We start from the raw sequence: 57671 nt of genomic DNA on the forward strand, positions 1-57671 counted from the left end.
ATAAGCACCTTCGGCGGGCGGGCCTTGACTATCACGATCTGGCGGTGCTGACCGTGCATCGGACACTTGAGCACGCCTGGCAGGCCCTCCTACCCGCCCGGGTTTTCGCCTTTACCACCACCGCGACCGCGTCTTTTGCCGATATCAGCTACCGGCCCACAGACGTGCTCATGTTTGGGCCCGAGTCTGCGGGTCTGCCCGCAGAAATTCAGGGAGCGCCGGAGGTTACCGAGCGGGTGAGTATCCCCATGCTTGCGGGGCGGCGCTCCCTCAACCTGGCTAATTCCGCCTCCATCGCCGTCTACGAGGCATGGAGACAGCAGGGGTACCGCGGGGCAAGAAACCCAGCGGCCGAGTAAAGAGCCGATCCGCCGGGTGGCCCCGGTAGCCGGGGACTGCTGGTTTTGGTGCGCTTAAAAGCGCTCCGGCGGTAAGCGGGGTGGCCCCGGTAGCCGGGGACTGCTGTTTAGGAATCTGCGGAGTCGCCCACCGTCACGTCAGCTTCATGGGTGTCCCCATTGCGGGTGTAGGTGATTTTGACGGTGATGCCCGGTTCGCTCTGGCGTATCGCCGCGGTGAGTTCGCTGGCCTCGCTCACGGTTTGACCGTTGATAGCGGTAATCACGTCTCCTTCTTTGATTCCCGCTTGATCGGCTGCCCCGCCGCTTGTGACGTCCTTGACCAGTGCGCCGTCGCCAAAGATTTCGCTCTTATCGTCGTTGGCCGGAGAGGTTGATACGCTGGCGCCGAGAAGACCGTGCGATGCTTTACCCGTCTCAATAAGATCATCGGCGATTCGTTTGGCATAGTTGATTGGGATAGCAAAGCCCACACCGATATTGCCGCTGGACGATGTTGACGACGAGCTGGTGGAGGCGATAGCCACGTTGACACCGATCACCTGTCCTTGAGAGTCGACCAGGGCGCCGCCGGAGTTACCGGGGTTGATAGCGGCATCGGTCTGCAACACGTTAATGGCGATGGTTGAGCTGGTTGATTTTTGTTGGCGTTCCTGACCGGGTACCTGAAACTCAAACGGTGAATCCTGGCCCGATCCCCCTCCGGAGGATCCTCCGCTGTCCGAGGGGGCCTCCGACGAGGCGACTTCAATGGTTCTGGACAGGGTGGAGATAATGCCGTCGGTTACCGTGTTGGCCAGCCCCAGGGGCGCCCCGATAGCTACCGAGACGTCCCCCACATTGAGTGCGTCGGAATCACCGATGGTTGCCGGGGTGATATCGAGCCCCGCGGTATCAACCTTGATGACGGCAAGGTCGCTGGTCGGGTCGGTACCCACAATGGTTGCGTTGCGCACGGAGCCGTCTGACATCTGCACCTCGATGTTGGGGTTACTGGTTCCGCCGTCCATGGTGACCACATGGGTGTTGGTCAGTATGTGCCCGTCCGCATCAAGAATGATTCCTGAGCCGGATCCCGAGCCGGCTGAGCTGGTGACACCGATAGTGACTACCGAGGGGGTTGCTTTGGCCGCCGCGGCGGTTGTGTCGGTTACGTTTGTGGTGTTGTTGATGATGGAGGTGCCGTCTTTGGTGGTGGTCACGCTTGAGCCCGCCGACGAGTTGGCCACCGCCACCACTCCCCCTCCCACACCGCCACCGACCAGGGCGGCGATCACGGCCGCCGAGACCACCGCTGCGGTCATACGTTTTTTGGGCTGGGTCACGTTTTGGGGTTGTGGCTGCTGCGTGATTGGCTGGGTGTACGCGTATTCTGGTTGTGTGTAGGGGTCCTGCGGCGGGTATGGCTCCGACTGATAGTTTCCCTGGTACTTTTGGTCGCTCTGGTTGTTCTGCCGACCATAGTGGCCACCGGTATTTTCTGGACTATCCCAGGGATGTTGAGACATGCGCGTCTACCTTTCACAACTCTTAGGCGAAGCTGCCCTCTTGCGGTTTTAGCCCGGCTACGCTTCACACAACAATATGCCTACAGTAACTATCTACCATGGCACTGTGCCCATCTTGTAGGTCTGCTGGGTGTTTGCTGAAAACACGACGGGGAATTGTTTCCCTCTGCGCCGGTGGTGAAAAATCTCACCGCTGTCCCCGGCGCCTGGCATTCTTCACCGTAGAATTGAGCACGTAACTCTAGCATTACCGGTCAATAGTTGGAAGAAAGAACCCCGGTGAAAAAATTAAAATCGTTTGCTGTGCTTGCCGCCGGTGGGGCTGCCGCGGTGTTGCTCGCCGTGGCCCCCGCTGCCGCCGAATCTCCCATGGATATCCCCGCACAAACCCGTATCCAAGACACCACCGGTACACTCACCGATACCGGTGAGCTCCAAAGCGCTATCGATAGGCTGGCAACAGACCACAACGTCAACCTTTATGTGGTCACCATCGACCGTTTCGAGAATCCGGGTAACTCCGAGGAGTGGGTCAAAGAACTCGCTCAGCTCAACAATATGGGCAGTAATGACCTGGTGCTCGCTATCGCCACCGAAGAACGCGCCGCCTACTTTATGGCTGGCAGTACCGGACTTCTCTCCGAGACGCAAACCACCGATATTTACACCAACGACATCTACCCCGAGCTGAGAAACTCCGACTACGATGCCGCCGCACTCGCAGCGGCTCGCGGGGTCTCGTCCCAGCTTGCCGGTTTCTCCTGGGGTGGGGCAGCCGTGGGCCTTACAGTTTTGGGCGGCGTTGCCGCTGTTGCCGGCGGCGGCGCCTGGCTGGTGAGCAGGGGCCGGAAGAGTAACAGGCCCGGTGAGTCTTCGGTGGTGTCACCGTCGTCACCGGCTTCTCAGCTGCCGTCTATCGCTGAATTGCGCGGGCAGGCAGATGCGCTGCTGGTGGCCACCGACGATGCCATCGTGAATTCAGAGCAGGAAATTGAGTTCGCCCGGCTCCAGTACGGTGAGAAAGAGGTTGAGTCTTTTGTTCAGGCCGTTGCCGGTGCCAGGGAGCATATGCGGCGGTCTTTCCAGCTACAGAAGCAGCTTGATGACGATATTCCGGATACCGAGCAGGAGCAGCGCAGCTGGCTCACCGAGATCATCGACCGCTGCCGGGATGCCCAGCGCGTGCTTGCCGAGCAGGAAAAGAGTTTTACTGATCTGCGAAAACTTGAGCAGAATGCCCCGCTGGTTCTTCAGTCGCTGAGGGAACAGGAGCAGCAGCTCGATACCCTTTTCGCGCGGGCGGAGTCTGCCCTACAGCGGTTGAAGAGCACCTATGCGGCTACGGCTTTTGACCCTGTAGCCGATAATATTGAGCAGGCCCGGAGTCGGCGGGAGTTTGCCCGGGAGGCGGTGAACTCTGCCCAGCATCTGATGGCGGGTAACCGGTCCGAGTCTATCCTTGAGATTCGTGCCGGTGAGGAGGCTGTGGGGCAGGTTCGGGCGCTGCTTGAGGCTGTGACCCACACTGAAGACGAACTTGTGAGGGCACAAGAATCTTTGGCATCGGCGATCCTGACCGCTCAGCGTGATGTTGCTCAGGCGCAGGAACTCGCGAAAAAGGGTGGTGATCGGCTGTCGAGTGCGGCTGCCGGGGTTGACGCTGTGCTGGCCCAGATCGAGACGGAAAGTAAGCAGCCGCTCAGTGACCCGTTAGCTCTTAACCGCCGTTTACACGATGTACGGAGCGAACTTGACGAGGCTCTGGCGGGTGCCCAGGAAATTCATGACAGGGAGAGAGCTGCACGCGCTCACCTGGACCATGCCCTGGTTTCGGCGCAGGCTCAAGTTTCTACCGCTTCGGAGTACGTGTGGGCGCGCCGCGGCGGTGTGCGGGCTGAGGCTCGGACCAGGCTGAGGGAGGCTGAGCGTCACCTGTCCGAGGCTCAGCAGGTGCAGGCTTCAGATCCGGTGACCGCTCTTTCACACGCCAACGATGCTATTCGGTTGGCAACTGATGCTCAGCGTTTAGCTCGCGACGATGTGGATAATTTTACCGGTGGCAGCGGTGGAAGGTCCTCGGATAATTCCGCCCTGCTCGGCGGTATTCTTCTGGGCACCCTGCTCGGTGGTAGCCGGTCAACCGGTTTTGGTGGCGGACATTTTGGTAGCGGTGGTGGAAGTTTTGGTGGCGGCTTCGGCGGAGGAAGCTTTGGAGGAGGCGGGGGCTTTGGTGGTCCCGGGGCCGGTGGCACCTTCTAGCGGTGGGTCTCTCTCAGGGAACACCCAAGCTATCGACCGATAGTCCACAGCATACCTTTAAGAATTTTTGACACAATGTATATAGATTACTCCGCACAACTGCGGGGTGAAACCCAACAGGTAAGGACAAACAACCGTGGCTAAGCAGACTATTTTCAGCCGTATCGCCCAGCTGACCAAGGCAAACATCAACGCTCTTCTTGACGCGGCAGAGGACCCCCAAAAGATGCTGGATCAAATGGTGCGTGACTACACTAACAGTATCGCCGAGGCGGAGCAGGCTGTGGCCCAAACCATCGGTAACCTGCGGATGCTTGAAGAAGACTATGCCGAAGATCAGCGTGAAGCCGACGAATGGGGTAGCAAGGCCCTGGCAGCCTCAAATAAGGCAGACGAGTTCCGCGCTGCGGGCGATAACACCAACGCGGATAAGTTCGATAACCTCGCTAAGGTTGCGCTAGGCCGCCAAATGCAGGCGGAGAAAGAGGCCGCGACGGTTAAACCCCAGATCGATTCTCAAACCCAGGTGGTTGAGCAGCTTAAAGAAGGTCTCACCAAGATGCGGGAGAAACTGCGCGAGCTCTCCTCCAAGCGCGATGAGCTGGTGGCTCGCCAGAAGAACGCGGCAGCTCAGACCCAGGTCAACGATGCGCTCAAATCCTTTAACGTCATGGATCCAACCAGCGAGATTTCTCGGTTTGAGGAGAAGGTGCGCCGCGAGGAGGCCCGCGTGCGCGGTGAGCAGGAGCTAGCGGCATCGTCGATTGATGCCCAGTTTAACGATCTTGAAGAACTGGGTAAGCAGACCGAGCTCGAAGCCCGCCTAGCTGCTCTTAAAAATAAGCAGGCATAGGCAGGCAGGTTCGCCTGTGTCGGAACCGGTGGTCCGCCTTGTCTGAGGCTGCCACCGGTAAAGGCTGACAAGCTGTAAATGTGTGCGAAGTAAACCGGCGGCGGTTGCATGAGACGGCGCTGACATGTGGGGCACGTACCCTATCAAACTGTGGTTACCCGGCGTCTCCCGCCTTCGGGGAATTTATCTACGATTTTCCTGTATCTTTACTAAATAGTGACCAGATAAGCGAAATAGCACCTATGACAGCTACGACAAGGCCCACTTTTGCCGGATCCACCACGCCCCATGAAACATTCTGCATAGTTATCTAGGTCCCAAAGCCGACAATAATCGAGATTACACTCCACAAGATCTCCCGGGACTTCTCATTTTTCATGACTGTATCTTTCTCCTCAGGAGTGTTGTTAGCTTCTATGATAAATGGGCGAGCACCCCTTGTATATCTTCTCCTTGACCAGGGATGCTCATCCGTCAACTTAACCGAATGCACAAGAGACCGAAGAATCTCCCACAACTCAGCCCGGGTACGCTCCAGCTCCTCCTTGAGCTCCCCAAATTCTTCACGGCTCACAAAAGAATCCATAACACCCCATAGACAACTTCAGCAACCATTTCAGCATTCCCAGGCCCCAAAGGCCCCTCCAAACCGTATAAACCTTTTTCCTGCACTAAACCAATACGCGGACCGGGACGTACCCTCCCCAGAAACCATTCACATTTTCTCATCTCTCAAAGAGCGACGTACTTACTCCGTAGACGAGGTGCGAAAAGGACCAGGACTCTACATCAATTCCGCCCCCAGGAGCTTTATCTATAACCCTGACAGTATCAAATCCATAATTTTGATAGCCCCTACTGAAATCTGACCTGTGGGTAGAACACGTTTTCTTCTATACCTACTCTGTTGCAATGCTTCCGCAAGGTGTCTTCCAAAATTTTTGGCCAGATATCGTGACTGTACCAACGATCCCCAGGCTACCCGCTACATAGACCAGGGCTGGCACCAAAGCGTCCATGCTGATGACCGTTACGCTCACTCCATGGCTGGCAAGCGCAAAGACCAGCAGAAAAATCTGTGCTAGTGCGGGGATAGCCAGAAGGACAAGAGCGGACACCGCATAGATAACACCTTCACATATCAGAATAGCAACCACATCCTGATATGTTGCAGAGGATCTTCTCAGGATTGTTACATCAACCCCTCTCTGCCTGGTCGACATAAAGATAACCGCAATGGTTCCCACCGTAGCAATAAAAGCTAGCGGAGTTAACATCAGTGTTCCATCGAACAGGTTCACTTCTCCGGCTGAAGCCACCTGAGCCCCTGTCCCTCCTACAAGGTCAAAAGAAAGAAACATTCCCGTCCCCACCATCAGCGGAGCAACAGTTGAACTCGATACCTCAGCTCTCGCTACTGCGGCATGACGGGCTACATGCCAGGGTAACCAGTCTTTTAAAGCGGGTATATGCGTCCATACTCTCATTATTATCGGAAGGATGAGAGGAGCTAACAAAGCGGTGAAAATGACGAGAGCCTGTCCCAGAGGCAAAGTTACTAACACGGCATAAACTGGCTCCGGAAGAAAAGGAACAATCAGCAGGGTCGCCAGAAGAGGCAGAATAACGAAAATACCAAAAATACCCGGTACCAGGGCTTTACGCCAAACCGTATTTGTCTGCCCTGCAACAGTTTCCTTATAGATATCCAGAGCAGAGACCTTACGTATCCTCAACGCGGGGAAGAAAGCACTCAGGTAGCTCATACCCGCCACTACAAGAAAGGTAATACAGAAACCCATCGTACTGTAGGACAGCGGTAAAACAGCTTCCGGTGCCTGATTCCATCTAAAAAGAATCCCGTTGACCCAGGGTTGCAAGAACAGTGAGATTACTATCCCCAGAGCACTTCCCATAGCTGACACCACTAAGGTTTGAAAGGAGAATATCGCTACCACCTGACGAGGTAGGGCACCGGCTAGTACCCATAAAGCATGAGAACGTTTAAGCTGAAAAGCAATATTTAATGAGACTATCCCCAGCACTACAAGGGAGGGGAACCCCGAATAAATAAGCAAATTAGCCCCTACTTCTAGGTAGGCTTCCCTTCCGCCGGGTTGGATTTCTGGCTGTTCAAAAACCCAGGTATCAGCACGGAGTATAGCAACCATAAAATTAACACAGAGACTGATAAATAGAGCCACCGAAGCAACCGTGACCAGTACCGATGTCCAGAGGATTTTATACTGCCATACCTGGTTAAGCGCTACTTTAAACACGATCTGACCCCTGTTTCATCATCTGCCACAGCTGATCTTGCCCGGGTTTCACAAGATGATTCAGAATAATTCCATCACGCAGAATGAGGCAGCTATCCGCCTGAGCGGCATCCTCAAGATCATGGGTCACCAAAAATACCGAACTCCCCTGATGAGCTAAATTTTTGAGCGTTTCGATCACCGCCGCGGAGGAAACAGAGTCAAGGGCACCGGTAGGCTCATCAGCAAAGATAATCTTGGGCCTGGTATAGGCCACCCGCGCTACAGCAACACGCTGCTGCTCACCGCCGGAGAGATCGGCTACGCGGTGGCTAACCCGATGGCCCATACCAAGAGACTCAAGAACACCGATTGCACGGTATTTATCAAGGGGGAAACGCGCAAACCGTGCGCTTAGCAGAACATTCTCTAACGCTGTCAGTGACTCTATGAGGTTGTAGCTTTGAAAAATGAAGCCTACCCCTCCCCGGTGGAGGTGGGCAATTTTTGAGGGACTGAGGCCGGTAATGTCTCTGCCTAAAAGAGATACAGAACCCCGTGTAGGCTTCTGAAAACCTGCAAGCGCCTGCAACAGCGTTGACTTGCCGCTACCCGAGGGACCAACCACCGAAAGCATCTCCCCCTCCGTAACAGCAACACCAACCCCGCGAAGAGAATGAGTCTTTGTACCTGTTTTCGGGTTTTCGAAAGTTACCCAAAGATCCTGACACAGAGACAGGGGAGAAAATTGCATGATGGTAGTCCCTTCTTGTAGGATACGAGTACTTTTTCACCCGGGTCCAGAAAAGACAGGCACCAGTCCTACCCCTTGTCTAGGGTTCAAAATGTCTTGTCAACAAGTATCTTTAGTCTATAAACACGCAAGCCCTGCTGGCTAGAGCTATTTTGCTCAGAAGGCCCTGGATTTGGATAGGTAACCAAAAAATCCCCTTTCCCTGCCATACCGCCCTACTCCCAACCTGATATGTCCTACTAACTCCCCTGCCTTCGAGCTACAATGTCATGCAACTCAACTGAACTACTTTTCAGACTACTGCGACTGTCATACAATGAATACATGACTACAACAACCATATCTGACAGCGTCCTCACTATCCGAGTCCCATCATCTCTCAAAGAGCGCCTAGCCAACCTAGCAGCCGCATCTGACCGTTCTGTTGCTTACTGTGCACGCACCCTCATCGAGGAACACATCGCAGAAGCAGAATACGCAGCCGAGCTCCAGGCCAAAGTAAAGGCAATCAAAAGCGGAGAACGTCGTGCTTATACAGCGGAAGAAGCACGAAAAGAACTAGGACTCTAAATTTATGGCAGCCTCCTCTTGGAGCCTCATCTACGACAAGGACTGCATCAAAGCACTCAAAAAGCTAGATAAGCCAACCCGGCGCAGAATTATGGACGCGCTCGATCGGCTTGCGAAATCACCAACCCCACAAGCCCACTGCAAAGCGCTCACCGGGGAATTTACCGGCCTATGGAGATACCGCATAGGTAACTACAGAGTCATCCTCAATCTTGACCAAGGTGAGCTCATTATCATTGCCCTCATCGCCGGTCACCGTTCCAAAATTTACCGATAAATCCAGGTACTCACAGCACCAGGCGCCCACAGTTCCTCTACAGAAAATCTAGTCTGTAGAAAGGAACCCCGCTGTGAACCACCTGGACTTCTCACATCACCAACTTTAACAACTGGTTACTGGCCGCAGGCCGCCAACCTTCCACTATCACTACCCGCCGTCGTTGGCTCGAACTCCTAGCCCGCACCTACCCGACTCGTACACCACTGACCATCATCCACGGTGAACTCTCTTAGTGGAATGCCCATACCATCATTTCCAAAGACATCTACCCGCTACCCCTTACCCGCGGCAGTGCTTACGCGGCCAGCTCGACTTCCTTAACTCGCCATTCCACACGTCCACTTAGCCGGTTTTGGAGAGCAGGGAGTACCCTCTTCAAACTTTCAGCCAAATACTTTCGAGTTACCCGATGCCGCAACGTAGAGACCCTGACGTTCATGGAGATCGCTTCATATCTAGGGATTACAGTCTCAGAACTTGTCGGCCCTGAACTCTTAAACGCAAAAAGCCCCTCCCCCTTGCAAGTTTCACAAGAAGGAAGAACCGGAAAGAAAATCGCCCCCGTGGAACTAGTTCCATCAGGAGCGACCTACACGATAGTTGCGGGGGCAGGATTTGAACCTGCGACCTCCGGGTTATGAGCCCGGCGAGCTACCGAACTGCTCCACCCCGCGGCGACTCATACAACTATACACACCCGATATCACACGGGCAAACCCCGCCCCCTCTTTGTAAGTGAGAACACAGGTAGGCAGCTGTGGGGTCCTCAGCTCTCGACTAGAGCAAGAAGACCCCACCAAGCAGTCGGGGCCTAGCCGGCGCTGGCAGAAGCAGAAGGCTCAGCACTCGACTCGGTTGCCCCCTCCGCATCCAGGGCGTCCTGGATAGCCTGGTTCAACCGCTCCTGCGCCTCACCGTAAGCTGCCCAGTCCCCGTCCTTGAGCGCCTGGGAAGAATCCTGCATCGCCTGATTCGCGTTCCTCAACGCCTGCTGCACATCACCGGACTCCCCGGATGACTCAGACGACCCCGAGGAGCCACCCTCACTATCGGCCTGCGAAGCGTCAACACCGGAGTCATCGGCTGTTTGGGCACCGGAAGAACCGCCGAAGAGTTCGTCAAGAGCCTCCTCCAGGGTGGGGGCAAAACCCACCTTCTCGCCAAATCCGACCAGCACCCGACGCAAAGTTGGATAGGCCGAATCACCGGACGACTGCACATAAACCGGCTGCACATAGAGAATACCGTCACCCACGGGCAAGGTCAGCAGGTTACCGTTGATCACGTTTGAAGCACCCTGACGTAGCAGGTTCAACTCGGTCGAGACCTCGGTGTCAGAATCAAAATTATTCTGCGCCTGACCGGGCCCCGGGACCACCGAGCTGCGAGGTAGCTCAAGCAGGGTCAGCTTACCGTAATCGGCACTCTTCTCGCCGTCCCTACCCGTGCCGGCATCACCGTTAGCAGCCATAAACCCGTACATCACGTTCCGGGTATTGTTATCCGACTGCTGCGGAATCCAGCTGGTTGTCAGAGAAAACGAGGCCCTGTCTTCACCGGGCATTTGCAAAGACATATAGTAGGGCGGCAGAGAAGTAGCCGAATCGGTTGTCGGATCATTGGGGGTTGCCCACACGTCATCACCGGCGTAGAAACTGCCGGCATCGGTCACGTGGTACCTGTTCAGAACCTCCCGCTGCACCTTAAACATGTCCTGCGGGTAACGCACATGGTCAATCAGGTCGGCGCTCATCTCGGTGTAGGGCTTTACCGTACCCCCAAAAACCCCCTGCCATGCCTTCAGCACAGGATCCTGGTCATCCCAGGCGTAGAGGTTCACCGAACCATCGTAGGCGTTGACGGTCGCTTTCACCGAGTTACGAATATAGTTGACACTATCGTTGGGGAGAGCCGAAGACGCCCCCGACGACACCTCAGAATCAACGGTCGCTGAGCCCAGCTCCGACGACTGCGAATAGGGGTACCTGTTGCTGGTGGTATAGGCGTCAACCACCCAAACCACCTGGTTATCAACAATCGCCGGATAGGGGTTTCCGTCAACAGTGAGATAGGGGGCCACCTTCTTCACGCGGTCGCTGGGATTACGATCGTAGAGGATCTGGGATTCCGGACGAATAGCGTCAGAGAGAAGCAAATCAGAGGACTGAAATTTAATCGCGTACGCTAGACGGCTCAGCGTATTACCCACCTGTGGCCCGCCGTCGCCGGTAAACGTGTACTTAGCGTCCGAGGAGCCCTGATCATCGGTGGTCTGGGGCCGGTCAAGCTCAAGCGGGGTATCCGATTCGCTACCTCCCACAATGGAGTAGTCGGGAGAAGATTTACCAAAATAGATACGGGGCTCATAGTCACCGCTGATCTCACCGGTAGCGGTGATACCCGACTGCATAAACTTGGGTTTACCGTCTGCCTCCACCTGGTTGCCGTAGGCTGCGATCACACCGTAGCCGTGGGTGTACACCACGTGCTGGTTATACCAGGAGGAATCAGCGTTCTGTGCCGGGTTGAGCTCGCGGGCAGAGATAACGGTATCCTGTGATTCACCGTTAATGGTGTAGCGGTCAACCGAAAGATTCTGGTCAAACTGGTAATAAGGCCGGAACTGCTGTAGCTGACTAAAGGCAGCGGACACCACGTTGGGGTCAAGCAGACGAATATTGGATATGGTCTCCGATTCCCCGGAAAGCGCGCCCGATGTGGTAGCCGTGGTGGCGTCGTAGCTCTCGGTCTGCAAACTGTCCAGACCGTACGCTGTGCGTGTGGCATCAATATTGCGCTGAATATACTCCGCCTCGCTGGCCTGCTCGTTGGGAACCACCTGAAAACGCTGCACAATCCAGGGATACACTCCGCCGGCAACGATGGCGGCAACAATCATCACCGCCGTACCGATAATGGGCAGCCTCCACCTGTTAGTTACCGCGGCCACCACAAACAGTGCGGCAACAAGCAGGGCCACAGCCGCAAGGATTGCCTGCATGGGAATAATCGCGTTGACATCGGTGAACATGGCACCTGCCCAGGAGCCCGACTGGTCCTGGGTGGCCGTGTAACGGTTAAGCCAGAACGTCACCGCCCGCAACAGCACAAACAGGGCAAGCATGATTGCCGCGTGCCGGCGGAAACTCTTGGTGGTATCTATACCCTTTTCATTTACTTTTAAACCGCCGTAGAAATAGTGCATTACCAGGCCGGCGAGCGCTGCCAAGACCACCACGGTGTTCAAGAGACCCACCAGCACGCTCCAGAAGGGGAGCGAAAACATGAAGAAACCTATATCCAGCCCGAATTCTGGGTCCTGGGCACCGAACCCAACACCGTTGAAGAAGAGCGCGACGGTTTCCCACTGGGTGGTCGCACCGGCACCCACAAAGAGTCCGATCAGCAGAGGAATAAAAATGAGAAGGGTTTTTCGAGCCCTGTCGATGGTTGTCCGGTAGCGGTCCATATTCTGGGCTAAAATGTCTTGGAAGTCAGCCAGGGGGTCCTGTCCCCGGCCGGGCTGCCGAGAGTCAGCGCGGGGGCGGCTGCTGCGCGGGGCAGGGGCAGCCGGCTCATCCCCGCGAACATAGGCAAAGAACATACTCGCCCACACCGCAGCAGCAGCTAATAGCCCAGCACCCGCAAAGACTGCCGCTTTATAGAGGTTTTCGGTAATAAAAACACTGAGAAAACCCAGCTGGTTATACCAGAGAACTTCTGTGTAAACCTGTGTGGCGAGTACAAAGAGAACAATTAACACCGCAATCATCACGAAAGTGATGGTGAGGGTGCTGTTTCTACGCCTGGGTTTTTTAGGTTGTGATGAGGTGGTTTGTCCGGTGCTCACATCTTCCTCAAAGGATCGTCTATCTCGCGAACTTCAGTATCGCCGGTCAGCTACACCCTGCCCTCCCGCCGTATCTGCGGACACGGGCAAAAAGTATATTTATCTATTGTGCCAAAAATTTAGGTGCCAGTCAGAGAGAAAATAGGGCCGGCACAGGTTTACGCTGAAAGCTGTGAGACGGCGAGCGACACCCGGCCTGCCCACCGGACCGGTCTGACTATACTGAATTGCATGACTAACGGAAACCAGCTTGAAACAATCAAAAACGGCTACCTCTTTGACGGAGCGAAGGTGGAGCTCGGGGTGGCACTCTCCCAGGGAGAACCCCACCCCGATGTCAGGGTATCCTTGCCGCTTTCCATGATGAACCGGCACGGCCTCATCGCCGGGGCCACCGGCACCGGTAAGACAAAAACACTTCAGGTCATCGCCGAACAGCTCTCAACCCTGGGGGTGCCCGTATTTATGGCCGATATTAAGGGGGACCTCTCGGGGCTTGCCGCACCCGGTATCGGCAGCGAGAAGCTATCCGCCCGCACCTCGGCTCTGGGCCAGGACTGGTCGGCCACGGCATTCCCCACCGAATTCTTTACCCTCGGCGGGGAGGCAACCGGGGTCCCCATCCGCGCCACTATTGAGTCCTTCGGCCCCGTGCTGCTCTCACGCGTCATGGACCTTAATGCCACCCAGGAATCAGCGCTTCAACTCATCTTCCACTATGCAGACCAGAAACAACTGGAGCTCTACAACCTCGCAGACCTCCGCTCCCTCATTCAGTTCCTCACATCCCCCGACGGCAAAGCTGAGCTAGACAACATCGGCGGAGTCTCCAAGGCAACTGCCGGAGTGATCCTCAGAGGACTCGTGAGCCTTGAAGCCGACGGCATGGGCCGCTTCTTTGGCGAACCAGAATTTGACTCCTCAGAATTCCTGCGCCTCACCGACGACGGCCGCGGAATCATCAACATCCTCGAACTTGCCGACCTGCAAACCAGGCCCCAGCTCTTCTCCACCTTCCTCATGTGGCTGCTGGCAGACCTCTTTGAAGACCTCCCCGAAGTCGGTGATACCGAAAAACCCAAGCTCGTCTTCTTTCTCGATGAAGCACACCTGCTATTCTCGGGCTCATCCAAAGCCTTCAAGGAGGCCATCACCCAGACCGTGCGCCTTATCCGCTCCAAAGGTGTGGGGCTCTTCTTCATCACCCAAACCCCCAAAGACCTCCCCGCCGACGTACTGGGCCAGCTCGCCAACCGGGTACAGCACGCCCTGCGGGCCTTCACCCCCGAAGACCACAAAGCGCTCACCGCCACGGCCAAAACCTTCCCCACCTCCCCATACAACCTCGAAGAAGTCCTCACCACCGCCGGAACCGGCGAGGCCGTGGTGACCGTCATGACCGAAACCGGCACCCCCTCCCCCGTGGCCCTCACCCGCATGTTTGCCCCGGAGTCCCTCATGGCCCCGGCACCCGAAGCCATGGCACAGGTGGTTCAGAACAGCAAACTCACCGAGAAATATTCGACCGAGGTTGACTCCTACTCCGCCTTTGAAAAACTCGCCGAGCGCGCACAGCAAGACAGTCAAGCTCGTGCGGAAACGGACCAGAAAAAGCTCGACGACTCGGCCAGCAAAGAGGCCCAGAAACAGGCACAGGCCGCCGCCAAAGAAGCCGAAAAACGTGCAAAAGAAGAAGAACGCGCCCGTCAAAAACGCAATGATGCCATGATGCGGGTGGGCACCAATATCGCCTCACAGATCGGTAGGCAGCTCGTGCGCTCACTCTTTGGCACCAAACGCCGTTAGCATAAGCCGCAGCGTCACGCCCACCTGTGCTACCGAAAACTAGTCGGTGGTGCAGGTGGGAAAATCGGACGGATCGGCTCCGGCACCGATCTCGGTGACGGCCTTCACCGCCTCGTCCAAGGTAGACACCCTCACCACCGACAGCCCCTCGGGCACATTACCCACCACACGTGAACAGTTCTCCGCCGGCGCCAGAAAAACCGTGGCCCCCGACTCCACAGCCCCCACCATCTTCTGTTCGATACCGCCAATCGGCCCCACCTCACCGGCCGGGGAGATGGTACCCGTACCTGCAAAATGCTGACCGCCTGTCATGTTCTCTTCCGTCAGCTCATCGATAATCCCCAGGGAAAACATCATGCCCGCACTGGGGCCGCCCACCGATTCAAGCCCGTATTCGACGGTCAACGGAAAAGTGTAGCTGCGGTTGAGATAAAGCCCCAGCACGTAGTGGCCGGACTCGTCGCTGTAGCTGGGAGTGACCTCAAAACTTAGCCGGTCGCCGTCTCGCTCAACCGTCACCTCCACGGGTGTCCCCCCGTTTCGGTCGAGAATATCGGCTATCTGCTCGTAGTGCTGTAGCTCGGTACCGCCCAGGGACACCAGCCGGTCACCCTCCCGCAGACTTCCGGCACCGGGGCTACCCTCGGCTAAACCGGCGACCTTCAGCTCCTCGTCATAATCGATACCCAGATAGTTCAGCGCTGCCGCCTGGGCCGCCTCCTGCGAGTTAACCATATCCGCCGTGTCCTGGGCTGTAACCTGCTCACTCGTTACCGTGGGGCCGTACACGAGGTCGGCAGGCAGAACTACCGTGTTCGGGGCCAGCCATGTGGCCAGTGTTTGCAGGGCACCAATGGTGGTGTTGGGGCCACCGGCCACAGACACCGTGGTCAGGTCAAGCTCACCGGTCACCGGATAGCTCTGTCGTCCCTCGATGGAGATCAGCTGCTTCCCCCTGTGCTCACCGATAGTGTTGAAGGTCGGCCCGGGCTCCTCGGTCACAAAATTGACCGGGACCACCGCTACACCGGCAAGCAACGCGGCCGTAGCCCACCCGCACACGCTACGCAGATTCGGTAGACGCGGACGGCGGCGCACAGCATGGGATGAACGGGGCGAATCCGCGGCAGCAACTTCTGATTCAGAGCTCATTCTCACAAGAGTACCGGATAGCACGGGGCCCTTCCCCGCACAACGGGGTTTGACCCTTCTCAAAATAAACCCGGAATTTACAGCTCACGGCTAAAAGCACCCCGCACCAGCTCGCGCTTCGGTAACCTGTATTTTGATTGTATCTTTCGCAAACCAAAGCGTGTCCAGGGAGGAAACTTTGGCAGAAAATAACGATGAGGGCATGGGTAGAGACCCCTTTGAAGAGCTGTTTAAAAAGCTCGCAGAAAACGGTTTCGAGCTCGACGATACCGGAAACCTCCACCCCTCATTCATGAACATCGACCCCGCAGAGCTACAAAGAATGGGGATTGACATTGACCCCGTCATGTTCTCGGGCTTCTTCAACTCCATGAACGCTATCGTCAGATCCCAGAACTCTGACTCCCCCGTCAACTGGGCTTTTGCCCGCCAGCAGGCTGTCCAGGCACTCATCAACGCCAAGAGCAGCCCCACCGCCACACAAAACCAAAAATCTGCGGTGGCCGATGCCACCCAGCTGGCAGATCTCTGGCTAGACCCCGTCACCAGCTTTAGCCGCCCCGACTACCCCACAGAGGCATGGTCCAGGTTAGAGTTCGTGCACAACACTTTTAGCGTCATTCAAGAAATCGCCGGACCGGTAGCCGAGTCCATGTCCCAGGCCATGAGCTCCTCCATGGATTCACAACTACCCGAAGAGATGAAGTCTCTGCTGGGAGGACAAGACAACCTGTTCGCGGGAGTCGGCTCCATGATCTTCGGCATGATAGTGGGACACTCGGTCTCCCAGCTTGCCCACGGCGTGGTCTCATCGACCGATATCGGTATACCCCTGGCCGAAGACCGTTCCGCCCTGGTCTTTCAGGGCGTCACCGACTTCGGTGAGGGCCTCGAAATCCCCGCCCAAGAGGTGATGCTCTACCTGGCGGTGCGGGAGGCGGCCATGGTGCGGCTCTACCGCACCAACAGCTGGTTACGCGACGACATCCTCGAACTGATCAAACGGTACGCCCGCGGAATCAATATTAATATCGAGCGTATCCAGGATGCCGCCCAAGATATAGACCCCACAGACCCCCAGGCTATCCAGGACGCCCTCAGCCTCAACCTGCTCACCCCGGACAACACCGAAGACCAGCAGCTGGCGCTGTCCCGCCTAGAAACCCTGCTCGCCCTGGTAGAGGGATGGGTCACCGTGGTGACAGAGCAGGCAACCGGCAACCTTCCCATGGCGGCCCAGCTGGCCGAAACCATGAACCGCCGCCACGCCGACGGCGGACCCGCAGAACATTTTTTTGCCTCGCTAGTCGGGCTAGAACTGAAGCCAAAGCTCAACCGTGAAGCTGCCGCATTCTGGCGCACCTACGGCACAGAACACGGTATCGAAAGCCGCGACGCTCTCTGGGCGGCACCCGAAACCCTCCCCACCGCCGAAGAGATCAGCAACATCGACTCCTACAACCAGCGCGTAGAAATCTTTGACGCCAGCGATGACGAGTTCGATGCTGCCCTAGAGAAACTCCTCTCCGGTGGCTACAATTCGCACCGTGACAGCACCGACCAGGATACCGGTGAGAAGCCGGACACTGACGCTGACGGGCAGAACGAGGACCACACCGACTAAAGCCCGGACCGGCCGGGCTCTCTACCCCCGCCGGCTCCGTTCCGGGCAAAGGTCAGGCCCTCCAAAAATGCTTCAGCTTCAAGTTTGCGCGGGTAGCGGTCCTCCAGGGCACGGAACCTGTGCGTGTGATTGAGCTCCACAAAATGGCACAGCTCGTGGTAAAGCACAAAATCAACCACGTACTCCGGGGCACCCCGGAGTACGTGTGACAGCCGGACGCTGCCCCGCGCCGGGGTTGCCGAGCCCCAGCGTTCCCGCTGGTTTTCAACCCACCGGATAGACCCGGGTAGGTCAAGGCCCGGCAGGTAATTCTCCACCAGGTATCTGGCGCGAGATACCAGGTAGTCATCGGAGGCAAAGTGCCGCTGTTGCTTGCTCCTACGCTGCTGCCTGTGCAGGATCTTCGGTAATAGCTGCCGCACGTATTCGTGGGCCTGCCGATCCGTGGTGGAGGCCGGTACCATCAGACGGATCCTGCCGTCCTCCTCCATACGGGCGCTCACCGTTTTTGTTCGCCGTGCCGAACGCACCAGTATCACCTCGGGCCGGCTACCGGTTGCGGCAATAATCTCTGTTCGGGACCGCGGCGAGGCAGAATCAGCCATAGAAAATAACCTCCCGCTAGTTTTTGGGTGCTATAGCGGCCAGAAAACGGGAGATACTGCGGTTGGGGCGGCCACCTGGGGTACGCGATAGAGACCAGCTGAGGGAAAGATAGCGGCGGGCACGGGTGATCCCCACATAGAGAAGACGCCGCTCCTCATCGACCTCGTCACCGGTGCGGGCAAAAGAGATGGGCATCAACCCCTCGGAAAGACCGGCCAGAAAAACAGCCTCCCACTCCAGCCCCTTGGCCGAGTGAAGTGAAGCCAGGGTCACCCCGTTCAGCACCGGTGGATCCTGCTGGGCCATACGCTGCGCCAGGTGGCCCACAAACTCCTGCATCGACAATGGTGCGGGCAGCTGTTCCGCACCGTTTTCTTTCGCTCTGGCACGCTGGTCATCGCGCTCGGCCTGTAAACTATCGGCCATAGACACCAGGGCAGCCAGCGACTCCCATTTCGCCCTCACCGCACCCGAGCTGCTCGGCCCCCGCTCCGTATACCCCAGAGAACTGAGTACCGCCCGAGTCGCCTCCGGCACCGGCTCCTGGCCGCTAGACCGCGCCGCCGAACGCAACTGAAGCAGCGCATTACGCACCTCAGCCCGGCTAAAAAACTGCTCGACACCGCGCAGCCCATAGGCAATCCCCGCCTCGGTCAAAGCCTGCTCGATAGCCGCCGACTGCCCGTTAGTACGAAAAAGCACTGCTATCTCTGAAGGCCGTACACCCTCGTGATCGATGAGATCTCGAATATCCTCGACAATACCGGCGGCCTCCTTCTCATCATCGGCATACTCAAACCACCGGGCTTCGGGCCCGCTGCCAGCCTGCGCCCGCAACTGTAGGGGGGCTGCCCAAGAACCGGCGGTAGAGTCGGGTGCCGGTTTACGCTCCCGCAAAAGAGTATTGGCCAGGGCAACCACCTGCCGGGTTGACCGGTAGTCTCGCACAAGCTTCACCACCGTTGCATCCTCATAGCGTCGGGGAAAATCCAGCAGATACCGGCTGGAGGCACCCGTAAAAGAATAGATGGTCTGCGAGGCGTCACCCACCACGCACAGCTCATCCCTGCCCCCCAGCCAGGCGTCCAGAAGACGCTGCTGCAGGGGGGAGACATCCTGGTACTCGTCAACCACAAAATGCCGGTACTGCCTACGCACGGCTGCCGCCACACGATCATCGTCTTCGAGCACCCCCACGGTGAGCAGCAAAACATCTTCAAAATCAATAATGTTCCGCTCATCCTTGAGGTCCTCATAGGCCCGGAAAAGCCTGGTCATATTGAGCTCGCTCATGTCGGCGGGAAGCTGCCGCTGCCCCAGATGTTTCTGGAGCGTATCCGGGGTGAGCATGTTAACCTTGGCCCACTCAATCTCCGCCGCAAGGTCCCGCACGGTGGCCCTATCCGTGGTAATACGCAAACGGTTGGCCGCCTCGGCAATCAGCTGCCCCTTATGCGGAACAATCTGCGGAGAAGTCCCCCCCACCGCCTGCGGCCAAAAGTATTTCAGCTGTCTGAGCGCCGCCGAGTGGAAAGTCCTCGCCTGCACTCCCGGGGCGCCCAGGGAGCGTAATCTCACTCTCATTTCATCGGCGGCGCGGGTGGTAAAGGTCAGGGCCAGCACCTGCTGGGGCACATACCTGCCCGTCGCGATACCGTAGGCTATCCGGTGGGTGATCGCCCTCGTCTTACCGGTACCCGCACCCGCCAGCACACACATGGGGCCCGAAAGTTCAGTAGCTACGCGACGCTGCTCGGGATCCAGACCCGCTAAAATTTTCTCGGGACTCGGCACCGGCGCCTGTGCACTATCCGCCTCAAACGTATCACCGGTCACGGGGAGAGAAGACATAGGGCTCCTGACAGCAAACACAAAAACTCAATCCCCTCTAGACTACCCCCACAGTCGGGGCAAGAAGCCCCACGCATGCGGTCCCGCACCGCACACACCGCATATCCCGGTTCATTCTCCGGCCCCATCTCTTGTACCCTAGTCTTGTGACCGTTACACCGCTTCAGCTTGCCGCCATCCTCTCAGCCGCAGTGCCCGGGCTCTACCCGGTGGCCGCACTGCCCTCAGCAGATGACACCGTTGACTTCGACTCCGCCATTATCACAGACTCCACCAATAAACGCTGGCGTGTACGCTACCCCAAACACCCGGAAGCCAGCGTACGCCTTGAAGCTGAACACGTTATCCTGCAATCCTTTTCCGCTGGCCTGCGCGCACGCCTACCCTTTCTTGTTCCCACCGTCGTAGGTTCCGTTCCCACCGACGGCAGGCAAACCTTCATTTACACCCACATTCCCGGATCCCACTACGACATCGACGAACTCGCCGAGCTCGCCACCAGTACCGACGGCACCGACAATCTCACCGACACCCTGGGGCACATGATCGCCACTATCCATGTGCTACCCGAAACCATCATCGACGAGGCAGACCTACCCGTCTACACCGCCGAGCAGGTGCGCGCCCGCATACTGAGCGACCTGGACCGGGCCACCGAAACCGGCAGGGTTCCCGCCAGCCTACTACAGCGCTGGAGGAACCAACTGAACGACGACTCCCTGTGGGAATTCCGGCCGCGTGTCATCCACGGAGACCTCAGCGAAGACAACCTGGTACTCAACCGGCAGAAGATCACCGCGGTAACCGGCTGGTCTGATGTCTGTGTGGGAGACCCCGCCACCGACTTCTCCTGGCTGCTAGCCTGCCAGGACCAGAGCTTCACGGACAGGGTGGTACAGGCATACGCTCAGCAGATGCCCCAGCTACCCGACTCCTCGCTGGTGGTGCGCGCTAACCTCTATGCCGAATTCGCCCTCGCCCAGTGGCTGGTCCGAGGGATCGAACTACAGGACCACGAGATGGTGTCCGAGGCGGTAGACATGCTCAAAACCCTGGAAAAAGATCTGCGTGCCACCGTAGAACTCGAGGAATCCCACCTGGACCCGTCCTAGGCGCGTCTTTGCGCTTCCTTCACCGCCCGCTGAACCAGATTCACCAGCTCCCGCTCACCGTATAGCTCGTGGGGGCTCCACTGCACGTCGTCGGCCACATAGTAGAACGTGGCTTTCACCCGGTCCACGGGAATGTTCTGTAGGCGGGCAAAACCCAGCCGATAAAGCGCCAGTTGCACAGACTTCTGCCGGCGCTGCGCCTGACCCGTTGGCACGGCACCCGTTTTCCAGTCAACCAGCTCCCAGGTCTGCTCACCGTCCTCCCCCACACCGCGGTAGACGGCGTCGATTCTTCCGCGCACAGACACCGAGCCCAGGGGCGTCTCCAGGGGGTACTCCACCGCCCAGGGCTGCAGGTTTGCCCAGCGACTAGCAAGAAAGTTCTCCTTCAACCGGGGTAGATCCAGCTCCTGTTCGAGGTCGCTATCGGCATAGTCATCCTCGAAGAGGTCCAGCATTGCCGCCCGCTCAAAACGGGACTGCACCCAGGTGTGGAAAATATCCCCCTGCCGGGCGGCTATGGTTGGCTTCTGCGGCATGGGTCGAACCATCTGGTCAACCACCGCCCCGGTATCGCTGGCAAGATTCACCAGGTCAGAGGCGGTCAGGTGGGAGGGGAAATCGAAAGTCTTTCTCCCCGCCGGTTCCCGCAGGATAGTCAACAAAAGATCCGCCTCCCGGTACCAGTCCTCGACCACCGGGAGCCCCTCCCCGGTGACCGGCTGCAGACCGGTGGCAGACTCTTTGCCAGCTGCAACCTCCAGGCCCCCGCGCCGCACGTTGGCTGCCGCCCGCTCCATTCGCGCCCGCCGAGAAGGCTGGCGGCTCCTGTCCCTCTCTGCTGCCTGCCTCTCTCCCCCGAGCCGGCGGAAAAAACCCGCGTCGTGGGCGGCATTGAGCTCCTCTTGGGAAGCCCACTCAAAAACCCGGGGCCCGTCAATGGGGTCAAAGGGCCACAGGGCAGTGGTGATAGAGGCAGACTGTGGGTTCTCTGTCTCCGCCCGGTCCTCGGGATACACATACAGTTCTTTGGCCGACGGGCTCCCCCGCAGCTGCTCCCAAAATTCTGAGGCTCCCGCAGGTTTAGCTTTGGTTCCCTGCCATAGAGAACCGGTGAGCACCAGCAGGCGGCGGGCACGGGTGAAACCCACGTAGGCGAGTCTACGCTCCTCAGCTAAACGGTGCTCCGCCGCCTGCATTTTCATCGTCTCAAGCGTCTCCTTCAGCTCCTGGACATCCTCAAGGTCGTCCCGCCATCCGGGCAGGTAGTTTCTGTCGCCGCGCAGGGGCCAGGGCAGGGTATCGGAATTCTGGCTCCACCGCGGATCATCGGTGATAGGAAAATCTCCCCGATTCATCCCCGGAATATACACGCAGTCCCACTCCAGGCCCTTGGAAGCATGCACGGTGAGGATCTGCACCAGGTCACGACGCGGCTCATCCACCGCCATCTCCAGGCCCGCTTCCTCCGCAGCGGCCGCATCGAGCCAGGCAAGAAAACCGTTCACATTACCCACTAAGTTGCCGGAAGCAAGTGAAAAAACCGCCTCAGCAGTCTCTTCTCCGCTCTCCCCCCTGCCAGCGCCTGCCAGTGCGGCGCTGGCAGAAAGCGCCGCACCCATTCTCGGTGCCGAAAGCGAGTAGGTTGCAGCCGCGTCGTGGAAAGCATCAATATTACGCCGGGCAGTATCGGGGGAAACACCGGGGCGGGCAGCAAGCTCAATATCGAGCATAATTTTCTGCTCGATAGCATAGAGCAGGGTGGAGAGGTCCTCGGCCATCAGCTGCCTCAACTCTCTCAGCTCGTCCGCAAGCCGACCCAGGCGTGCCAGCCCCTCATCGGTGAGAGAGCGCCCCTTCACCGATACCCAGCCGGGCCGCGGCAGCTCCTCGAGCGCCTCGATCAGTGAGGCCGAATCTACCGAGTCAAGAACGGTCTCGCGCTGCATTCGCCGCACCCGCTCGCGAGTCGTCTCCTCATCTGCCGGCTCATGAAGATTTTCACGGATACCGAGGCGGATCGACTCGCTACGCTGCCGCTCCAGGTGTACAGCCCAATCCGAGAAGGCAAGCAGATCAGAAACGCCAATCCGCCAGCGGGCGCCCGCCATCAGCCGCATCAGGGCGTCAGAGCGGGCCGGGTCAGCCAGCACCCGCAAAATAGAAACCATATCAACCACTTCGGGGGTGTCCAGCAGGCCGCCCAAACCCACTATCTGGTAGGGGACCCCCCGACTTTCCAGAGCGCGTGCAATCGGCTCCATCTGAGACCGCTTCTTACAGAGCACCGCCATGGTGGGCATCTTCTCCGGCGGCTCATGCACGAATTTTTGTCGCTGCTGAACAATCTGTTCGGCAAGCGCAGCCGCCTCGTCGGTATCCGTATGGTAGCGGGCCAGCAGTACCTCGCCGGGGCCGGGCTCCGGGCGGGGGCGCAGGTCGGGTACCTGCACGCGGCTGGTCGAACGCACCCAGTCTGCCCGCTCTTTGAGGGGGGCAGCAATGGTGTTGGCTGCATCGAGCACCGCGGTATCGTTGCGCCAGGCAACCGTAAGGTAGCTCACTTGTCGATCTGCTGTGGGGAAATAGTCGTAAAAGCTGAAAAGCTGCCCGTCCGATGCCCCTCGGAACCCGTAAATAGACTGCTTGGGATCCCCCACCGCCATCACCGGGTGCCCTATCCCTCCGGCGCGGGAGCCGAAAAGATCGGAAAAAAGCCGCATCTGCGCATGCGAGGTATCCTGAAACTCGTCGAGGAGCACCACCCGGTAGCGGTCACGCTCAACCTCTGCCGCCAGCGGAACCTCGCGGGCTATCCGGGCCGCTACACGGATAAGGTCACCGTAGTCCATCACCTGCATACCCTGTTTAATATCCGTGTACATCTGCACCAGCCGGGCGTAGAAGATACGGTCATGCAGCTTTCGGCACAGTTTGTCGCGTTCGGCCCCCTTATTTTTTCCAACCAGCTTGAGACGGCCAAGATGATCCAGCCGGTCACTGCACCAGTCGATGAGCTGCTGCGGCTCCACCAGATGCTCGGCGCATTCGGAGCCCAGTTTGAGCACACCGGAAATCATGGTCTGCTTGGACTGCGGTTCAGGCGGTAGCAGCCGGGGATCAACCTGTTCCACCAGCTGGGCTACCAGCTGCCAGGACTGGGCGCCACCGAGCATCTGCGTATCCTGCTCAAACCCCAGACGCAACCCGTAGTTAGCCACCAGGTTTTGTGCGTAGGAATGGTAGGTGGAAACCTCCGGGTCGCCCACCGGCACCGCAACCTCGTCGGGCTCGCCGTGTTCCATCATTCCCAACCTGCGCAGCTCCTCGAGGCGCATACGCATACGCTCACGCAGCTCACCGGCCGCTTTGCGGGTGAAGGTCACCCCCAATACCTGATCTGCCCGCACAAGGCCGTTGGCCACCAGAAAAACCACGCGGTCAACCATGGTTGCGGTTTTACCCGATCCCGCCCCCGCCACCACCAGACGCGGGGAAAGCGGCGAGGAAATAATGGCGGACTGCTCGGGCGTGGGCGCGGGCCTCCGAAGAGCAGCAGCAATTTCTTCGGGCGAATACGTATAGTCCATGCTCTTTCCTTCTCCTCTAGCCCTGGGTCACCTGCCGCCCGCGTGCGCACAGCGGGCAGATCTCCGGCAGCCGGCAGCTTCTGCCGTACTTACTACCGCTGGACGAGTCGTGGCGGGCCTGCAGGTGGCGGACGGCGATGAGATCGGCGGCCCTGTTAATGAGGTCCACCGCCCACTGCGCGTCGGTAGAGAGCGCAGGCTGCTCCTGGGCACCGTATTTTTTGGTGTCTTTACCGATCTGCACAAGGTAGGCGCCACCCGATTCTTCGTGTAGGCCCTCGAACCTGAGGGTCTGCTGCTCCCCTCGTTGCCGGTAATCCTCGCCGGTGTTCTCTGCCATGACCTGCCCGGCGCCGGCTTCCAGGGCAATCTGGTAGGCGGCAAGTTGCGGGTGCTCGGCGAGCTCTTTTTGGGCCGGGGCGCTCTTACCCGTTTTAAGGTCAACAATCACGTACTTATGATTTTCAAGGTCACGTTCCAGCCGGTCAACACGACCCTGTAGCAAAGCCTCGCGGTGCGGGCCAGCAATATGGACGCTGAAAGCCCCCTCAACCCCCACCAGTTCGCGCCGAGCATCGGTGTGCAAATCAGCCACATAGTCAACAAACTTGAGTATCATTTTCTCGGCGCGTTCGTAGACCACCCGTGTTTCCCAGGTGTCGGCCAGTCCCAGCCGGTCAAAACGGTTCCTTAGCTCTCGCACGATGTGCGTCCTAAAAGACTCCGAGTCGCTCACCGTCTGCGCGTCCCAGTCGGGCATGTCTTCGGCTAGCTCGTGTACAAGGTTTCCAATAGAGCGCGCCAAATCGGTGGCCTCCTCTGCCCGAGCAGCGGAAACAAACCAGTCAAGCGGGGATCGGTGTATTGTCTCCACCTGTGAGGGCGACACCGGCACAACGGCACGCTCATCAAAAGTCGCTTCCGTGGAGGACAGCGGCAAGAGACCCCACCACCGATCGGGGTCCGCACCCGGTAGCGTGAGTCCGGCCGTCTGTTCGGGGTCGTTGAAGCGGTGCAAGATTTTTGCTGCCGCATCGGCCCGCAGAGGGTCGGTGTCTTCGGCTTCGCTCCACCTGCGAAGCTCGGCAATCATAGCGCGCAGGGTCATGGGCCGACGCACAGCGGTGTTACCGCGCACCCCACCCGCAGGTGCCACCGTATCCAGCAGTTCACTGGGCAACTCTTCTGCCGACGACACGGCGGTCACCACCAGCTTGCGGCGGGCCCTCGACACGGCGGTGGAGAACATGCGCAACTCGTCAAACCGTGTCTCGCGCACCCTGTCGAGGGTCTTTATCCCGCTGCCGGCCTCTGCCCCCAGCTCAAAAATGTCGGTGAGGTCCTGGCTGCCCAGCAGGGTGCCGCGCACGGTGGTGTTGGGCCAGACACCGTCTTGGACACCGGCTATATATACGGTGTCCCAGCTGCGGCCAGCGGCAAGCGCCGGGGTAAGGATCTCCACCGCGTCAACGGTACTGGCTCGCTCCGTCAGGGTATCCATGGGTAGCTCTTGGGCATCAATATAGTCAAGAAACTGCTCCGCGGTGGCACCGGGCATCTGATCCACGTACCTGGCGGCGGCCTCAAAAAGACCGATCACGGCGTCGAGATCCCGGTGGGCCCGTTCACCGGCTGCCTGTCCCAGGAGGGCCAGCTCTCTCCATGTTTTTGCCAGGCCCGATGCACTCCACAGTTCCCAGAGCACGGTTTCGGCGGTCGCCCCCGGAACCCGAAGGGCTTTCTTCCCCGCCTCCAGTACCCTGCTGATACGGTGGGCAGCTTCAGATACTCTGCCCGCCGGCAGCTTCTCCGGCTGTAGCAGAGCTTCCACCACGAGCTCATCGCTGCCCCGGCGGCCACCGGCCCGCAGCTCCTGGGCCCGTAGGCTCTGCCGTAGCCGCCGAATATCCATGGGGGATGCCCCGCCCAGTCGCGATGTGAGCAGGGCCAGGGCGGTGTCAATCCCCAGGCCCGGAACCCGGTCTTTCACCAGGAGGGCTAGAGAGTCAAGAAAGGGCCGCACAGCCGGTTCATCACGCACCGGCCTCAGCGCTTGTGAGGTGGTGACCGGAATCCCCTGTCCCTCAAGGATCCGGCTCAGCTGTGACACCGTGGCCCCTCTGCGCACAATAATGACCGACCGAGAAAAGGCACGGCCCCTGTACAGACGGTCTTCGAGGATCATCTGCGCCAAGAGCCTGGCCTCCTGCTGAGCAGAATCCAGGGTGAACCCCAGCACCTGTTCCTCGGTATCCTGTGACCTCTCGGTGTCAAGCAGACTGCCGTCGTTACCCAGCTCCCACAGGGGTACCTCAGCCGGTGGCCCTTGTTCGGCAGGCTGGCTTAAATCCCGGCTGTGGGCGGCAGCTGCCACCTGCGGCAGCCTGGCTGCTACAGCCTCCCAGGCACGAGCAATACCGGCAGGCATACGGTGGGAGACCTCCAACTGGACCCGCTCCAGACCGGGAAAAATTTTGGGCAGACTGCCGGTGAGATCCGGGCGGGCACCGCGAAAACCCTGCACCACCGTATCCGTACAGGCGGTGATAACCAGCGCGGGCGGGACTACCCGTGAGCTCTGTGCGGAACAGAGCACGTCGAGAAGACGGTAAATCGAGGGGGTTGCCTCCTGCATGTCATCGATCAGTACCGTGTCTAGCCGCCCCCGCTCATCGGCAAGAAAATCCGGGTGCCGAGCAAGCAAATCCGCCGCCTCGTTGATCAGGGCAGCCGGGTCAAAAGCGTTGGGCATGCGCAACCGGCGAATCTGGCGGTACTCGCGGTAGAGGTCCGCCACCGCCACCCACTCTGGCCGCTGCTGGCGCAACCCCATGTCCCTCACCTGCTCGGCGGAAAGATTATATTCTGCCATGCGGTCAAAGAAGTCCCGGACCTCGTGACGAAACCCCCGGGTACCCAGCGCCTCACTCAGGTATTCCGGCCAGGCGACCGCCGCGCCGAGCCCCCGGGCATGGCCGGCGAGAAGCTCGGTGATCATCACGTCCTGTTCGGGGCCCGAGAGCAATTTGGGGGAAAAATCCAGGCCCGGAAGAAGCCCGGCCATATGCCCCCGCCGCAGCAGGTCAAAAGCGTAAGCCTGCCAGGCGCGCACGGGAGAAACCGATAGGGTAGCCTCCGTTTCTGCCACCAGCTGCTCACGAAATCTGCCGGCGCCGGCCCTTGAGGGAGTGAGCACCAGCAGACGGGCCGGGTCCCCCTCCCCTAAAAAATTTAGGGCGGTATCCAGTAGGGTGCGGGTTTTACCGGTGCCCGGCGCACCCAAAACCAGCCGCACGCGGCCCCGGTGGCTGTGTGGCATTCTTTCTCCCCTCACGGTGTTGACGGTCGGTACCAGTGTGACACGAGGATATGACATTTTAGGCATTTTTGCTGCCGACCCATGGTGAAGTCACCCCACGCGATATAGTCATTTTCATGACTGCTACTGCATGGACAGAACTTCCCCGAGCCACCTTCGATTTGGAAACCACCGGTATTAACCCGGCACAGGCACGTATCGTTACGGCATCCCTGGTGCTGGTCAACCCCGACGGGTCAGTCATCCGCACCGGCGAGTGGCTGGCAGACCCGGGTATTGAAATCCCCGAGCGTGCCCGGCAAGTGCACGGCATCTCCACCGAATATGCCCGCGAACACGGCCACGATGCCCAGCAGGTGGTTTATGCCCTGGCCTCAGCGCTGGGCGGGCTCTTTCATGACGGCGTGCCCGTGGTCGCCTTCAACGCCTCCTACGATTTTTCGGTGCTCCACCACGAGCTGCTCCGCTACGGCTACCCCGAGCTTAACTGCGCCCCGGTCCTTGACCCCTACGTAGTCAACAAGCACGTCGAAAAATACCGGAAGGGCAAGCGAACCCTTGAGGTGCTCAGCGCCGAATACCGGGTCAGTCTGCACAACGCCCACAGATCAACAGACGACGCCCTGGCCGCCGAGCGGCTACTCACCGCAATGGCCGCCCGCTACCCCGAGCTTGTTGTCGATGCCCCCAGTCTGCATGAGAGCCAGGTGGTGTGGGCGCGGGAGCAGGCCCTAGAGTTTCAGGACTATTTGCGCCGTCAGGGCAAAAATGAAACGGTTGATGGGTCCTGGCCCGTCCGTCGAGGCGGACGGTAGGGGGACCCGGTGAGTAGCGGTATGGACAACTATACGGGCAGTATCTATCTGGGTTCCTCCCGGGCCCAGCACCAGCGTCTGGTAGAGCAGTCTGCGGTGGTGATGAAGCTGGGTTTGCTCATGCTCAAATCCGGTGCCAGTGCCTACCGGGTGAAGCAGTCAATGGCTCGGCTAGCGCGGGCGGTGGGCTTACAGGAGCATCATTCGCAGGTGACTTTCACCGAGATCACCACCAGCGCCTACGCGGTGGGTAATTTTCGTACCGAGATCGGTGAGCAGCGCGCTATGGGTATCAGCGCCTACCGCATTGACCTGCTCAGTGACTTTGTCTCCAACCTTCCCGACCATATTTCACCGCGTGAGGCGCAGAGGGAGATCAGCCGGATCGAGGCGCTGCCCCACCTGTACACCCGCTGGATGCTCACCCTGGCGTCGGCTTTTGCCTGCTGTGCTTTCGCCTTCCTCAACGGCGGTGGAGTGGTCGAGTGCACGGTGGTGTTTGTTGCCGCAGCCCTGGGCCAGTTTCTGCGGGCACACCTGATGACGAGGGAAGTCAACCACCTGGCCATCTGGTTCTTGTGCGGTGTGCTCTCGGCAGGGTTCTATATCGGGGCAATCTCGCTGATGTGGACGGCCGGCTGGGCCTCGCAGGAGCACATGGTGGGTTTTATCTCGTCCGTTCTTTTTCTGGTACCCGGTTTTCCGCTGGTGACCGGGATGCTCGACCTCGCTCGATTTGATTTCTCGGCCGGTATTCCCCGGCTCATGTATGTCCTCCTGCTTCTGGTCAGCGCGTCCTCGGCAGTCTGGGTTCTCACCTTTGTCTTTGATCTTCCCCTCCAGGTCTCCCCCGAGCAGGACCTGGATCCGGTCCTACTCGTGTCGCTGAGAGTTTTTTCCTCTTTTATTGCCGCCTACGGTTTTGCCATGCTTTTTTCGGCCATGCCGGTCAGCTGCCTCTGGGCGGGGATGATCGCCGCGGTGGTCAACCCGCTACGGATAGCGGCAGCGGAGGCGGGCTTGGCCGCGCAGGTAGCTGTTTTTCTTGCCGCTTTTACCGCGGCACTGCTGGCAGAAATTATTGCCCCGCTCTACAGGCACCGCTACTCGCGTATCTCCCTCTCGGTGCCCGCCGTGGTCACCATGGTCCCCGGTGTCACCTTTTACCGGTCCATGGCGAACCTCTCTAACGGCGCCCTCAGCCAGGCCGTCGTCGGTATGGTCGATGCGCTGCTGATTTTTCTAGCCATCGGCATGGGCTTGGTCTTCGCGCGCTTCCTCATGGATAAAAACTGGTTTTTCAACCGCGACGTGCAGAAGGTGCGCTACTTCAACATCGACCACCACCTACGCTAGGGTTGGGCCGCAGCTGCGGCCCGGGCCGCCTTCGGCAGGGCAGCCGCTACCCGCTCTAGCACCTCATCGGTATGGGTGGAGGATAAGAACCAGGCTTCAAAGGCGCTGGGCGGTAGGTAGACACCCGAGTCCAGCATGGAATGGAAGAAGGGGGCGTAACGGTAGGTTTCGGATGCCCTGATATCCTCATAGCTGCGCACACCGTTCTCGGCGGTACCGAAGGCTACCGAGAAGAGGTTTCCTGCGGTCTGGATCGAGTGGTCCACGCCCGCTTGCCGGAGGGCGGCAGAAACCCGGTCCCGCAAGAATTCCGAGCCACGATCAACCCCGCGATACACCTCCTCGTCAGCGGCTTGAAGGGTGGCTATCCCCGCAGCCAACGAAACGGGGTTACCCGAGAGTGTCCCCGCCTGGTATACGGGCCCGGTGGGTGCCAGATACTCCATCAGTTCCCGTTTACCGCCCAGCGCCGCAATGGGCATACCGCCGCCCATCACCTTGCCGAAGGTAAAGATATCCGGCACCCAGCCGCCCTCGTCAGCGGCGGTGTATCCCCAGTATCCGGCTGACGACACACGAAAACCTGTCAGTACCTCGTCAAAGATTAGCAGTGCACCGTGCTTGCTCGTGATTTCGCGCAGGGCCCGGTTAAAGCCCGGTGCGGGGGTCACCACCCCCATGTTGGCCGGTGCGGCCTCGGTGATGACCGCGGCAATCTCACCGGGATACTCCTCAAAAACAGCGGCCACCGCGGCCGCATCGTTGTAGTCAAGAACAATGGTCTCTGCGGCGGTGGCGGCGGTTACCCCGGCAGAGCCAGGCAGGGCAAGGGTGGCGACCCCCGATCCCGCCTCAGACAGCAGAGAATCCACGTGCCCGTGATAGCAACCGGAAAATTTCACAATTTTATCTCGGCCGGTATAGCCGCGTGCCAGCCGGATAGCGGTCATGGTCGCCTCGGTGCCGGTGGAGACCATCCGCACCTGGTCGATAGCCGCCGGAACCACCCTGTTCACACGCTCAACAACCAGCTCGGCGAGCAGTGTCTCGGCCTCGGTGGAGGCCCCAAACGTCAGACCGTGCTCTACCGCCCGGTGCACCGCCTCAACCACCCGGCTGTCCCTGTGCCCCAGCAGGCCGGGGCCCCAGCTCATCACCAGGTCAACGTATTTTTGACCGTCGGCATCTATCAGGTAGGGCCCGGATGCGTCCTCCATGAAGACCGGCGTGCCCCCCACCGAGGCAAACGCGCGTACCGGGGAATTCACGCCGCCGGGGATGACGGCTCGGGATCGGGCAAAAAGTTCTTGGTTTTTGGTCATAGTGATAATCCTTGATCAAAAGGGGGTGCGACGCAAGCCTAGATTGCGCGGTTTAAAGGTGGTCGGGTCTCATTCAGCCATCCGGCAGCTTCAGCGGCATAGTAGGTGAGTATCATGCTGGCACCGGCACGTTTAATACCCGTCAGAGACTCAAGCACCATCTGCTTGCGATCCACCCAGCCCCTCTCCGCGGCAGCCTCAATCATGGCGTACTCCCCCGAAACCTGGTAGGCAGCTACCGGAACCGGTGACATATCGGCAACCTGCCGCACAATATCAAGGTAGGCCATAGCCGGCTTGACCATCACAAAATCTGCGCCCTCGTCAATATCCAGTGCAGCCTCAAGAAGACCCTCCCTGCGGTTTGCCGGATCCTGCTGGTAGATCTTGCGGTCTCCCTGAAGAGAGGAGCCCACCGCCTCGCGAAAAGGCCCGAAAAAGGCCGAGGCGTATTTGGCCGAATAGGCCATGATGGATACGTCCTGAAACCCCGCCGAATCCAGGGCCTCCCGGATAGCCCCCACCTGTCCGTCCATCATGCCCGAGGGGCTCACCGTATGCACGCCGGCCTCGGCTTGCGCCACCGCCATCGCGCAGTAGGCGGCCACCGCGGCATCGTTGTCAACCACCGTTGTACCGTGCCGGTCCGTTGTCACGGGGCCGCAGTGACCGTGACTGGTAAATTCGTCAAGGCAGGTATCCGCCATAATCACCACGCTGTCACCGTACTCGGTGCGGATAGCCCGGATTGCCCGGTTGAGTATTCCCTGCGGGTGTCGGGCGGCAGAACCCTCAGCGTCTTTATCGGTCTCGCGGGGCACACCGAAGAGGTCAACGCAACGCACGCCCGCCTCTATCGCTTTCTCTACCTGCCCCAGCACCGAGGTGAGAGTGTGCTGGTACTGGCCCGGCATGGAGGTAATCTCCTGCGGGGTGTCAATACCGTCGCGCACAAAAAGCACCTGGATCAGATCGGCAGGGTCCAGCCTCGTCTCAGCCACCAGGGAGCGGATAGCCGCGGTAGTGCGGGATCGGCGCGGGCGGAAGGGTAAGTGAAGGGCGGTCACGGTTGTCTCCTTTGTGCTGGGTTTATCCGGGTGTGCTCGCTGACTCGGTGGTCAGTATCTCGTGCGCTGCTGTGGCAAGGTCTCTTGGGTCGGGGCTGGCTGATACCCGGTATTTTAGCCCCAGGTCCCGTGCCCGAGCTGCCGTGCTTGCCCCGATAGCCAGCACAACGGGCAGCCTCGGACCCGCGCTATCCGGCAAATAGTGGGGAACCGGATCCGAGGTGTGATCGGTGAACAGTTCGGTGAGCAGCGAGGGGGCGGTAGCCACCACCGCGGTATAGCTCCTGAGTCTCTGCCTTGCCTCCTGCCGGCTCAGGGCCCGGTCTCCCAGCCGATCTGCCGGGTATGCCTTCATGGTGTAGACGGTCTCGATCGTCACCCGGTGTCCCAGCCCTTTAAGTCCTTCCGCAAGGGTGGAACGGGCATTAGCTCCCTGCAGGCAGAGAATACTCTGGGGCCTCGACGCTGGCCACTCGGCTACCATGTGCCTGGCATCCTGAACCCGCGGTATAAAATCAGCCTCCACCCCGGCAGTCTTCAGCGCTGCCGCCGTTGCTGTACCCACGCAGGCGACCCGGACACCGGCAAGAAGGTCTGAAAGCCCCGCCCTGTCCCGCTGGGCCCAGTCGGTGAGAGCCGCGACACCGTTGGCACTGGTCAGTGTGACCCAGTCATATTTTTTTCGGTGGAGGTCCAGAAGACAACCCTTAGACGGCGGTAAAGAAACAGCCTGTCTCAGCGGCGCACAATCCACTCTCACCCCGGGGGTCATCCCCGTGAGTAGGCGAATAAAAGACTCGGCTTTAGCTGGCGACCGGGTGATGAGTACACGCCCGTTTCCCCCGCCCCGGTCGGTATTCTCTGTCATGATAGCTCCGGTTAGAGGCTCAGCCGGGCCAGCCGGGCAGCACCGCGCTGCAACAGGCGACCGGCCAGGTCGAGACCTAGCTGGCGGGCAGCGGAAGGGCTGAGCTGATCCGTGGTGAGACGCGCCCGCAGGGTTTCGGAGCCGTCGGGGTTGGCCGCCAAAGCCTCGAGCACCAGGTTGCTCTCATCAATACGGGCATAGGCTCCCACCGGTGCAGCGCAGCCGGCTTCCAAACCGGCGAGAAGGGCACGTTCGGCGGTGACCGCCAGGCGGGTTTCGAGGTGGTCTACCGAGGCAAGGGCGGTGGCTAACACCGTGCCGGAGGCACAGTCGCTGTCGCGGACCTCGATGGCGAGCGCACCCTGGCCGGGGGCCGGAAGCATACGTGAGGGGTCAAGCCGGTCGGTGACAGTGGAGGTGAGCCCCAGCCTTCTCAGACCGGAGAGAGCCAAAATCACCGCGTCGCAGTCACCCCGCGGGCTTTTTCCCTCTCCGTGATCTTCTAGCCCGGCGACCCTGGCCAGCCGGGTGCCCACGTTGCCGCGAATATCGACGATGGTGACGTCGGGTCGCAGCGCTTTGAGCTGGGCTGCCCGCCGGGGGGACCCCGTACCCACGCGCGCACCTTCCGGTAGGGTGTCGAGGGTGAGCCCGTCCCGTGCACACAGGGCGTCTCGCGGGTCTTCCCGGGGGAGGATTCCGGCAACCGTCAGCCCCGGGTAGGCGGCGGTGGGGAGATCTTTGAGCGAGTGCACGGCGAGGTCTACGGTGCCGTCGAGGAGGCGGGTGCGCAGGGTGGCCGCAAAAACCCCGGTACCGCCCAGCTGCGAGAGCGGGCCGGTGAGCACGTCCCCCTCGGTGGTGATCTTTACCAGTTCGGTGTCAAAACCTCCGGCCTCGGCGACCAGCTGTGCCGCGGTTGCTGTCTGGGTCAGGGCCAGTGCCGAGCCGCGTGTTCCTACCTTATAGATCATTGTGGGTGGGCTCCTGCGGCGTAGTCTGCGCCGGTGTAGGTTGCAATGGTGGGTTTTTGTGCGCCCGGTTGGCGGGAGAGACAGCAGTCGGGGTTGCAGGAGTCAAACCACCTTTTCCCCGCGCACGCGTTTTCCTCGCGCGGGTGCGGCTGCTCCGATGCCGTGGACACCCGCTCGGCAATGAGGCTGCGCAGCGACTCGATGTAGGCGGGGTGGGTGCCGGGAGTCGGGGTGCGCACGGCGGCTAAACCCAGTCTTGCGCAGGTGTCCAGGGCCTCGGTGTCGAGGTCCCAGATCACCTCCATGTGATCGGAGATGAACCCCAGCGGCACCAGCACCACCCCGTCCACCTGCCCCTCAAGCGCATCCAGGGCGTCGTTGACATCGGGTTCCAGCCAGGGTGTGGACTCCGGGCCCGACCGCGACTGATAGACCAGCTCCCATTCGGTCTTGGCCAGTAGATCCGGCCGGTTCTCTTTGACCCGTGCCAGTACGGCGCGGGCTGTCTGCAAATGTTTTTCGACGTAGGCAGAGCCGCCCTCGTAGTCGACCCCGCGCGGGCCCGCCTCATTGGCGGCAGAGGTGGGGATCGAGTGGGTACAGAACATGATACGCACCATGCCGTTGCCGGCCGCCACCTGCCCGGCCCGCTCCAGCTGCGACCGCACCGTATCCAGCCCCTCAGCCAGACCCTCGGCAAAGGCTTCGATGAGGCCGGGCGCATCAAAATGCTGGCGCACCTTATCAATCTGTAGCTTGCCGGTCAGCCCCAGTTTCTCCAGGGCAAGCCCGTAGTCTTCGCGATACTGACGGCAGGAAGAGTAACCGGGGTAGGCGCTGGTGGGGAGCACCAGAATTTTGCGGGCACCCTCACGGTAGGCGCGGGACACCACGTCGGTGACATAGGGTTCCCAGTTGCGATTTGCCCAGGTAAGAGGTATGTGCGGCCCTCTGCTGTCCAGGGCCTCCTGGAGTGCCCGCATCAGCGAGCGATTCTGTGCGTTCAGCGGTGATACCCCACCGTTTGCCCGATAGTGGGTGGCTACTTCCTCCAGGCGTTCGTCGGGTATTCCCCTTCCGGCGGTCACGTTGCGCAGGAAGGGGATCACATCGTCCTGGCCCTCGGGCCCGCCAAACGAAGACAGGATCACCAGGTCGTAGTCTTCCGGTGCCTCTGCGCGGGGGCGGGTGAGACTGGTTTCTCCGCGGTAGTGGCCCATCGTTGCCCGGTCGAGAACCGACGGCCCGTTGGTGGCGGTGTTGTGCGGGTCGGTACGGTTCGGTACAACGTCGTGGGGAAGGAAACCCATCAGGCAAGCACTCCGGCTACCTCGTGGGCGGGGATACGGCGCCCGGTGTAGAAGGGGGTTTCCTCGCGCACGTGCAGGCGGGCCTCGGTGTTACGGAAAGACCGCATGAGGTCGGTCAGCAGCACCAGCTCCGGGGCTTCAAGGGCGATAATCCACTCGTAGTCGTTGAGGGCGAAGGCGGCGACGGTGTTCGGGAGCACCTCCCGGAAGTCAATACCCTTCATACCGTGGTTTTTGAGCATTTCGCGCCGCTTTTCGGGGTTGGAGTAGTACCAGTCCCAGGAGCGCACAAAGGGGTAGACGCAAACCCAAGCTTCGGGGGCAATCCCCTTGGCGAATGAGGGGGTGTGACCGGAAGTGAACTCAGCATCGCGGTGGACCCCCATGCTTGACCACACTATTTTTGTGCCGCTGAATGCCCGTGTACGGCGGATAGACCGCACAGCCGCCTGGAGCTCTTCGGGCAGGGCACCGTGCAGCCACACCATAATGTCCGCGTCGCTGCGCATGGCAGATACGTCGTAGAAGCCGCGTACCGTGACACCTTTCTGACCCAGCGTATCGACTAGCCGGTTGAGTTCGTCGGCGGCTTCGGGGCCGGTGGCTGTTTCAGCGGCCGGAGTATCCCTGGCGAAAACGGTGTAGAGGGTGTAGAAAAGCTGGTCATCGCCCTCGGCTGGGGCACCGGGAACCTGCCCCTGGATCTTCCCCTCGGAGTCCTTGGCGGTCGGCATAGCGGCAGCCCCTCTGTGGGGGTAGCCGTGGTGACCGTCACCGTGCTGCTGTGACATGTTCTCCGTCCTTTCACGGGTGGGTAGATTTACCGCCCGGTGGTGTTCTTGTTTTTCCTGATAAAGTTCACGCAAAGTGTTAGTTTTCACTCCGGTGTCTGGCTATAAAATCGTCCACGGTCTTTTGGGTGTCGGCGGTGACCGCCGCCAGCCCGTTACCGGCGAGCCATGCGCCCACGGCCGTCACGCCCTCAAGTTCTTTGAGCGCTTCACGAAAGTCCTCTGTCTTCTGCCGGTGCCCGGCGGTGGCGGTAGGCAGGGAACTGTGCCAGCGGACAACGTCGGCCCCCACCAGGTGGGAGCGGGTGAGCGGCAGGTTGTAGAGTTTTGCGGCATCGTGCAGTGCCAGGGTGATGAGCTGGTCGTCATAGAGGTTGACTTCCTGGAGGGGGCCCGAGTCGGTGCCGCGCCCGTAGGAGAGGCGGAGCACGTGCCTGTTTTCTCCTGCCTGTTCCCTCATCCAGTCCCATTTGGCGGTGGCGTGGGTGAGAGCTTTAGCTCGGACCGTCTGCACGTGCTCGCTGACCAGCAGCCCGGTGCCGCGGGGGGCGGAGTTGAGTGCTGGCTGGTCTACCACCAGGGTCACCAGGGCGATATCCGGTCCGGGGTTGAGAGTGGGAGCCTTACCCGCCGGTAGGTGGGTACCCAGAATCCGGGCTGCGGTGGGGCCGTCTGCGGCCACCACCACGTAGGTGCCGCTCATAGCCGCCGCCTTTTCCCCGGCTTCGGGCTGGCGCTGGATAATGGTCCAGCCACCGGTGACCGGGTCCCTGTCGATGGCGATAGCGTCAAATCCGGTGATGATGCGCACCCGGAGCTTCATGACCTCGTCAACCAGTGCTTCGGAGAGCTGGTTCATGCCCCCGGTTATTCCGGCAACCTGGGTTCCCGCCGGCGAGGCCCTGCGGAGGGCCGCCGAGGCCGCGGCGAGGGAGCCCAGCTGAGCCACCCTGTCTTTGAGGCCGGGAATGACGGAGTCTATCTCGAGTTCGTCGGGGTGGGTGGAGTGCACGCCCGAGACCACCGGTGCCACCATTCTTTCCAGTACCTGCTGGCCCATGCGGGTGCGTACCACCTCCCCGAGTGTTTGGGCGTTTTCTCCGGCGGATACCGGGAGGAAACGGTCAAGTTTAGCGCGGCGCAGTCCTGCCCGGCTGAGGATATTTTTTACCGAGGGGTCGCTGAGGTCTCCGGGGATACCGAGTACCCCGGTGCGGGGGGCAGGCCGGGCCCCTTCCGGGAGGTAGAGCCAGGAACCGGCAGGGTTGGGTGTCACGATCTGATCGGACAGGCCCAGTTCGCGGAGGAGGTCGGTGACCGTGCTGGTGCGGGTGGCAAACGACTCCGCCCCCGAGTCCAGTACCAACTCGGCCACCCGGTGGGCACCCACGGCACCCCCCAGATGGTCTCGGGACTCAACCAGGGTTACTTTCAGTCCTGCCTGCGCCAGCTGGCGGGCAGCAAGCAGCCCCGAGATACCGCCGCCAATAACGATCGCGGTTTTTTTGGGTGAGCGGGCGAGGGAGGATGCCATAGGTAGAATCAGTTACTTTCTCAGGGTTGCGGTGTGAATGTAGTCAACGAGTTGGGTGAGCACCTGCGGGTCGGTTTCCGGCGGGACGCCGTGGCCCAGGTTGACCACGTGCGTCGGGGCCGCCTGGCCGGCTCTCAGGACCCGGTCGGTGTGCTCGCGCAGGGCTGGCCAGCCGGCAGAAAGCAGGGCCGGGTCAATGTTACCCTGAAGCACTACCCCGCCGCCGAGGCGCTGCTGGGCGAGGTCAAGCGGTAGGCGGTAGTCGACTCCCACCACATCGGCGCCCGCCTCGTGCATGGAGGTGAGCAGGTCTCCGGTTCCGGTGCCGAAATGGATTCTGGGCACACCGTATTCTTCAACGGCTGCTAAGACCGCGGCCGAATGCTCCATCGCATATCTGCGATAGTCTTCGTGCCCCAGAGATCCCGCCCAGGAGTCGAAGAGCTGCACGGCAGAGGCCCCCGCTTCTATCTGGGCGCGCAGAAACTGGGCAGAGGTGCGTGCCGCCCATTCGGCTAGTGCCCGCCAGGTCTGCGGTTGGGCGTGCATCATGGTGCGCGGGCGCAGGTGGTCCCGGGAGGGGCCTCCCTCCACCATGTAGGCGGCGAGGGTAAAGGGGGCTCCGGCAAAACCGATGAGGGGGGTGTCCCCCAGTTCCGCGGTGATAGCTGTGATTGATTCGCGGATGGGGTCTAGGGCCCGGTCGTCAATTTCGGGCAGGGCAGACACGTCGCCGACGGTGCGCACGGGCCGGGCCAGTACCGGGCCTTTACCGGGAACAATATCGACATCGACCCCGGCAAGTTTCATAGGTACCACGATGTCGGAGAAGAAAATAGCGGCGTCAACCCCGTGACGGCGTACCGGTTGCAGAGTGATTTCGGCGGCCAGGGATGGGGTAAGGCATGCCTGTAGCATGGGCACTCCCCGGCGGATCGCTCGGTATTCGGGCAGGGAGCGTCCCGCCTGGCGCATAAACCATACCGGTCGGTAGGGGCCCGGCTGCCCGGTGAGCGCGCGCATCATGGGTGAGTCTGCTACCGAGGCAGCGTTAAGAGGGTGCTGAGGCGAAAGCCGCCCCCGCTGGGCGGGGGTGAGGAGGTCACGCTGCTTCAGTGGCTTGGTCATGTCCTCTATTGTGCCAAGGATTGGAAGAAATTTTGCCGACACGGTGTCAGTTTTACCCTATGTCTGCCCCGTACAGGGCACGGGCGGGTGGGATCCGGTTTGTCCAAACCCAAAAATGGTGCACAATTGTATGGTGCGATATTCGCACACCGAGCGCTAGCGTGTTTATGATGAATCAGTCGTGACTATTTTTACCCTCGTTGCATCACACAAGAACGTTGATCTTAGCACCGTGGCCCACCTGGCCAACGGTGCCGCTGCTCTATCCGACAACGCCCAGAAAAACTCTGTTAGGGGCATGGTTGTGCTTTCCACCTGTAACAGGGTGGAGATTTACGGGGAAACCCCCTCTGTTCCGGGGGCAACACAAGACACCGTTCACTCCGATGTCATTAAGGCGACCTCACAGGTCTACGCCCAGCTCACCGAGCTATCGGGGCTCAGTCTCGATATTGTGTCCTCAAGCTTTGAAACCTACGTGAACGAGCAGGCGGCTCTGCACCTTTTTACGGTGACCGCCGGGCTAGAGTCTGCCGTGGTAGGTGAGCGCGAGATCACCGGGCAGGTGCGCCGCGCTATCTCCAAGGCGCAAAAAGCCGGCCACGCCACCGGAAACCTGGTGCGCCTCTTTGACCATGCCGCTCATACCGCCCGCCAGGTGGGCCAGCAGACCCTGCTGGGGTCTCGGGGGCGGTCGGTGGTTTCGGTTGCCCTCGACGTGGCCGATGATCTGGCCGATAAGACCTGGCAGCAGCGCTCAGCCCTTATTATCGGTACCGGTGCCTACGCGGGGGCCACTGTTGCTACCCTGCGCGAGCGCGGATGCACCGACATCACCGTGTATTCTCACTCGGGTCGGGCGGCCACCTTCGCGTCTAGGCGCGGGGTTGATGCGGTGGATGACGGGGGTTTTTCTGCGGCCCTTGCCCGCGCCGACCTTGTGGTGGGCTGTTCGGGGAGCGCCACCCCCCTGGGTGCTGCCGATATCCCCGCAGGTAAGCATGTGCTGGTCGATCTGGCGCTTTCTCGCGACTTCTCCCCGGAGGTCGCCGACCTGCCCGGGGTAGACCTTATTACGCTTGAGTCGGTGCGTTTGGCGGCTCCCGATGAGACTGTAGAGTCTGTTGAGCTGGCGCACGCTATCGTGGAGAAGGCGGCGGCGGAGTTCGCGGTCAGGGAGAAGGCACGCACCATTGACTCCGCTATTGTGGCTCTGCGGGAGCACACCATGAGTGTACTCGAGGAGGAGCTGAGCAAGGTGCGGTCCCAGCACGGTTGTACCGCCGCCTCCGATCAGATGGAAATGGCTATGCGTCGTATGGTAAAGTCGTTACTCCATGTCCCCACCGTTCGTGCCCGAGCTCTCGCGCAGGCTGGGAGGGAAACCGAATATATTTCAGCCCTCGAAGCACTGTACGGTATAGAGATCGATCTACCGGACTCCCGGGGTAGCGAATTCCCCCGGGAAATAAGGCAGGCAGATGCCTCCTAGGCCGCAGGTATCGAGGCGGTTTTGGGGGATGAGCCACCGGCATCTAAGAATAGAAGAATCTTGAGCGTACCTTCAGCCAGTCCCGAACCCGACGAAGCGGTAGATAGCAGGCTGTCTACCGGAACGACCCGTCTACCCAAAGAGTTGCGCCGCCAGCAGCTACTTTTTTATGCTCTCAGGGTTTTTTCCTCTCACGGCTACCACGTGACAACGATGAACCATATTGCCGAGGCAGCCAATGTCACTAAGCCGGTGCTGTACCAGCATTTTAAGTCGAAGCGGGAGCTGTATTTGGCGGTGCTTGACGAGCAGATAGACAATCTGGTCAACCGCATCATTAAACCTCTCTATCAGACCACGGTGAACCGGGAGCGGGTGGAGCGGGCACTGGGTGCTTTCTTTGAGTTCACCCGCATTAATCCGCAGGGGTACAGGCTTATTTTTGAGTCGGATATTCAGGGCGATCACGCGGTGCAGCAGCGGCTGGACCACCTCTATGACACCATTGCCCACCATGTGGCCAGTTTTTTGGGGCCCAATGCGGGGCTTGAAACCGCCGAGGCCACACTTCTCTCTCGCACGCTGGCGGGTATGGCGGTATCGGCAACCCAGCACGCTCTGAGTCAGGATTCAGACCGCGTGGATCTTAGCCATGTTGAAAAGCTGGTGTTCCGTCTGGCCTGGGGCGGTATTTCCGTGATTGACGAGGATTGGAAGTAGACCACCAAGCAACCGGTTGATCGGCTACAGTTTTGTGCGCTCACAGTGAATTGCTTTCGGGCTCTCACCGGCCAACCCTAGAATTGGGTGTGACTCAAGCGCTTTTATCTAAGGAGACCCATGGAAATTAAGATTGGTATTCAGCATGTTCAGCGGGAGGTTGTTCTCGAAACCGATCAGACGTCTGCCGAGATCAAGGCCAAGGTTGCCGCCGCTCTCGCCGACGGTTCTGTGCTGGAACTCGAGGATTCTAAGGGCAGGGTCACTCTGATCCCCGGTGCCCAGGTGGGGTACGTGGAGCTCGGTGAGGAGTCTAAGCGACGTATCGGGTTTGGTTTCTCCGAATAGAGCCTAGGCCGGTATCTGCCAGGTGTATCCCGGCCACGGGCACAGCCCCGATAGCTCGGGGTACACCTTGTCTCGCTGCACCTTTGATAGAATAAACGGGTCATGGCTGCCCGGTCGTAAGAGCAAACAGACATTTTCTTTGATACCCCATCGGTGCCGTTACCGCGGTGACAGCTTCATTTTTACACACGATCGGCTCCACTTTACACGCACCGCCGGCCCCCGGCTGTGCCGCTATCCTCAAGGAACCTATCGTGACTGAAGACAGTAAAACATTTGCAGACTACGGTCTGCGTCAGGATCTCTGTGATGCGCTGGCTGCCCACGGGATCACCACCCCCTTCCCCATCCAGGCGCTCACCCTACCCGTGGCCCTGGCCGGGCACGACATCATCGGGCAGGCAAAAACCGGTACCGGGAAAACCCTGGGATTTGGCCTGCCCACCCTCCAGCGGGTTACCGGGCGGGACGACCCCGCCTGGGCAGAGATGACTACCCCCGGGGCACCGCAGGCTCTGATTGTTGTTCCCACCCGGGAACTTGCTATGCAGGTGGGCTCCGATCTCAAGTTAGCCGCTCAGCAGCGCAACGCCCGCGTGGTAACGCTCTACGGGGGTGTACCCTACGAGCCCCAGATCAAACAGCTGCGGGCGGGTGCCGAGGTAATTGTGGGCACCCCCGGCCGACTGATCGACCTGCTCAGGCAAAAGAAACTGGACCTGGGCGCGGTCAGGATTGTGGTGCTCGACGAGGCAGACGAAATGCTTGACCTGGGATTTTTGCCCGACGTCGAGCGCCTGTTGGCGGCACTTCCCGAGTCCCGCCAGAGTATGCTTTTCTCGGCGACCATGCCCGGGCCGGTGCTGAGCATGGCGCGGCGCTATATGACCAAGCCCATGCATATCCAGGCCAGCTCCCCCGACGACGATTCGGTCACCAAAGCCTCGATCCAGCAGTTCATCTACCGTGCCCACCCCCTGGATAAGGACGAGCTGGTGGGGCGTATCCTGCGCTCCCGATCTCGCGGGCGCACCATTATTTTTACCAAAACCAAGCGCTCGGCGGCCAAACTTGCCGAGGAGTTGATCAACCGGGGATTTGCCGCCGGCGCTATCCACGGCGACCTCCACCAGGGGGCCCGCGAGCACGCTCTGGCGGCTTTCCGCCAAAACACGATTGACATTCTGGTGGCCACCGATGTTGCCGCCCGCGGTATCGATGTTGAAGATGTCACTCACGTTATTAATTTCCAGTGCCCCGAAGACGAAAAAACCTATCTGCACCGGGTGGGGCGCACCGGCCGGGCCGGCAACACCGGCACCGCGATAACGCTGGTGGACTGGGAGGACGTTCCGCGCTGGTCGCTCATTAACCAGGCTCTAGAGCTGGGAGTTCCCGACCCTGTTGAAACCTACTCGTCTTCTGAGCATCTGTTTGCTGACCTGGATATTCCCGAGGGTACCCGGGGCAGGCTCCCCCGCCAGGAGCAGACCAAGGAAGGTATCCGGCAGCCGGACGGTTTGCGCCGCGACGGCAGACACAGCCGCCACGGGGCACCCCGTAGCGCGGGGGCACGCGCACGAGGTGCCTCCGGTTCCCGGGATCGGCGCCGGCGGCGGGAGAAGTCGGTGGAGAAGACGGAGAGCGGCAGCACGCGGCGGCGCCGGCGGCGGCCCTCGGCTTAGGGGGTCTGCCGGTAGCCGCTAGACAGCTGCCGGATCCGGGTAACGGTACCGGTATGAGTGGTGTTCTCCCCCAGCCGGTTGGGTTTTCCTCTCCCGTGGTAGTCGGATGATCCGGTGATCAGAAGGCCGTGTTCGTGGGCTAGCCGGGTGAGCCATCGGCGGTCTGTGTCACTGTTGTCGCGGTGATAGACTTCGAGTCCGGCAAGCCCGGCGGCTATCATGCTGTGTATCAGTTCATCGGGGGCGACCCTGCCTCTGCTCCGCGCCCGCGGGTGCGCCATGACCGGTACCCCGCCGGCTGCGCGTACCAGCTCCACCGCCCGCACAGGATCCAGTGCGTCGTGGGGGACATAGTATTTTGAGCGGGGGCTGAGCAGCCCGGTAAAGGCCTCGGACCTGTTGGTCAGGACACCCGCCTCCACCAGGGTATCTGCAATGTGGGGTCTGCCCACCGTGACGTTTTCGTCTACCCCGCGCACCACGTCTGCCCAGGTGATCGGGTAGTCTCGCTCTAGAAGCTCCACCATTGTTTGGGCTCTGATGAGCCGGGATTGTCTGACCCGGGCTATGGTGTCGGTGAGCGGTCGGTAGGTGGGATCGTGCAGGTAGCTCAGCAGGTGCACGCTCACCCCCGCGGCGGCACACGATATTTCCATACCGGCGATAAAGTCCACGCCGTAGTCGGCAGCGTACTTTTCGGCGTCTGCCCAGCCCGCGGTGGTGTCGTGGTCGGTGAGGGCGAAGCCGGTAAGCCCGCGGTGGGAAACGTCCGCGACCAGCTCGGCAACGGTCTGGGTTCCGTCCGAAATTTTTGAGTGGGTATGAAGGTCGTAGGCCATGCCCACATCATACTGCGCCCCGGCCCTGCCGGCTCTATCGGCTTGCCTGCCGCCGCTGACGTGACCGGAGACAAATAAATAGTTACAGTGGTGCTATGACTACTTCAGATGACAATACTCAACCGGTTGAGGAGCGGGTCACCAACCGCTCTCAGCCTCCCGAATCGCAGGCGTTCACCGATTTTATGGGGGATCGCTGGGCCCCTACCGATCGGAGGCTCCCCTCCCGTGCCCGGGTGGCTGATTGGGCAGCCCGCCGTCGTGCCGCTCTTTCGGCGCTCTTTCCCGGTGAGCGCCTGGTGATTCCTGCGGGCCCGCTCAAGACCCGCTCCAACGACACCGACTACCGCTTTCGCCCCCACTCCGCTTTTGCCCATATGACGGGCCTGGGAACCGACCACGAGCCCGATGCTGTGCTGGTGTTTGAACCGGTGGAAGAGGGTAGCGGTGATGGCGGCTCGCACCACCGGGTCACCCTCTATTTCACTCCCCTGGCCGGCCGCGACTCAAAAAAGTTTTACGACGATCCCCGCTACGGCGAATTTTGGATTGGTCCCCGCCCCACGTTGGCGGAGATTGAGGCCGAGTACGGCCTGGTGAGCCGCGACCTTTCTGAGCTTGAGGTTGCTGTCACCAAAAATGCCGGTAACCCCGCCCTGGGCGGCGTGCAGATTCGTCTGGTGCGCAATGTTGACCCGGCGGCCGATGCGCTGGTGGACACCTCTCGCTATAACACCGGGGTGGACCTTGAGGAGTCCGACCGGCAGGATGCGCTCCTGACCGAGGCTCTTTCTGAGGCCCGCCTGGTCAAAGATGAGGTGGAGGTGTCTCAGCTGCGCCGCTCGGTGGATCACACGGTGGCCGGTTTTGAGAATATTATTCGCTCACTCCCCCGCGCCATAGGTCATAGGCGCGGCGAGCGTGTGGTGGAGGGTGTTTTCTTCGCCAAGGCACGCGAGGAAGGCAACGACCTGGGGTATGACACCATTGCCGCCTGCGGTAACAACGCCACCATTTTGCACTGGATCCGCAACAACGGTCCCGTGGAGGATGGCAAGCTCATGCTGGTGGATGCGGGTGTTGAGGACGATAGTCTCTATACCGCCGATGTCACCCGCACTTTCCCCGTCAACGGTAGGTTTACCGAGGTGCAGGCTAGGGTGTATCAGGCGGTTTTGGACGCCGCCGATGCCGCGTTTGAGGTGGCAGTTCCCGGTCGCAAATTTCGTGACGTTCACGAGGCCGCAATGAAGGTGCTTGCTGCTCGCCTGGACGAGTGGGGGCTGCTGCCTGTTACCGCCGAAGCCGCGCTTTCTGCCGAGGGCGGCCAGCACCGCCGCTGGATGCCGCACGGTACCAGCCACCATTTGGGGCTCGATGTGCACGACTGCGCTCAGGCTAAGCGGAAGCTCTACCTTGACGGCGTGATTGAGCCGGGTATGGTGTTCACCATTGAGCCGGGCCTCTATTTTAAGGAGGAGGACCTGGCTATTCCCGAGGAGTATCGAGGAATCGGCGTGCGCATTGAAGACGATGTGCTCATTACCGAAAACGGTAACGAGAATCTTTCTGCCGCACTACCGCGCACGATCGCCGATGTGGAAGCCTGGATGGACAGGCTTTTGGGTTGAAAGCTACCTAGCCGGTTTCCCGTGCCGGGCGGGTATACCGGCTAGCGCGGCTTATCGCCGGTGCTCTCTTCGTTTTCCCGGGGGTTCTGGCGGATACTCTGGCTGAGTTCTGCCGGGTCGTCGACTCGGATACCGTAGCGGCTTTGGTTCTGTTCTTTACGGATTTGTTCGATACGCTCGTTGCTGGGTGCCGGTGCCGGTTCTTGGCGTACCGTGCGGGCGTACTCTTCGGGGTCTTCGATACGCAGACCGAATTTTCCTCCGGCCCTGGAGCCGTCGCGGTTGTATTCGGGGCCCACAAAGGTGGATTCCTGATTCCCCGCTGGTGGCACCTGTTCTTGCCCCTGAGGCCCGGTCCAACCGGCCCCGTGGACCGGTGTTCCACCGGGGGTGTTGTGCGGCACGGGAGCCGGGGCACCGGCCGGGTTGCCCGGCTGCCGAGCGTAGGGGCCCACCCTAAGGATCTGCCGTGCCCGGTCCGATGTTGAAAAGTGTGCCCTCATTTCCAGGGTTCCGGGGATAGTCTGTCCGCGCATGGCAAACGAGCCCCGACCCTTTTGGCGGTTACGGGAGAAGCTTATGAGGCCGGTGAGCACCCAGACCATCATGCCCAGCGGTATCGATGAGATGAGGTGAGCCCCGATAGCTGTTCCGGTGAGTATGGCGGTCACCGCGCCGATAAAAGCACCGAAGCATGCTCCCTGGAAAGCTGCGGCCGCAATAACCCTGGGGTAGGTGAGTTCCCCGCCCACGTATTCGATGTGGGTGATGTTTCGGCCCACCACGTAGATGGTTTGCATGGGGAATTTTTGTTCGGCTAGCCGGCGCATGGCGTGGTCGAGCTGTTGGCGGTTATCGAAGTAGGCGACAAGGTCGCCGTCGGGTTCTTTATTCGGTTCTGCCTGCGCGATCATCGGGGTGTACTGGTTGAAGTCCATATCCCTCATTTTCTCTGAGGAAGCTGGATAATCACTGGAGCCTGCGCGGGGTATCGCAACCGGCGAAACGCGGGGTTTCACCGGTTCTTCTCTCCAGATCAGCGGCAACTGCGGGTAAACTCTCACTTCTTGGGGGCGGTGGTATTCTGCCTTATTTCTGCTTTGCCGATACCCTGTATAGGTGAGTACTGTACCGAATAAAATTTTTATTGCCCGCCTTCTCGGTCTCGACGTTTTTGACCCCCTGGGGGATCGGCTGGGTCGTCTACGCGATGTTGTGGTGCTCAAACGTAGTTTTGGCCCGTTTGGTAGTCTCACCTCCGACCACCGCGGGGACAGGGGCCCTGTTGTGGTGGGAATTGTTATTGAGGTGCTGGGGAAGAAGAGAATTTTTGTGCCCATGACCAGGGTCTTGTCCATTGAGTCGTCGCAGATTATTTGTACCGGGTTGGTGAATCTTCGGCGTTTTGAGCAGCGAGGGTCTGAGTCGCTGGTGGTGGGTGAAATATTTGACCGCAAGGTACAGCTCACCGACGGTTCCGGTGAAGCCACGGTTGAGGACGTGGCTATGGAGCAGCACCGCAACGGTGACTGGTTTCTTGCCGAGCTCTTTATCTCCCGCGTACACGAGACGGGCGGGATTCTACGCCGCCGCAAAGAAACTCTCGTGATCGACTGGGATGAGGCTATTCTTTCCACCGATCTTGAGCCGCAGGCGGCAACCGCTTTTGTGGCCAACCACGAAGACGCAAACGCCGCCGACCTCGCCGACGCTATCCACGAGATGAACGACAAGCGCATGGTTGAGATTGCCCATGAGCTTCAGGACGAGCGCCTGGCCGATGTGCTTCAAGAGCTTCCCGAAAACGATCAGGTGGAGATCCTCTCCCACCTCGATGTGGAGCGGGCCGCCCAGGTGTTGGAGGAGATGGAACCCGATGATGCCGCCGACCTGCTCAACGAGCTTTCCGATGCCCAGCGGGAGCAGCTTCTTTATCTGATGGAGCCGGAAGAGGCGGAAGACGTGCGCCGCCTGCTGGAGTATGAGGAGGGTACCGCCGGGTCGCTCATGAACCCGGTTCCTATTATTCTTTCGCCCGAGAACACGGTGGCCGAGGCTCTGGCCCATATTCGGCAGGAGGAGATTCCGCCGGCAATGGCCGCGGCTGTGCTGGTGGCCCGTCCCCCGCTGGAAACCCCCACCGGCAGGTATCTTGGTATGGTGCATATGCAGCAGCTTTTGCGTTATCCGCCCAGTGAGCAGGTGGGTAATATGCTGGATACCTCCATCGAACCGGTGTCCGATATGTCCAGTCTTGAGGAGCTGTCGCGGGTGCTGGCAACCTATGATCTGACGATTATCCCGGTGACCAATGATTCTCACCGCCTGGTGGGCGCGGTGACCATTGACGATGTCCTCGACGCCATTTTGCCCGAGGATTGGAGAACCTATGATGATGGAACCCCTATTCGGAAGGTAGGCCGCCGCTTTGAGTGATAAAAATAGAGAGCGCCCCCACGACGAGCGTTTGGCCACCCCGCAGGAGTCGCGCCGCAGGGCGGTTCCCCGGTCGAATCCCGATAGGTTTGGGCGCGCTACCGAGTCTATCGCCCGTTTTATGGGAACCCCGCAGTTTTTGCTCTGGATGACTGTGTTTTGTGGTCTCTGGCTGGGTTGGAATACGCTGGCACCGGAGTCTCTACAGTTTGACCCGCGGGCACTGAATTTTACCCTGCTGACTCTTATGCTCTCCCTCCAGGCGTCCTATGCGGCCCCCCTGCTGCTGCTTGCTCAAAACCGGCAGGATGATCGTGACCGCGTGATTGCCTCCCAGGACCGGCAGCGTGACCAGCAGAATCTGGAGGAGACCCAGTATCTGACCCGTGAAATTGCCTCGCTGCGCGTTGCTCTGCGCGAGGTCGCGACCCGTGACTATGTGCGCGGTGAGCTGCGCGATATTATGGAGAAGCTCGAAGAAATTGAGGCGCGCTGTGACCGGGGCAGCCAGGAGGTCCGGGACCCGCTAACCGGTGCGCTGACCGCGGTGAGCGAGGACTCGACCAAGAAGAAGTTGAAGAGGGTTAAGGTGAAAGATGTTGAGGAGTCTTCCACCGATGATACCGAGTAGACAGGCCACCTGAGCACTGAAGAACCGATTAAGCGAAAAGAGGCTGAGACATGCACACCCCCACCGATTCGCTGCGTGAGGCGCTTGCTAAGGTCTACGATCCCGAGTTGCGGCGCCCGATTACCGAGCTGGGTATGGTGGATCTTGCCGTGGTTGAGGGGTCAGATGCCTATGTGACGGTGCTGCTGACTATCGAGGGGTGCCCGCTACGGTCCACGATTGAGCAGGATGTTCGGGCGGCGGCACAGAAGGTTGCCGGTGTGGAGACGGTGACCGTGGAGATCGACTATATGAATGCTGAGCAGAGGGCGCAGCTGCGTACAAGGCTGGGGCATTCACGCAAGAATCCTTTCACCGAGCCCACCTCGCTCACCCGTGTCTATGCGGTGGTATCCGGCAAGGGTGGGGTCGGTAAATCATCGATGGCGGCTAATCTTGCCGCCGCGTTCGCCGCCGAAGGGTTGGGCGTGGGGATTGTTGATGCCGATGTTCACGGTTTTTCTATTCCCGGTCTGATGGGGATTACCCAGCAGCCCACCCGTATGGACGATATGATCATACCGCCCGTGGTTGAGGTGCCCGATTTTGTTACCGGCCCGGCAGGCCGGCAGGCGGCGGACGGTGGTTTTGTGAAGGTTATTTCTATCGGCATGTTTGTCGAGCCCGATCAGCCGGTAGCCTGGCGCGGCCCCATGCTGCACCGGGCCCTGGAACAGTTTTTAACCGACGTGCATTTTGGTGCCATCGATGTGCTGCTTCTCGATTTACCGCCGGGTACCGGCGATATCGCTATTTCGATGGCGCAGCTGTTACCCGGTGCCGAGCTGGTGTTGGTCTCTACGCCCCAGCACGCCGCCGTTGATGTGGCTCAGCGGGCGGGCACACTGAGTCTGCAGACGGGGCAGAAAGTGGTGGGTATCATCGAGAATATGTCCGCCATGCACATGCCCGATGGCACCCTGATGGAGATCTTTGGCTCCGGTGGCGGGCAACAGCTTGCCGCACGGTTGACGGAGTCTTTGGGCTATGAGGTGCCCCTGCTGGGGTCGGTGCCACTGGATGTGCGGCTTCGTGCCGGCGGGGACAGGGGCCTGCCGCTGGTGTGGGATCCTGTCAAGACAGCGGCGGCTGAGAAGATCACAGAGATTGCGCGCACGCTTTCCCACCGTTCCCGGAATCTTGCCGGTAGGCCGCTACCTTTTAGCCCCTAGCCGCTCTCTTACGTTTGGGTGTTCGCCGGGGCTGCCGGTCCTAGGTGGCGTCGGTGTCGAAGGGCGCGTACGCTCCGCGGGGAAGACGGTTGGAGGAAGAGGCGGCCGAACGATTCTCTTGCTGCTGGGCTTGGAGGGCGGCGCGTTCGGCGTCGTCTTCTGCCAGTGCTTCGCGCACAATGGTCCGCGGGTCATACTGGCGGGGGTCATACTGTTTCCAGTCAAAGTCGCCCAGTGGGTTGTCGCCCAGGGTTTCTTTGAGGTCGTCTTTGGCCTCAAAGGCCATGGCGCGAACCCATTTAACGGCCTCTTTGAGCTTTTGTGCGTATTCGGGCATACGTGCGGGGCCAATCACCACAAAGGCTATGATGACCAGGATGATGAACTCCATGCCGCTAATACCAAACACAGTACCGAAGATTACCAGCTTTAACCGGCAAAAACCTAAAAACCGTCCTGAGTTCTATATGATGTTTCAAGCACAAGTTTTTGTCCTGAAGTTCTATCCTTCAGCGGGGTGAGAAGGGGAAACATGGCATCGCACAGGGTGGATCGCACGATGGCCTGGGCCTATACGGAGTCTTTTCCGCAGGAGAGTGCGGAGATTGCGGCTGCCCGCCGTGACGCTGAGCTTGCGGGGGCTGACCCGGTGAGCCCTCACACCGCGTCTTTGCTGACTGTACTTGCGGCTACGGGTCGGGCCCAGAATGTGCTGGAGGTAGGTACGGGTACCGGGGTCTCTTCGCTGGCCCTGCTGGAGGGGATGCCGCGTGGCGGGGCCATGACCACGCTCGATATTGATAGTTCACGCGTGCAGAAGGCAAAGTCTATTATTGGTGGTTCGTCAGCGGGTCAGAATCATCGAGTCCGTATGATTACCGGTGATGCCCGGCAGGTGCTCCCCCGGCTCTCACGGGATTCTTACGATCTGATTTTTATTGATGGCGGGGCTCGGATCGCCGAGTTTTGTGTTTATCGGTCGCTGGCGCTCTTGCAGTCTGGCGGTTTGTTGATTCTCAACGATGCCCTGCGTTCGGGGAGGGTTTCAGATCCCACTCAGCGCGATGAGTTGACCGTTTCTCATCGGAGGCTGCTGTCCGAGATTCAGGACTGCCGCGGGGATGTTTTTGTGTCGCTGGCCCACGCCCAGCCCGGCCTCTACCTGGTCTACAAGCGCTAGACGGGGGTGTTGGCTACCGGCCTAAGCCAGCTCGGCTAGCTAAAGTCTTTGAGGCAGGCTTTGAGGGCCTCGACCTCTTCGGGGCTAATATCCAGTACCAGGCGTCCGCCGCCCTCCAGTGGGATCCGCATAATAATACTGCGCCCCTCCTCCACGACTTCAAGAGGTCCATCGCCGGTACGAGGCTTTTGTGCCGCCATATCAATCATTCTCCTTCGTGTGCGGTATCAGGAGGCTGACCGCCAGCCTCAAAACCCCTGACAGGAACCATAATAAACCAGCTGATGGTTTCTTGAGGGTCAACACAGCAAGCCTCTCCCGTATTGGGTTATATTTCTCGCCCCGGCCCTATACAGCCCGCGACTAGGGCGGATAGTCGCCACCACCCGGTAGCTGTTTCCAGTGCCAGAGCCAACCCACCCATCCGAATTGTAGGGCGGCCGAAGAGACTAGCAGCAAACCCCGATAGGCTCGCGATACAGAAAGAGCCACCAGCGGTAGACAGAGCGGGAACAGCGGTAGCAGCATCCTAAAAAGCGAGCTCTGTGGATTGAGGAAAAGCAGCAGATACAGGCAGTAGGCTCCGCACCAGAGCACCAGTATCGGGTGCAGACTCTGCCGCACCGGCCTGGTGCGCAGAAACAACAGCCCGCCCCCTATGAGGGCCAGTAGTAGGGGTAGGCCAAAGACACCGAAATAGGTTTCGGCCTGCTCAATCCAGGGCACCAGCAGGGCAAGATCGCTCCCCCGCCAGGCAGTCTCCGTGGCCGTATACGCATCAATCCTTCCCGTGTACCACCACGCGTATAGGGGCCACAGCAGGGCAGCCCCGCACATGAGGATCGCCGCACACAACTGGCCGGCAGTTTGTCTCACAGCCCCGAGTATCCCGGCCCAACGGGTACCACCCTGAACTCTCTGCCGCTGCACACTCCGCCAGGTGGACCAGGCCCACCATAATCCGGCGGTCGCCCCCAGCGGCACACCCACCGGTCTCGACAGGCAGGCAAAAACCGCAAAGGTCAGAGCCCACCACCACCTGCCCCGCATCATCAAAAACAGGGTCAGCGCCAAAAAAACCAGGTTAAAAGACTCGGCATAGGGCACCTGCAACACCGGGGACACCGGAAGGAACGAGAAAAGCGCTACCCCCCACAGGGCAGTTTGCCGGTTACCCGAAGACGCACCGGTCAGTTCATCGGCACCCAGCGCCGCGTCCTGTCCCGCGCGGGTTGACACACCATTGAGCGAATCCCGCAGGAGGTAAAAAATGACCAGGGCCGCGGCAAAACCGGCGAGTAAGGCCAGGGTAGTTGCCGCCGCATAGTAGCCCATCCCGCTGGCCCTCCCCAACGCGGCCGCGGTCAGAGGAAAAAGCGGATAAAAAGCCCAGGGGTTCTGCTCCACCGAACCGCCCGAATCCACCGGTAGCGTGGCCGGGTAGCCGTCGGTAGCTATCTGCTCATACCATCCGGCATCCCAGATACTCACAAATTCGAGATAGCCCATAGGGCCGCTACCCCAGGGACTCACCAGCTGCTGACGGCCCACCAGGCTAAAAAGCGCGAACCCGTAAAGACGGCTGGCAGCATAAATGAGGGTCACCTGTATAGCGGCAGGCAGGCCCCCAAACACCAGTCGAAGCCGCACATAGCTGCCGTAGATCAGCCGGTCTGTCACCGATTCCACGCCTCTCTTACCCCCCGGTTATCTATCCCGCTACAGGGACTCAGGTCGGGCCTGTAGGAGCTCAAGTTCGGAACGCATCCGGCGGTTTTCCTCCATCAAAGCGGCAAAAGCCTCATCCACCTCAGCGACGGTGTAGCCGTGGGGCGAGGTCGAAAACTGAATCTTCCGATACCCGTTACCGGCCCGATCAGTGGTCGTCCACACCGGCCGGTAGTCTGTCTCCACATCGATACCGTCGGCAGCGATATAACCCAGCACTTTTCGCGCCGGAAAAATACGGTCGTTACCCAAGACAGCCACACCTGCCATGGTAGCGGCCATCACTATCAGGGTCACCCCCACCAGCACATATCCCATGCGCAATCTCCCAAACGTCTACTGTAAGAGTCCACAACAGCTTAGAACACAATGGTGTAACAGTATCGTTACGAAAAGCGTGTATCGTATGACTCACACCTATCTGCCCGTTGAGAAACACCCGCCGGCACAGCGGGCCAGCGGCGGATAACACCGCACACACCGTTAGGAGGACCGCGTGACAGATTCACTGGTTCAGCTCAAAAACGTCAATAAATATTTTGGCGACCTCCACGTGCTCAAAGATATTAACCTCGAGGTCGATGCCGGTGAAGTTATTATTCTGCTGGGCCCCTCCGGGTCCGGAAAATCAACTCTCTGCCGCACCATTAACCGCCTAGAAACCATAGATTCAGGCAGTATCATTATCGACGGTCAGAAGCTGCCCGAGGAGGGCAGAGGGCTGGCCAAACTGCGCGCAGAAGTGGGCATGGTTTTCCAGTCTTTCAACCTCTTTGCCCATAAATCTATCCTCGATAACGTCACCCTGGGTCCGCGCAAGGTGCGCGGCATGGGGAAGGCAGAAGCGGAAGAACTAGCCATGGGCCTGCTCAAAAAAGTTGGTGTAGACAGCCAGGCAAACAAGCTACCCGCGCAGCTCTCCGGTGGCCAGCAGCAGCGCGTTGCCATAGCCCGTGCGCTGGCCATGCAACCCAAGGTGATGCTTTTCGACGAACCCACTAGCGCGCTTGACCCCGAGATGGTCAACGAGGTGTTAGAAACCATGATCTCCCTGGCCCAGGAAGGTATGACCATGATTGTGGTCACCCACGAGATGGGTTTTGCCCGGCGGGCGGCAGACCGCATTGTCTTTCTTGCCGACGGCGAAATTGTCGAGCAGGGCAGCCCCGATGAGTTCTTTACCAGCCCCTCATCAGACCGGGCAAAAGATTTTCTTGGCAAAATTCTGAACCACTAAGGAGGTGTTATCCGTGACTATTCGTGCTTTTCTCAGGCGTAAGACACTTGCGGCTACCGCCCTGTTGGCTGCCGCGGCTCTGGCGCTTTCTGGCTGTAGTACCTCAAGCGGTTCCGACGATAAGATTCGTATCGGCATTAAGTTTGACCAACCAGGTCTGGGGTATCAGGACGGTAGGGACTATACAGGTTTCGATACCGATGTCGCCCGCTATGTCGCCCAAGAACTCGGCTATACGGAAGATCAGATTGAGTGGGTAGAGTCTCCCTCGGCCAACCGCGAGAATATGCTCTCTAACGGGCAGGTAGACATGATTTTTGCGACCTATTCCATCACGGATACCCGGTTGAAGACCGTAGATTTTGCCGGCCCCTATTTTGTGGCGGGCCAGGACCTCTTGGTGCAGCAGGATAACACCGACATCAGTGGCCCTGACTCACTGGACGGTAAAAGCCTGTGCTCGGTCACCGGTTCCACCTCGGCGCAGAAGATTCAGGATAAATATTCGTCATCGGTGCAGCTGGTGCAGCAGAACTCCTACTCGGACTGTGTGGTTGCCCTCAACGCGGGGATGGTCGATGCTGTTACCACCGATGACATTATTCTGGCCGGTCTAGCCTCCACCAGGGCAAACCGGGGTCAGCTCAAACTTGTCGGTAACACGTTTACGGAGGAGCGCTACGGTGTGGGCCTGCCCAAGGGGACGGATAGGTGCCAGGCTATCAACGATGCCATTAACAAGATGGTGTCCACCGGGGCGTGGGAGGATGCTATCGCAAAGAATGTGGGCGATTCGGGTTTCCGCTACAACGCCTCGCTCAATCCGCCCGAGCTGGATGGTAGCTGCGCCCAGCCTACCGAAGATAACTAACCTATTCGCACAACAATTTTTTAGAAACGGAGGCTCCCGTGTCGTTCGGCGAACAGCTCTCCACGCTCTTTGAGACCTACAACGTGCTGGGCGCGTTTTGGGTGAATGTTCAGCTCACTTTCTGGGCCGGTATCGGCTCGTTTGTGTTGGGTACCGTGCTCGCGTTTATGCGTATCTCGCCGGTTCCCTCGCTCCAGTATTCCGGTGCCGCTTACGTGCATTTTTTCCGCAATACTCCGCTGACTATTCTGATGACCCTGGCGATTTTGGGTGTGTGGACCCAATTCCAGCTTCAGCTGGTTTCAGATTTTGAGCTTAACTTCTTTATCTATGCGGTCATCGTGCTCTCTATCTATCATGCAGCTTTTGTGTGTGAGGCGATACGGTCGGGTGTGAACACCGTGCCTGTGGGGCAGGCGGAGGCTGCCCGCGCTATCGGGCTCGGCTTCTTTCCCGCTGCCCGCCACATTATTTTTCCTCAGGCCCTGCGCGGGGCTATCACGCCCCTGGGTAACACGCTGATTGCCCTAGCAAAAAACACCACGGTGGCCACTGTGGCGTCGGTGGCGGAGGCATCGGGCATGATGAAGTCGATGATCGAGTTCAACTCCGATCTCATTTTTCTTATTTTTGCGGTCTTCGCCATGGGATTCGTTATTATCGTGGTCCCTATCGGTATTTTGACCACCTGGGCATCACGTAAGTTGGCGGTGAAACGATGAGTACATCAGTTCTTTTTGATACGCCCGGTCCTCGCGGCCGGAAGATTACCCGGGTCTTTAATCTGGTGTCTATTCTGCTGATTCTGGCTTTTGTGGCCTATATTTTGGGTGTGATGCACCGTCAGGGCCAGCTTGAACCCGAGAAGTGGACCTCTCTGTTTACCGCGCACGCCTGGGAATACTATTTTCTTCCCGGTATGGTCTCAACATTGAAGGCTGCTCTGCTTTCTGTGGTGACCTCTCTGGTTTTCGGTATGGGTTTTGGCTATATGAGGCTCTCCGCCCATAGGGCTGTGCGCGGGTTTGCCGTGGTAGTGGTCGAGTTCTTTAGGGCGGTGCCCGTGCTGATCATGATGATCTTCTTCTGGCTCTTTTTGGGTAGGTTCTCGGTTTTCTCACCCCAGCAGCTGCCCTTTATTGCGGTGGTGATCGGCCTGACCCTCTACAACGGTTCGGTTATCGCCGAACTTTTGCGCTCCGGTGTTAAACAGTTGCCCAAGGGGCAGGGCGAAGCCGGTCTCGCTATCGGGCTCACCCCCGGTAGGGTACTGCGCACCGTGCTCATGCCTCAGGCTATGATGACGATGCTGCCCTCTCTGGTTTCGCAGTTTGTGGTGATCCTCAAAGACACTGCGCTGGGCTACATTATTTCCTACCCCGAGCTTCTTGCCTCAGCGCGCCGGCTCGGCTCGGGCGAAGGAAACGTGCTGCAAACCCTGATCATGGCGGCGGTACTTTTTGTGGTCATCAATTTTGCGCTCACCACACTGGCTACCTGGCTGTCCGGTTTCCTACGTTCTCGCTCCTCCAGCGGGATCAAGAAAGCAGACGGTATTCCGGGCGAAGTTGACCACGCTAACCCGGCTACCGCGGTGATGTTCAAGATTCCTAAGGCATAGACGTACCGCTAAGAGGCAGGGAACGGGTTGACCCGTTCTCTGCCTCTTCTTTAATTTTCTGACAGTTAAGTTGTTGCCTCGGGTTCGTTGCTGGTCTCGGTATCCCCGGTGGTGGTGCTGGGTTCGGGCAGATTATCCAGATCAGGCTTGTCCGCCGGATAAGTGATAGGCTCCTCAGCGGGGCCATCATCATTGTATTTATCGTAGAAACCGTGAATACAAGGGGTCTTAGCGTGAATAACTTCACCGCCATCACTGGCCATATATTTGAGATAAATACCGGTATCAGTGGTAGTGATAATTTCCTTCCACCGTGTTTCTTTAGCGGAAGTAATATCTTTGACTTCCCAGCCACGAGACTCCCAGTAAGCCCAGACCCTATCGGCAGCTTGGCTGATCTGTTCGGTGTCTAGACCTAGATCTTGCCCGTAGGTGCGCAGTCTCCCGTCTATTCTGGCGGTTTCTTGCTCAGAACTACAGGAGGTGATGTAGGGACTGAAATCAGTCCATTTAGCCTCCTTAGGGTAGGGGAAGTCCTCACTTGCGTTACGCCAGCGGTAGTTCTCCCCGTGCACGCTCGCAGCAATAGTCCCGGTCAAAGCCGAATAATAATCCTTAAAGAGCTCATTAGCGGTAGGTTCTTCCATTTTTCCTCCTGGGATCAGAGCACACCCACTCAGGATAAGCAGGCTGCACACCGGGATTAAGAACCTGCACAGGAAGGTTTTACGTAACATCATCATGTCGTTGTCTTTTATGAGATAGAAAAAGGCAGCCACAGCCGAGCTTGGCACACGGCCCCTTCCCTCTCATCACTACCCCTAATGTTTGTTTAGGCTGTTGCCTCAGGACCACCGGTAGTTTCCGTAGTGCTGGGTGCGGGCAGATTATCCAGATCGGGCTTGTCCGCCGGATAAGTGATAGGCTCCTCAGCGGGGCCATCATCATTGTATTTATCGTAGAAACCGTGAATACAAGGGGTCTCTGTGTCAATCGCTTCACCCAGATCACCAGCTAGATACGCGAGATAAATACCGGTATCCGTGGTCGTAGCAATCTGCGTAATATCAGGGTCAGTTGTGGTATTGGTTGAAGTCACCTCCCAACCCCGGGAAGCCCAGT

49 protein-coding genes and 1 tRNA gene (2 of these 50 only partly in view) are annotated in these 57671 nt (G+C 59.5%); 23 read left to right on the top strand and 27 right to left on the bottom strand.

What is annotated here, in order from left to right:
• A protein-coding gene (locus ACS1BR_RS02660) for a tRNA (cytidine(34)-2'-O)-methyltransferase (protein ID WP_463559933.1) crosses the window boundary here: on the top strand, nt 1-359 show its 3' portion. It extends 121 nt beyond the left edge of the window; the window shows 359 of its 480 coding nt (coding positions 122-480); its start codon lies off the left edge, out of view; its stop codon occupies nt 357-359.
• 107 nt (nt 360-466) lie between these two features.
• On the opposite strand, the gene ACS1BR_RS02665 is transcribed toward ACS1BR_RS02660, so the two are convergent.
• Nucleotides 467-1867 (bottom strand): S1C family serine protease, encoded by a 1401-nt coding sequence (locus tag ACS1BR_RS02665; RefSeq protein WP_463559934.1) that lies wholly within the window; start codon nt 1865-1867, stop codon nt 467-469.
• 279 nt (nt 1868-2146) lie between these two features.
• Here ACS1BR_RS02665 and ACS1BR_RS02670 point away from each other — a divergent pair, with 279 nt between their 5' ends.
• Both ACS1BR_RS02670 and ACS1BR_RS02675 read left to right on the top strand, forming a co-directional pair.
• Nucleotides 2147-4126 carry a TPM domain-containing protein gene (locus ACS1BR_RS02670; protein WP_463559935.1) on the top strand — a complete coding sequence of 660 codons (1980 nt, stop codon included), beginning with the start codon at nt 2147-2149 and terminating at the stop codon, nt 4124-4126.
• A gap of 136 nt (nt 4127-4262) precedes the next feature.
• Complete coding sequence (locus ACS1BR_RS02675; RefSeq protein WP_463559936.1) at nt 4263-4979, top strand: PspA/IM30 family protein; 717 nt, start codon at nt 4263-4265, stop codon at nt 4977-4979.
• Nucleotides 4980-5289: 310 nt separating this feature from the next.
• On the opposite strand, the gene ACS1BR_RS02680 is transcribed toward ACS1BR_RS02675, so the two are convergent.
• The 3 genes from ACS1BR_RS02680 to ACS1BR_RS02690 form a co-directional block, all read right to left on the bottom strand.
• Entirely contained in the window at nt 5290-5565 is a 276-nt protein-coding gene (locus tag ACS1BR_RS02680) for a hypothetical protein (protein ID WP_463559937.1), read from the bottom strand.
• Nucleotides 5566-5878: 313 nt separating this feature from the next.
• A complete protein-coding gene (locus ACS1BR_RS02685) occupies nt 5879-7258 on the bottom strand; it encodes an FtsX-like permease family protein (RefSeq protein ID WP_463559938.1) in 1380 nt (459 codons plus the stop codon).
• Nucleotides 7251-7991, bottom strand: coding sequence for an ABC transporter ATP-binding protein (locus ACS1BR_RS02690; protein WP_463559939.1), 741 nt, complete (start codon nt 7989-7991; stop codon nt 7251-7253). Before ACS1BR_RS02690 ends, ACS1BR_RS02685 begins: the two co-directional genes overlap by 8 nt.
• A 324-nt stretch (nt 7992-8315) precedes the next feature.
• Between ACS1BR_RS02690 and relB the strand changes: the two genes are divergently transcribed.
• Together relB and ACS1BR_RS02700 are read left to right on the top strand one after the other, a co-directional pair.
• Nucleotides 8316-8561 carry a type II toxin-antitoxin system RelB family antitoxin gene (gene relB, locus ACS1BR_RS02695; protein ID WP_463559940.1) on the top strand — a complete coding sequence of 82 codons (246 nt, stop codon included), beginning with the start codon at nt 8316-8318 and terminating at the stop codon, nt 8559-8561.
• Between the two features lie 4 nt (nt 8562-8565).
• Nucleotides 8566-8838, top strand: coding sequence for a type II toxin-antitoxin system RelE family toxin (locus tag ACS1BR_RS02700; protein WP_463559941.1), 273 nt, complete (start codon nt 8566-8568; stop codon nt 8836-8838).
• A 603-nt stretch (nt 8839-9441) separates the two neighbouring features.
• On the opposite strand, the gene ACS1BR_RS02705 is transcribed toward ACS1BR_RS02700, so the two are convergent.
• Both ACS1BR_RS02705 and ACS1BR_RS02710 read right to left on the bottom strand, forming a co-directional pair.
• Nucleotides 9442-9515 (bottom strand) — tRNA-Met (locus ACS1BR_RS02705).
• A 137-nt stretch (nt 9516-9652) separates the two neighbouring features.
• Nucleotides 9653-12691: a UPF0182 family membrane protein gene (locus ACS1BR_RS02710; protein ID WP_463559942.1), complete on the bottom strand. Its 3039-nt coding sequence runs from the start codon at nt 12689-12691 to the stop codon at nt 9653-9655.
• Between the two features lie 231 nt (nt 12692-12922).
• On the opposite strand from ACS1BR_RS02710, the gene ACS1BR_RS02715 reads away from it, so the two are divergent.
• Nucleotides 12923-14497: a helicase HerA-like domain-containing protein gene (locus ACS1BR_RS02715; protein ID WP_463559943.1), complete on the top strand. Its 1575-nt coding sequence runs from the start codon at nt 12923-12925 to the stop codon at nt 14495-14497.
• Between the two features lie 39 nt (nt 14498-14536).
• Here the strand turns inward: ACS1BR_RS02715 and ACS1BR_RS02720 are convergent, their stop codons facing one another.
• Nucleotides 14537-15652, bottom strand: coding sequence for a YlbL family protein (locus tag ACS1BR_RS02720; RefSeq protein ID WP_463559944.1), 1116 nt, complete (start codon nt 15650-15652; stop codon nt 14537-14539).
• Between the two features lie 178 nt (nt 15653-15830).
• Here ACS1BR_RS02720 and ACS1BR_RS02725 point away from each other — a divergent pair, with 178 nt between their 5' ends.
• On the top strand, nt 15831-17276 hold the full coding sequence (locus ACS1BR_RS02725) for a zinc-dependent metalloprotease (RefSeq protein ID WP_463559945.1): 1446 nt from the start codon (nt 15831-15833) through the stop codon (nt 17274-17276).
• Here the strand turns inward: ACS1BR_RS02725 and ACS1BR_RS02730 are convergent.
• Entirely contained in the window at nt 17273-17881 is a 609-nt protein-coding gene (locus ACS1BR_RS02730; RefSeq protein WP_463559946.1) for a YgjP-like metallopeptidase domain-containing protein, read from the bottom strand. The two genes, ACS1BR_RS02725 and ACS1BR_RS02730, sit on opposite strands and share 4 nt — an antisense overlap.
• 16 nt (nt 17882-17897) lie before the next feature.
• Complete coding sequence (locus tag ACS1BR_RS02735; protein WP_463559947.1) at nt 17898-19733, bottom strand: ATP-dependent helicase; 1836 nt, start codon at nt 19731-19733, stop codon at nt 17898-17900.
• Nucleotides 19734-19879: 146 nt separating this feature from the next.
• Between ACS1BR_RS02735 and ACS1BR_RS02740 the strand changes: the two genes are divergently transcribed.
• Nucleotides 19880-20845, top strand: a complete 966-nt coding sequence (locus ACS1BR_RS02740; protein WP_463559948.1) for a macrolide 2'-phosphotransferase — start codon at nt 19880-19882, stop codon at nt 20843-20845.
• On the opposite strand, the gene ACS1BR_RS02745 is transcribed toward ACS1BR_RS02740, so the two are convergent.
• Both ACS1BR_RS02745 and ACS1BR_RS02750 read right to left on the bottom strand, forming a co-directional pair.
• On the bottom strand, nt 20842-24435 hold the full coding sequence (locus ACS1BR_RS02745) for a UvrD-helicase domain-containing protein (protein ID WP_463559949.1): 3594 nt from the start codon (nt 24433-24435) through the stop codon (nt 20842-20844). The genes ACS1BR_RS02740 and ACS1BR_RS02745 overlap by 4 nt on opposite strands.
• 16 nt (nt 24436-24451) lie before the next feature.
• A complete protein-coding gene (locus ACS1BR_RS02750) occupies nt 24452-27754 on the bottom strand; it encodes an ATP-dependent helicase (protein ID WP_463559950.1) in 3303 nt (1100 codons plus the stop codon).
• 116 nt (nt 27755-27870) lie between these two features.
• On the opposite strand from ACS1BR_RS02750, the gene ACS1BR_RS02755 reads away from it, so the two are divergent.
• Nucleotides 27871-28569, top strand: coding sequence for an exonuclease domain-containing protein (locus ACS1BR_RS02755; protein WP_463559951.1), 699 nt, complete (start codon nt 27871-27873; stop codon nt 28567-28569).
• A 21-nt stretch (nt 28570-28590) separates the two neighbouring features.
• Complete coding sequence (locus ACS1BR_RS02760; RefSeq protein ID WP_463559952.1) at nt 28591-29925, top strand: threonine/serine exporter family protein; 1335 nt, start codon at nt 28591-28593, stop codon at nt 29923-29925.
• On the opposite strand, the gene hemL is transcribed toward ACS1BR_RS02760, so the two are convergent.
• The 8 genes from hemL to hemE form a co-directional block, all read right to left on the bottom strand.
• Entirely contained in the window at nt 29922-31247 is a 1326-nt protein-coding gene (gene hemL, locus ACS1BR_RS02765) for a glutamate-1-semialdehyde 2,1-aminomutase (RefSeq protein WP_463559953.1), read from the bottom strand. The genes ACS1BR_RS02760 and hemL overlap by 4 nt on opposite strands.
• Before the next feature lie 38 nt (nt 31248-31285).
• Nucleotides 31286-32314, bottom strand: coding sequence for a porphobilinogen synthase (gene hemB, locus ACS1BR_RS02770; protein ID WP_463559954.1), 1029 nt, complete (start codon nt 32312-32314; stop codon nt 31286-31288).
• Nucleotides 32315-32336: 22 nt separating this feature from the next.
• Entirely contained in the window at nt 32337-33182 is an 846-nt protein-coding gene (locus ACS1BR_RS02775) for a uroporphyrinogen-III synthase (protein ID WP_463559955.1), read from the bottom strand.
• A gap of 11 nt (nt 33183-33193) precedes the next feature.
• Complete coding sequence (gene hemC / locus ACS1BR_RS02780) at nt 33194-34156, bottom strand: hydroxymethylbilane synthase (protein ID WP_463559956.1); 963 nt, start codon at nt 34154-34156, stop codon at nt 33194-33196.
• Nucleotides 34153-35466 (bottom strand): ferrochelatase, encoded by a 1314-nt coding sequence (locus ACS1BR_RS02785; RefSeq protein WP_463559957.1) that lies wholly within the window; start codon nt 35464-35466, stop codon nt 34153-34155. Before ACS1BR_RS02785 ends, hemC begins: the two co-directional genes overlap by 4 nt.
• Complete coding sequence (gene hemQ, locus ACS1BR_RS02790) at nt 35466-36257, bottom strand: hydrogen peroxide-dependent heme synthase (protein ID WP_463559958.1); 792 nt, start codon at nt 36255-36257, stop codon at nt 35466-35468. The genes ACS1BR_RS02785 and hemQ overlap by 1 nt, the downstream gene beginning before the upstream one ends.
• Nucleotides 36258-36336: 79 nt before the next feature.
• The gene (hemG, locus tag ACS1BR_RS02795) at nt 36337-37791 is read right to left on the bottom strand and encodes a protoporphyrinogen oxidase (protein WP_463559959.1); all 1455 of its coding nucleotides are present in this window, start codon (nt 37789-37791) and stop codon (nt 36337-36339) included.
• A 12-nt stretch (nt 37792-37803) separates the two neighbouring features.
• A complete protein-coding gene (gene hemE, locus ACS1BR_RS02800; RefSeq protein ID WP_463559960.1) occupies nt 37804-38919 on the bottom strand; it encodes a uroporphyrinogen decarboxylase in 1116 nt (371 codons plus the stop codon).
• A 181-nt stretch (nt 38920-39100) separates the two neighbouring features.
• Between hemE and ACS1BR_RS02805 the strand changes: the two genes are divergently transcribed.
• The 4 genes from ACS1BR_RS02805 (at nt 39101) to ACS1BR_RS02820 (ending at nt 43164) form a co-directional block, all read left to right on the top strand.
• A complete protein-coding gene (locus tag ACS1BR_RS02805; protein WP_463559961.1) occupies nt 39101-40411 on the top strand; it encodes a glutamyl-tRNA reductase in 1311 nt (436 codons plus the stop codon).
• A 60-nt stretch (nt 40412-40471) separates the two neighbouring features.
• Nucleotides 40472-41131, top strand: coding sequence for a TetR/AcrR family transcriptional regulator (locus ACS1BR_RS02810; protein WP_463559962.1), 660 nt, complete (start codon nt 40472-40474; stop codon nt 41129-41131).
• Nucleotides 41132-41251: 120 nt separating this feature from the next.
• Nucleotides 41252-41479 (top strand): DUF3107 domain-containing protein, encoded by a 228-nt coding sequence (locus ACS1BR_RS02815; protein ID WP_463559963.1) that lies wholly within the window; start codon nt 41252-41254, stop codon nt 41477-41479.
• Nucleotides 41480-41715: 236 nt separating this feature from the next.
• The gene (locus tag ACS1BR_RS02820; RefSeq protein ID WP_463560313.1) at nt 41716-43164 is read left to right on the top strand and encodes a DEAD/DEAH box helicase; all 1449 of its coding nucleotides are present in this window, start codon (nt 41716-41718) and stop codon (nt 43162-43164) included.
• Here the strand turns inward: ACS1BR_RS02820 and ACS1BR_RS02825 are convergent.
• Entirely contained in the window at nt 43161-44003 is an 843-nt protein-coding gene (locus tag ACS1BR_RS02825) for a PHP domain-containing protein (protein ID WP_463559964.1), read from the bottom strand. The two genes, ACS1BR_RS02820 and ACS1BR_RS02825, sit on opposite strands and share 4 nt — an antisense overlap.
• A gap of 95 nt (nt 44004-44098) precedes the next feature.
• Here ACS1BR_RS02825 and ACS1BR_RS02830 point away from each other — a divergent pair, with 95 nt between their 5' ends.
• A complete protein-coding gene (locus tag ACS1BR_RS02830; protein WP_463559965.1) occupies nt 44099-45634 on the top strand; it encodes an aminopeptidase P family protein in 1536 nt (511 codons plus the stop codon).
• A gap of 41 nt (nt 45635-45675) precedes the next feature.
• Here ACS1BR_RS02830 and ACS1BR_RS02835 read toward each other — a convergent pair whose 3' ends face one another.
• Nucleotides 45676-46572: a YflT domain-containing protein gene (locus ACS1BR_RS02835; protein WP_463559966.1), complete on the bottom strand. Its 897-nt coding sequence runs from the start codon at nt 46570-46572 to the stop codon at nt 45676-45678.
• Between the two features lie 181 nt (nt 46573-46753).
• On the opposite strand from ACS1BR_RS02835, the gene ACS1BR_RS02840 reads away from it, so the two are divergent.
• The 3 genes from ACS1BR_RS02840 to ACS1BR_RS02850 are packed head-to-tail and all read left to right on the top strand — an operon-like array spanning nt 46754 to nt 49912.
• A complete protein-coding gene (locus ACS1BR_RS02840; protein ID WP_463559967.1) occupies nt 46754-48070 on the top strand; it encodes a magnesium transporter MgtE N-terminal domain-containing protein in 1317 nt (438 codons plus the stop codon).
• Between the two features lie 31 nt (nt 48071-48101).
• Complete coding sequence (locus ACS1BR_RS02845) at nt 48102-48701, top strand: DUF1003 domain-containing protein (RefSeq protein ID WP_463560315.1); 600 nt, start codon at nt 48102-48104, stop codon at nt 48699-48701.
• Between the two features lie 50 nt (nt 48702-48751).
• Nucleotides 48752-49912, top strand: a complete 1161-nt coding sequence (locus ACS1BR_RS02850) for a P-loop NTPase (protein WP_463559968.1) — start codon at nt 48752-48754, stop codon at nt 49910-49912.
• 40 nt (nt 49913-49952) lie between these two features.
• Here the strand turns inward: ACS1BR_RS02850 and ACS1BR_RS02855 are convergent, their stop codons facing one another.
• Entirely contained in the window at nt 49953-50321 is a 369-nt protein-coding gene (locus ACS1BR_RS02855; RefSeq protein ID WP_463559969.1) for a Sec-independent protein translocase family protein, read from the bottom strand.
• Nucleotides 50322-50444: 123 nt separating this feature from the next.
• On the opposite strand from ACS1BR_RS02855, the gene ACS1BR_RS02860 reads away from it, so the two are divergent.
• Nucleotides 50445-51092, top strand: coding sequence for an O-methyltransferase (locus ACS1BR_RS02860; RefSeq protein ID WP_463559970.1), 648 nt, complete (start codon nt 50445-50447; stop codon nt 51090-51092).
• A 35-nt stretch (nt 51093-51127) separates the two neighbouring features.
• On the opposite strand, the gene ACS1BR_RS02865 is transcribed toward ACS1BR_RS02860, so the two are convergent.
• The 3 genes from ACS1BR_RS02865 to ACS1BR_RS02875 all read right to left on the bottom strand — a co-directional run bounded on the left by ACS1BR_RS02865 (nt 51128) and on the right by ACS1BR_RS02875 (nt 53138).
• A complete protein-coding gene (locus ACS1BR_RS02865; protein ID WP_463559971.1) occupies nt 51128-51292 on the bottom strand; it encodes a DUF3117 domain-containing protein in 165 nt (54 codons plus the stop codon).
• Between the two features lie 163 nt (nt 51293-51455).
• Nucleotides 51456-52781 (bottom strand): hypothetical protein, encoded by a 1326-nt coding sequence (locus ACS1BR_RS02870; RefSeq protein ID WP_463559972.1) that lies wholly within the window; start codon nt 52779-52781, stop codon nt 51456-51458.
• Between the two features lie 30 nt (nt 52782-52811).
• The gene (locus ACS1BR_RS02875; RefSeq protein ID WP_463559973.1) at nt 52812-53138 is read right to left on the bottom strand and encodes a hypothetical protein; all 327 of its coding nucleotides are present in this window, start codon (nt 53136-53138) and stop codon (nt 52812-52814) included.
• A 190-nt stretch (nt 53139-53328) separates the two neighbouring features.
• Here ACS1BR_RS02875 and ACS1BR_RS02880 point away from each other — a divergent pair, with 190 nt between their 5' ends.
• From ACS1BR_RS02880 to ACS1BR_RS02895, 4 genes are read left to right on the top strand one after another with little or no spacing between them, the layout of a single operon-like run.
• Entirely contained in the window at nt 53329-54057 is a 729-nt protein-coding gene (locus tag ACS1BR_RS02880; protein ID WP_463560317.1) for an amino acid ABC transporter ATP-binding protein, read from the top strand.
• A gap of 13 nt (nt 54058-54070) precedes the next feature.
• A complete protein-coding gene (locus tag ACS1BR_RS02885) occupies nt 54071-54928 on the top strand; it encodes a glutamate ABC transporter substrate-binding protein (protein ID WP_463559974.1) in 858 nt (285 codons plus the stop codon).
• Between the two features lie 38 nt (nt 54929-54966).
• On the top strand, nt 54967-55650 hold the full coding sequence (locus tag ACS1BR_RS02890; protein ID WP_463559975.1) for an amino acid ABC transporter permease: 684 nt from the start codon (nt 54967-54969) through the stop codon (nt 55648-55650).
• A complete protein-coding gene (locus tag ACS1BR_RS02895; protein ID WP_463559976.1) occupies nt 55647-56549 on the top strand; it encodes an amino acid ABC transporter permease in 903 nt (300 codons plus the stop codon). The genes ACS1BR_RS02890 and ACS1BR_RS02895 overlap by 4 nt, the downstream gene beginning before the upstream one ends.
• A gap of 65 nt (nt 56550-56614) precedes the next feature.
• Here ACS1BR_RS02895 and ACS1BR_RS02900 read toward each other — a convergent pair whose 3' ends face one another.
• Together ACS1BR_RS02900 and ACS1BR_RS02905 are read right to left on the bottom strand one after the other, a co-directional pair.
• Nucleotides 56615-57196 (bottom strand): hypothetical protein, encoded by a 582-nt coding sequence (locus tag ACS1BR_RS02900; protein WP_463559977.1) that lies wholly within the window; start codon nt 57194-57196, stop codon nt 56615-56617.
• Nucleotides 57197-57381: 185 nt separating this feature from the next.
• Nucleotides 57382-57671, bottom strand: the 3' portion of a protein-coding gene (locus tag ACS1BR_RS02905; protein WP_463559978.1) for a hypothetical protein. Its footprint extends 280 nt past the window's final position; 290 of the gene's 570 nt are visible here — the last part of the coding sequence; the start codon falls outside the window, past its right edge; it ends in the stop codon at nt 57382-57384.

The sequence above is a fragment of the Rothia sp. 18CD1-1 genome (assembly GCF_055285355.1).

Excerpts from the sequence above, each read along its gene's own strand:
- ACS1BR_RS02665 (WP_463559934.1), bottom strand. The coding sequence starts at position 1,867 with ATGTCTCAACATCCCTGGGATAGTCCAGAAAATACCGGTGGCCACTAT.
- ACS1BR_RS02680 (WP_463559937.1), bottom strand. The coding sequence starts at position 5,565 with ATGGATTCTTTTGTGAGCCGTGAAGAATTTGGGGAGCTCAAGGAGGAG.
- ACS1BR_RS02690 (WP_463559939.1), bottom strand. The coding sequence starts at position 7,991 with ATGCAATTTTCTCCCCTGTCTCTGTGTCAGGATCTTTGGGTAACTTTC.
- relB (WP_463559940.1), top strand. The coding sequence starts at position 8,316 with ATGACTACAACAACCATATCTGACAGCGTCCTCACTATCCGAGTCCCA.
- ACS1BR_RS02700 (WP_463559941.1), top strand. The coding sequence starts at position 8,566 with ATGGCAGCCTCCTCTTGGAGCCTCATCTACGACAAGGACTGCATCAAA.
- ACS1BR_RS02715 (WP_463559943.1), top strand. The coding sequence starts at position 12,923 with ATGACTAACGGAAACCAGCTTGAAACAATCAAAAACGGCTACCTCTTT.
- ACS1BR_RS02720 (WP_463559944.1), bottom strand. The coding sequence starts at position 15,652 with ATGAGCTCTGAATCAGAAGTTGCTGCCGCGGATTCGCCCCGTTCATCC.
- ACS1BR_RS02730 (WP_463559946.1), bottom strand. The coding sequence starts at position 17,881 with ATGGCTGATTCTGCCTCGCCGCGGTCCCGAACAGAGATTATTGCCGCA.
- ACS1BR_RS02735 (WP_463559947.1), bottom strand. The coding sequence starts at position 19,733 with ATGTCTTCTCTCCCCGTGACCGGTGATACGTTTGAGGCGGATAGTGCA.
- ACS1BR_RS02745 (WP_463559949.1), bottom strand. The coding sequence starts at position 24,435 with ATGGACTATACGTATTCGCCCGAAGAAATTGCTGCTGCTCTTCGGAGG.
- ACS1BR_RS02750 (WP_463559950.1), bottom strand. The coding sequence starts at position 27,754 with ATGCCACACAGCCACCGGGGCCGCGTGCGGCTGGTTTTGGGTGCGCCG.
- ACS1BR_RS02755 (WP_463559951.1), top strand. The coding sequence starts at position 27,871 with ATGACTGCTACTGCATGGACAGAACTTCCCCGAGCCACCTTCGATTTG.
- ACS1BR_RS02760 (WP_463559952.1), top strand. The coding sequence starts at position 28,591 with ATGGACAACTATACGGGCAGTATCTATCTGGGTTCCTCCCGGGCCCAG.
- hemL (WP_463559953.1), bottom strand. The coding sequence starts at position 31,247 with ATGACCAAAAACCAAGAACTTTTTGCCCGATCCCGAGCCGTCATCCCC.
- ACS1BR_RS02775 (WP_463559955.1), bottom strand. The coding sequence starts at position 33,182 with ATGACAGAGAATACCGACCGGGGCGGGGGAAACGGGCGTGTACTCATC.
- hemC (WP_463559956.1), bottom strand. The coding sequence starts at position 34,156 with ATGATCTATAAGGTAGGAACACGCGGCTCGGCACTGGCCCTGACCCAG.
- ACS1BR_RS02785 (WP_463559957.1), bottom strand. The coding sequence starts at position 35,466 with ATGGGTTTCCTTCCCCACGACGTTGTACCGAACCGTACCGACCCGCAC.
- hemQ (WP_463559958.1), bottom strand. The coding sequence starts at position 36,257 with ATGTCACAGCAGCACGGTGACGGTCACCACGGCTACCCCCACAGAGGG.
- hemG (WP_463559959.1), bottom strand. The coding sequence starts at position 37,791 with ATGGCATCCTCCCTCGCCCGCTCACCCAAAAAAACCGCGATCGTTATT.
- hemE (WP_463559960.1), bottom strand. The coding sequence starts at position 38,919 with ATGACCAAGCCACTGAAGCAGCGTGACCTCCTCACCCCCGCCCAGCGG.
- ACS1BR_RS02815 (WP_463559963.1), top strand. The coding sequence starts at position 41,252 with ATGGAAATTAAGATTGGTATTCAGCATGTTCAGCGGGAGGTTGTTCTC.
- ACS1BR_RS02825 (WP_463559964.1), bottom strand. The coding sequence starts at position 44,003 with ATGGCCTACGACCTTCATACCCACTCAAAAATTTCGGACGGAACCCAG.
- ACS1BR_RS02830 (WP_463559965.1), top strand. The coding sequence starts at position 44,099 with ATGACTACTTCAGATGACAATACTCAACCGGTTGAGGAGCGGGTCACC.
- ACS1BR_RS02835 (WP_463559966.1), bottom strand. The coding sequence starts at position 46,572 with ATGGACTTCAACCAGTACACCCCGATGATCGCGCAGGCAGAACCGAAT.
- ACS1BR_RS02850 (WP_463559968.1), top strand. The coding sequence starts at position 48,752 with ATGCACACCCCCACCGATTCGCTGCGTGAGGCGCTTGCTAAGGTCTAC.
- ACS1BR_RS02860 (WP_463559970.1), top strand. The coding sequence starts at position 50,445 with ATGGCATCGCACAGGGTGGATCGCACGATGGCCTGGGCCTATACGGAG.
- ACS1BR_RS02865 (WP_463559971.1), bottom strand. The coding sequence starts at position 51,292 with ATGGCGGCACAAAAGCCTCGTACCGGCGATGGACCTCTTGAAGTCGTG.
- ACS1BR_RS02875 (WP_463559973.1), bottom strand. The coding sequence starts at position 53,138 with ATGGGATATGTGCTGGTGGGGGTGACCCTGATAGTGATGGCCGCTACC.
- ACS1BR_RS02895 (WP_463559976.1), top strand. The coding sequence starts at position 55,647 with ATGAGTACATCAGTTCTTTTTGATACGCCCGGTCCTCGCGGCCGGAAG.
- ACS1BR_RS02900 (WP_463559977.1), bottom strand. The coding sequence starts at position 57,196 with ATGGAAGAACCTACCGCTAATGAGCTCTTTAAGGATTATTATTCGGCT.